At 59.0% G+C, this 56,624-nt stretch carries 55 protein-coding genes and 2 pseudogenes (2 of these 57 only partly in view); 19 read left to right on the plus strand and 38 right to left on the minus strand.

Annotated elements, in window-relative coordinates; translation table 11 throughout:
* Together ACERZ8_RS05375 and secA are read right to left on the minus strand one after the other, a co-directional pair.
* Positions 1–552: the 5' portion of a hypothetical protein gene (locus ACERZ8_RS05375; RefSeq protein ID WP_407591113.1), read on the minus strand. The gene continues 456 nt to the left of window position 1, outside the view; 552 of the gene's 1,008 nt are visible here — the first part of the coding sequence; its start codon is at positions 550–552; its stop codon lies off the left edge, out of view.
* A 107-nt stretch (positions 553–659) separates the two neighbouring features.
* On the minus strand, positions 660–3,359 hold the full coding sequence (secA, locus tag ACERZ8_RS05380) for a preprotein translocase subunit SecA (protein ID WP_407591114.1): 2,700 nt from the start codon (positions 3,357–3,359) through the stop codon (positions 660–662).
* A 178-nt stretch (positions 3,360–3,537) separates the two neighbouring features.
* Here secA and ACERZ8_RS05385 point away from each other — a divergent pair, with 178 nt between their 5' ends.
* The 3 genes from ACERZ8_RS05385 to mutT are packed head-to-tail and all read left to right on the plus strand — an operon-like array spanning position 3,538 to position 5,998.
* Positions 3,538–4,374, plus strand: coding sequence for a peptidylprolyl isomerase (locus ACERZ8_RS05385; RefSeq protein WP_407591116.1), 837 nt, complete (start codon positions 3,538–3,540; stop codon positions 4,372–4,374).
* Positions 4,375–4,376: 2 nt separating this feature from the next.
* Positions 4,377–5,603, plus strand: coding sequence for a bifunctional glutamate N-acetyltransferase/amino-acid acetyltransferase ArgJ (gene argJ / locus ACERZ8_RS05390; RefSeq protein WP_407591118.1), 1,227 nt, complete (start codon positions 4,377–4,379; stop codon positions 5,601–5,603).
* Positions 5,600–5,998 (plus strand): 8-oxo-dGTP diphosphatase MutT, encoded by a 399-nt coding sequence (gene mutT, locus ACERZ8_RS05395; protein ID WP_407591119.1) that lies wholly within the window; start codon positions 5,600–5,602, stop codon positions 5,996–5,998. Before argJ ends, mutT begins: the two co-directional genes overlap by 4 nt.
* Positions 5,999–6,329: 331 nt before the next feature.
* On the opposite strand, the gene infB is transcribed toward mutT, so the two are convergent.
* From infB to pip, 6 genes are all read right to left on the minus strand, one after another.
* Entirely contained in the window at positions 6,330–8,804 is a 2,475-nt protein-coding gene (infB, locus tag ACERZ8_RS05400; RefSeq protein ID WP_407591120.1) for a translation initiation factor IF-2, read from the minus strand.
* Between the two features lie 7 nt (positions 8,805–8,811).
* Positions 8,812–9,432, minus strand: coding sequence for an RNA-binding protein (locus tag ACERZ8_RS05405; RefSeq protein WP_407591122.1), 621 nt, complete (start codon positions 9,430–9,432; stop codon positions 8,812–8,814).
* Positions 9,433–9,454: 22 nt separating this feature from the next.
* A complete protein-coding gene (gene nusA / locus ACERZ8_RS05410) occupies positions 9,455–11,074 on the minus strand; it encodes a transcription termination factor NusA (protein ID WP_407591124.1) in 1,620 nt (539 codons plus the stop codon).
* Positions 11,074–11,652 carry a ribosome maturation factor RimP gene (gene rimP / locus ACERZ8_RS05415; protein WP_407591125.1) on the minus strand — a complete coding sequence of 193 codons (579 nt, stop codon included), beginning with the start codon at positions 11,650–11,652 and terminating at the stop codon, positions 11,074–11,076. The genes nusA and rimP overlap by 1 nt, the downstream gene beginning before the upstream one ends.
* Before the next feature lie 128 nt (positions 11,653–11,780).
* Positions 11,781–12,557 (minus strand): ABC transporter substrate-binding protein, encoded by a 777-nt coding sequence (locus ACERZ8_RS05420; RefSeq protein ID WP_407591126.1) that lies wholly within the window; start codon positions 12,555–12,557, stop codon positions 11,781–11,783.
* A complete protein-coding gene (gene pip / locus ACERZ8_RS05425; RefSeq protein ID WP_407591127.1) occupies positions 12,554–13,525 on the minus strand; it encodes a prolyl aminopeptidase in 972 nt (323 codons plus the stop codon). The genes ACERZ8_RS05420 and pip overlap by 4 nt, the downstream gene beginning before the upstream one ends.
* 49 nt (positions 13,526–13,574) lie before the next feature.
* Between pip and ubiG the strand changes: the two genes are divergently transcribed.
* Complete coding sequence (gene ubiG, locus ACERZ8_RS05430; protein ID WP_407591128.1) at positions 13,575–14,321, plus strand: bifunctional 2-polyprenyl-6-hydroxyphenol methylase/3-demethylubiquinol 3-O-methyltransferase UbiG; 747 nt, start codon at positions 13,575–13,577, stop codon at positions 14,319–14,321.
* Here the strand turns inward: ubiG and ACERZ8_RS05435 are convergent.
* The 5 genes from ACERZ8_RS05435 to ACERZ8_RS05455 are packed head-to-tail and all read right to left on the minus strand — an operon-like array spanning position 14,318 to position 16,652.
* Positions 14,318–14,770 (minus strand): MarR family winged helix-turn-helix transcriptional regulator, encoded by a 453-nt coding sequence (locus tag ACERZ8_RS05435; protein WP_407591129.1) that lies wholly within the window; start codon positions 14,768–14,770, stop codon positions 14,318–14,320. The genes ubiG and ACERZ8_RS05435 overlap by 4 nt on opposite strands.
* The gene (locus tag ACERZ8_RS05440) at positions 14,767–15,606 is read right to left on the minus strand and encodes a carbon-nitrogen hydrolase family protein (protein WP_407591132.1); all 840 of its coding nucleotides are present in this window, start codon (positions 15,604–15,606) and stop codon (positions 14,767–14,769) included. The genes ACERZ8_RS05435 and ACERZ8_RS05440 overlap by 4 nt, the downstream gene beginning before the upstream one ends.
* The gene (gene grxC / locus ACERZ8_RS05445; RefSeq protein WP_407591134.1) at positions 15,607–15,864 is read right to left on the minus strand and encodes a glutaredoxin 3; all 258 of its coding nucleotides are present in this window, start codon (positions 15,862–15,864) and stop codon (positions 15,607–15,609) included.
* A 39-nt stretch (positions 15,865–15,903) separates the two neighbouring features.
* A complete protein-coding gene (locus ACERZ8_RS05450) occupies positions 15,904–16,533 on the minus strand; it encodes a ComF family protein (RefSeq protein ID WP_407591135.1) in 630 nt (209 codons plus the stop codon).
* The gene (locus ACERZ8_RS05455; protein ID WP_407591136.1) at positions 16,461–16,652 is read right to left on the minus strand and encodes a double zinc ribbon domain-containing protein; all 192 of its coding nucleotides are present in this window, start codon (positions 16,650–16,652) and stop codon (positions 16,461–16,463) included. Before ACERZ8_RS05455 ends, ACERZ8_RS05450 begins: the two co-directional genes overlap by 73 nt.
* On the opposite strand from ACERZ8_RS05455, the gene ACERZ8_RS05460 reads away from it, so the two are divergent.
* Positions 16,651–17,478, plus strand: a complete 828-nt coding sequence (locus tag ACERZ8_RS05460; protein ID WP_407591137.1) for a methyltransferase domain-containing protein — start codon at positions 16,651–16,653, stop codon at positions 17,476–17,478. The genes ACERZ8_RS05455 and ACERZ8_RS05460 overlap by 2 nt on opposite strands.
* Positions 17,479–17,532: 54 nt before the next feature.
* A complete protein-coding gene (gene hemH, locus ACERZ8_RS05465) occupies positions 17,533–18,594 on the plus strand; it encodes a ferrochelatase (protein ID WP_407594171.1) in 1,062 nt (353 codons plus the stop codon).
* Positions 18,595–18,666: 72 nt separating this feature from the next.
* On the opposite strand, the gene ACERZ8_RS05470 is transcribed toward hemH, so the two are convergent.
* Positions 18,667–18,846 carry a hypothetical protein gene (locus tag ACERZ8_RS05470; RefSeq protein ID WP_407591138.1) on the minus strand — a complete coding sequence of 60 codons (180 nt, stop codon included), beginning with the start codon at positions 18,844–18,846 and terminating at the stop codon, positions 18,667–18,669.
* Between the two features lie 138 nt (positions 18,847–18,984).
* A complete protein-coding gene (locus tag ACERZ8_RS05475) occupies positions 18,985–19,575 on the minus strand; it encodes a L,D-transpeptidase (protein ID WP_407591139.1) in 591 nt (196 codons plus the stop codon).
* Positions 19,576–19,749: 174 nt separating this feature from the next.
* Between ACERZ8_RS05475 and ACERZ8_RS05480 the strand changes: the two genes are divergently transcribed.
* Positions 19,750–20,400: a CAP domain-containing protein gene (locus tag ACERZ8_RS05480; RefSeq protein WP_407591140.1), complete on the plus strand. Its 651-nt coding sequence runs from the start codon at positions 19,750–19,752 to the stop codon at positions 20,398–20,400.
* A 3-nt stretch (positions 20,401–20,403) separates the two neighbouring features.
* Here the strand turns inward: ACERZ8_RS05480 and ACERZ8_RS05485 are convergent, their stop codons facing one another.
* From ACERZ8_RS05485 to hslO, 8 genes are all read right to left on the minus strand, one after another.
* Positions 20,404–20,901, minus strand: coding sequence for a L,D-transpeptidase family protein (locus ACERZ8_RS05485; protein WP_407591141.1), 498 nt, complete (start codon positions 20,899–20,901; stop codon positions 20,404–20,406).
* A 114-nt stretch (positions 20,902–21,015) separates the two neighbouring features.
* Complete coding sequence (locus tag ACERZ8_RS05490; protein ID WP_407591142.1) at positions 21,016–21,792, minus strand: ion transporter; 777 nt, start codon at positions 21,790–21,792, stop codon at positions 21,016–21,018.
* 16 nt (positions 21,793–21,808) lie between these two features.
* On the minus strand, positions 21,809–23,035 hold the full coding sequence (locus tag ACERZ8_RS05495; protein WP_407591143.1) for a class I SAM-dependent RNA methyltransferase: 1,227 nt from the start codon (positions 23,033–23,035) through the stop codon (positions 21,809–21,811).
* Between the two features lie 38 nt (positions 23,036–23,073).
* Positions 23,074–24,906 (minus strand): ABC transporter ATP-binding protein, encoded by a 1,833-nt coding sequence (locus ACERZ8_RS05500; RefSeq protein ID WP_407591144.1) that lies wholly within the window; start codon positions 24,904–24,906, stop codon positions 23,074–23,076.
* Complete coding sequence (locus tag ACERZ8_RS05505; RefSeq protein WP_407591147.1) at positions 24,903–26,741, minus strand: ABC transporter ATP-binding protein; 1,839 nt, start codon at positions 26,739–26,741, stop codon at positions 24,903–24,905. The genes ACERZ8_RS05500 and ACERZ8_RS05505 overlap by 4 nt, the downstream gene beginning before the upstream one ends.
* 166 nt (positions 26,742–26,907) lie before the next feature.
* A complete protein-coding gene (locus tag ACERZ8_RS05510; RefSeq protein ID WP_407591148.1) occupies positions 26,908–28,080 on the minus strand; it encodes a CCA tRNA nucleotidyltransferase in 1,173 nt (390 codons plus the stop codon).
* A complete protein-coding gene (locus ACERZ8_RS05515) occupies positions 28,053–28,652 on the minus strand; it encodes a CoA pyrophosphatase (protein ID WP_407591149.1) in 600 nt (199 codons plus the stop codon). The genes ACERZ8_RS05510 and ACERZ8_RS05515 overlap by 28 nt, the downstream gene beginning before the upstream one ends.
* Positions 28,645–29,631 carry an Hsp33 family molecular chaperone HslO gene (gene hslO, locus ACERZ8_RS05520; protein WP_407591150.1) on the minus strand — a complete coding sequence of 329 codons (987 nt, stop codon included), beginning with the start codon at positions 29,629–29,631 and terminating at the stop codon, positions 28,645–28,647. The genes ACERZ8_RS05515 and hslO overlap by 8 nt, the downstream gene beginning before the upstream one ends.
* 78 nt (positions 29,632–29,709) lie before the next feature.
* Between hslO and ACERZ8_RS05525 the strand changes: the two genes are divergently transcribed.
* A complete protein-coding gene (locus ACERZ8_RS05525) occupies positions 29,710–30,159 on the plus strand; it encodes an NUDIX hydrolase (protein WP_407591152.1) in 450 nt (149 codons plus the stop codon).
* On the opposite strand, the gene ACERZ8_RS05530 is transcribed toward ACERZ8_RS05525, so the two are convergent.
* A complete protein-coding gene (locus ACERZ8_RS05530) occupies positions 30,135–31,388 on the minus strand; it encodes a PP2C family protein-serine/threonine phosphatase (protein WP_407591154.1) in 1,254 nt (417 codons plus the stop codon). The genes ACERZ8_RS05525 and ACERZ8_RS05530 overlap by 25 nt on opposite strands.
* Positions 31,389–31,581: 193 nt before the next feature.
* On the opposite strand from ACERZ8_RS05530, the gene ACERZ8_RS05535 reads away from it, so the two are divergent.
* A complete protein-coding gene (locus tag ACERZ8_RS05535; RefSeq protein ID WP_407591156.1) occupies positions 31,582–31,914 on the plus strand; it encodes an Hpt domain-containing protein in 333 nt (110 codons plus the stop codon).
* Here the strand turns inward: ACERZ8_RS05535 and ilvA are convergent.
* The gene (gene ilvA / locus ACERZ8_RS05540; protein ID WP_407591158.1) at positions 31,911–33,137 is read right to left on the minus strand and encodes a threonine ammonia-lyase IlvA; all 1,227 of its coding nucleotides are present in this window, start codon (positions 33,135–33,137) and stop codon (positions 31,911–31,913) included. The genes ACERZ8_RS05535 and ilvA overlap by 4 nt on opposite strands.
* A gap of 115 nt (positions 33,138–33,252) precedes the next feature.
* Here ilvA and ACERZ8_RS05545 point away from each other — a divergent pair, with 115 nt between their 5' ends.
* Positions 33,253–34,473: an argininosuccinate synthase gene (locus ACERZ8_RS05545; RefSeq protein ID WP_407591160.1), complete on the plus strand. Its 1,221-nt coding sequence runs from the start codon at positions 33,253–33,255 to the stop codon at positions 34,471–34,473.
* On the opposite strand, the gene ACERZ8_RS05550 is transcribed toward ACERZ8_RS05545, so the two are convergent.
* Positions 34,463–35,170 (minus strand): sulfotransferase-like domain-containing protein, encoded by a 708-nt coding sequence (locus tag ACERZ8_RS05550; RefSeq protein WP_407591161.1) that lies wholly within the window; start codon positions 35,168–35,170, stop codon positions 34,463–34,465. The two genes, ACERZ8_RS05545 and ACERZ8_RS05550, sit on opposite strands and share 11 nt — an antisense overlap.
* Before the next feature lie 124 nt (positions 35,171–35,294).
* Here ACERZ8_RS05550 and msrA point away from each other — a divergent pair.
* Positions 35,295–35,955: pseudogene (gene msrA, locus ACERZ8_RS05555) on the plus strand (peptide-methionine (S)-S-oxide reductase MsrA).
* On the opposite strand, the gene ACERZ8_RS05560 reads toward msrA, so the two are convergent.
* A complete protein-coding gene (locus tag ACERZ8_RS05560; RefSeq protein WP_407591162.1) occupies positions 35,952–36,830 on the minus strand; it encodes a ribokinase in 879 nt (292 codons plus the stop codon). The pseudogene msrA and the gene ACERZ8_RS05560 overlap by 4 nt on opposite strands.
* Positions 36,830–39,085 (minus strand): NADP-dependent malic enzyme, encoded by a 2,256-nt coding sequence (locus ACERZ8_RS05565; RefSeq protein WP_407591165.1) that lies wholly within the window; start codon positions 39,083–39,085, stop codon positions 36,830–36,832. Before ACERZ8_RS05565 ends, ACERZ8_RS05560 begins: the two co-directional genes overlap by 1 nt.
* 124 nt (positions 39,086–39,209) lie before the next feature.
* On the opposite strand from ACERZ8_RS05565, the gene mutS reads away from it, so the two are divergent.
* Positions 39,210–41,840: a DNA mismatch repair protein MutS gene (mutS, locus tag ACERZ8_RS05570; protein WP_407591166.1), complete on the plus strand. Its 2,631-nt coding sequence runs from the start codon at positions 39,210–39,212 to the stop codon at positions 41,838–41,840.
* A 32-nt stretch (positions 41,841–41,872) separates the two neighbouring features.
* Here mutS and ACERZ8_RS05575 read toward each other — a convergent pair whose 3' ends face one another.
* Together ACERZ8_RS05575 and hrcA are read right to left on the minus strand one after the other, a co-directional pair.
* Complete coding sequence (locus ACERZ8_RS05575) at positions 41,873–42,436, minus strand: nucleotide exchange factor GrpE (RefSeq protein WP_407591168.1); 564 nt, start codon at positions 42,434–42,436, stop codon at positions 41,873–41,875.
* Positions 42,437–42,439: 3 nt separating this feature from the next.
* Positions 42,440–43,480, minus strand: a complete 1,041-nt coding sequence (hrcA, locus tag ACERZ8_RS05580) for a heat-inducible transcriptional repressor HrcA (RefSeq protein WP_407594173.1) — start codon at positions 43,478–43,480, stop codon at positions 42,440–42,442.
* Positions 43,481–43,607: 127 nt separating this feature from the next.
* Between hrcA and rph the strand changes: the two genes are divergently transcribed.
* The 3 genes from rph to hemW are packed head-to-tail and all read left to right on the plus strand — an operon-like array spanning position 43,608 to position 46,067.
* A complete protein-coding gene (rph, locus tag ACERZ8_RS05585; RefSeq protein WP_407591169.1) occupies positions 43,608–44,321 on the plus strand; it encodes a ribonuclease PH in 714 nt (237 codons plus the stop codon).
* Positions 44,318–44,929 carry an RdgB/HAM1 family non-canonical purine NTP pyrophosphatase gene (gene rdgB, locus ACERZ8_RS05590; RefSeq protein ID WP_407591171.1) on the plus strand — a complete coding sequence of 204 codons (612 nt, stop codon included), beginning with the start codon at positions 44,318–44,320 and terminating at the stop codon, positions 44,927–44,929. The genes rph and rdgB overlap by 4 nt, the downstream gene beginning before the upstream one ends.
* Positions 44,922–46,067 carry a radical SAM family heme chaperone HemW gene (gene hemW / locus ACERZ8_RS05595; RefSeq protein ID WP_407591172.1) on the plus strand — a complete coding sequence of 382 codons (1,146 nt, stop codon included), beginning with the start codon at positions 44,922–44,924 and terminating at the stop codon, positions 46,065–46,067. The genes rdgB and hemW overlap by 8 nt, the downstream gene beginning before the upstream one ends.
* Here hemW and ACERZ8_RS05600 read toward each other — a convergent pair.
* The 7 genes from ACERZ8_RS05600 to hemJ form a co-directional block, all read right to left on the minus strand.
* Complete coding sequence (locus ACERZ8_RS05600) at positions 46,064–46,951, minus strand: ParB/RepB/Spo0J family partition protein (protein WP_407591174.1); 888 nt, start codon at positions 46,949–46,951, stop codon at positions 46,064–46,066. The two genes, hemW and ACERZ8_RS05600, sit on opposite strands and share 4 nt — an antisense overlap.
* A 3-nt stretch (positions 46,952–46,954) precedes the next feature.
* The gene (locus ACERZ8_RS05605; protein ID WP_407591175.1) at positions 46,955–47,764 is read right to left on the minus strand and encodes a ParA family protein; all 810 of its coding nucleotides are present in this window, start codon (positions 47,762–47,764) and stop codon (positions 46,955–46,957) included.
* A complete protein-coding gene (rsmG, locus tag ACERZ8_RS05610) occupies positions 47,757–48,365 on the minus strand; it encodes a 16S rRNA (guanine(527)-N(7))-methyltransferase RsmG (RefSeq protein WP_407591176.1) in 609 nt (202 codons plus the stop codon). The genes ACERZ8_RS05605 and rsmG overlap by 8 nt, the downstream gene beginning before the upstream one ends.
* Positions 48,365–50,242 carry a tRNA uridine-5-carboxymethylaminomethyl(34) synthesis enzyme MnmG gene (mnmG, locus tag ACERZ8_RS05615; protein ID WP_407591177.1) on the minus strand — a complete coding sequence of 626 codons (1,878 nt, stop codon included), beginning with the start codon at positions 50,240–50,242 and terminating at the stop codon, positions 48,365–48,367. Before mnmG ends, rsmG begins: the two co-directional genes overlap by 1 nt.
* Positions 50,239–51,522: a tRNA uridine-5-carboxymethylaminomethyl(34) synthesis GTPase MnmE gene (mnmE, locus tag ACERZ8_RS05620; protein WP_407591179.1), complete on the minus strand. Its 1,284-nt coding sequence runs from the start codon at positions 51,520–51,522 to the stop codon at positions 50,239–50,241. The genes mnmG and mnmE overlap by 4 nt, the downstream gene beginning before the upstream one ends.
* A gap of 21 nt (positions 51,523–51,543) precedes the next feature.
* On the minus strand, positions 51,544–52,827 hold the full coding sequence (rho, locus tag ACERZ8_RS05625; RefSeq protein WP_407591180.1) for a transcription termination factor Rho: 1,284 nt from the start codon (positions 52,825–52,827) through the stop codon (positions 51,544–51,546).
* A 123-nt stretch (positions 52,828–52,950) separates the two neighbouring features.
* Complete coding sequence (gene hemJ / locus ACERZ8_RS05630) at positions 52,951–53,400, minus strand: protoporphyrinogen oxidase HemJ (RefSeq protein ID WP_407591182.1); 450 nt, start codon at positions 53,398–53,400, stop codon at positions 52,951–52,953.
* A 407-nt stretch (positions 53,401–53,807) separates the two neighbouring features.
* On the opposite strand from hemJ, the gene ACERZ8_RS05635 reads away from it, so the two are divergent.
* From ACERZ8_RS05635 to dnaQ, 4 genes and pseudogenes are all read left to right on the plus strand, one after another.
* The gene (locus ACERZ8_RS05635) at positions 53,808–54,407 is read left to right on the plus strand and encodes a Maf family protein (RefSeq protein WP_407591184.1); all 600 of its coding nucleotides are present in this window, start codon (positions 53,808–53,810) and stop codon (positions 54,405–54,407) included.
* Positions 54,408–54,420: 13 nt separating this feature from the next.
* Positions 54,421–55,251 (plus strand): shikimate dehydrogenase, encoded by an 831-nt coding sequence (locus ACERZ8_RS05640; protein ID WP_407591186.1) that lies wholly within the window; start codon positions 54,421–54,423, stop codon positions 55,249–55,251.
* On the plus strand, positions 55,248–55,841 hold the full coding sequence (coaE, locus tag ACERZ8_RS05645; protein ID WP_407591189.1) for a dephospho-CoA kinase: 594 nt from the start codon (positions 55,248–55,250) through the stop codon (positions 55,839–55,841). The genes ACERZ8_RS05640 and coaE overlap by 4 nt, the downstream gene beginning before the upstream one ends.
* Positions 55,834–56,519: pseudogene (gene dnaQ / locus ACERZ8_RS05650) on the plus strand (DNA polymerase III subunit epsilon). Before coaE ends, dnaQ begins: the two are co-directional and overlap by 8 nt.
* Before the next feature lie 49 nt (positions 56,520–56,568).
* Here the strand turns inward: dnaQ and secB are convergent.
* On the minus strand, positions 56,569–56,624 hold the 3' portion of the coding sequence (gene secB / locus ACERZ8_RS05655; RefSeq protein ID WP_407591191.1) for a protein-export chaperone SecB. It continues 439 nt past the right edge of the window; the window shows 56 of its 495 coding nt (coding positions 440–495); the start codon falls outside the window, past its right edge — the gene reads right to left on this strand; it ends in the stop codon at positions 56,569–56,571.

Raw genomic sequence — 56,624 nt, forward strand, 5'->3', positions numbered from 1 at the left:
TTGGGTCACCGCACCGTCACCACTGGAAAACGCCATGATGAACACGGCTTGTTCCGCCAATGCAGGCACTGTGAAGGATGCCTCACCAGCATCGTCCGTCACTTGCGTGAACATCATGCCATTGTGGTGCACGGTCAGCCGTTCGTTGGGTGCGCAGGGCGCGTCCAAGGTCACGGCAACCATCGCACCGGCGGCTGGCGCAGCCTGTGCTGAGATTTCGCAAGCGGGGGACAGTGCAACACTGTCCGGTTCCGGCGGCATCTCTTCAACTGTGACGGATGCCAATTCAACGGTCGCGTCTGTTTGCGGAACGGATACGTCAGCGGTCTCGCTGGCCGATGTCAGTTCAATTCCCTGTACCTGAAGCAGAATGTCGCTGCTTGCTGCCACGTTCAGGGCAACGTCGTTTCCATCGGGTGCGTTGTCCAGAACCGGGCGGGCCTGTGCCCCATACCGTTCCTGCGCTGTTTCGCTGCTTTGCATGACGAAACCGATCCCAACGGCGATCGCCAACGTGCCTGCACCCGTCAATACTTCTTTTAAATGTTTCATTTCCCACGTCCCTTCCACGGACTTCCCTGGGAGGATGAGTCGCACTGCAAAAGGGCCGGGTTATGACCGGCGCGCGGAGTCTTTGGGGCAGGAATGGGGCAGGCGGCTTAGGTCAGCCGCCCATGACAGTGCTTGAATTTCTTGCCCGAACCGCAGGGGCAGGGTTCGTTGCGACCCGGGTTGCCCCACGTGGATTGATCGTTTTCATCAAACCCGTTTTCCAAAGCCTCGGCCGTCGGGGCGGGGGGCGCATTATCCTCGGCCACTTCGGTTGCGGCACGTTGCTGTGCCGCAATGTCGGCCAACATCTGTTCGCGTTCCTCGTCCGTCATCGGGCGGATCATGGCCAGCTTCTGGGTCACCTCGGTGCGCAGGCTGTCGAGCATGGACTCGAACAACTGGAACGCCTCGTTCTTGTATTCATTCAACGGATCACGCTGCGCATAACTGCGGAACCCAACGACCGAGCGCAGGTGTTCCAGCGTCAACAGGTGTTCGCGCCACTTGCCGTCGATGGCCTGCAACAGCAATTGCTTTTCGATGCTGCGCATGTTTTCGGGGCCAAAGGCCTCGGTCTTTTGCGCCATCAGGGCATCGCTCGCCTCGATCAGACGTTCGCGCATCTGTTCGTCGTCGACACCCTCTTCATCGCCCCACGCAACAACCGGTGCGTCCACGCCAAGATGTTCCAGAACCGCTTTGTGCAGACCCTCGGTGTCCCACTGATCGGCATAGGTGTTGGGCGGCAGATACTGGTCCAGCAGATCATCGATCACCTGATCGCGCATGTCAGCGGTGATTTCCGACAGGTCTTCGGCCTCCATGATGTCGCGGCGCTGGGTAAAGATCACCTTGCGCTGTTCGTTCATCACGTCGTCAAATTTCAAAAGCTGCTTGCGGATGTCAAAGTTGCGGCCTTCGACCTTGGCCTGCGCGCGTTCCAGCGACTTGTTCACCCACGGGTGCACAATCGCCTCGCCCTCTTCGAGGCCAAGCGTCTTGAGCACCTTGTCCAGACGGCCCGAGCCAAAGATGCGCATCAAATCGTCTTCGAGGCTGAGGTAGAAGGACGTGCGCCCGGCATCCCCCTGCCGCCCGGACCGGCCACGCAACTGGTTGTCGATCCGCCGGCTTTCGTGGCGTTCGGAGGCCAGAACGAACAAGCCGCCCGCTTCCAGCACCTTCTTGTTCTCTTCAGCGTGTTCTGCCTCGATCCGGGCGCGCAGCGCCGCCGGGTCCGCATCGGGTTCTGCCGTGATCGCCTCAAGCACTTTCATCTCGACGTTGCCGCCAAGCTGAATGTCAGTTCCGCGTCCGGCCATGTTGGTGGCGATTGTCACCGCGCCGAGCTTGCCTGCATCGGCGATGATCTGCGCCTCTTTCTCGTGCTGGCGGGCGTTCAGGACGTTGTGCGGAATGCCTTCGGCGTCCAGCATTTGCGAGAACATCTCGGACTTGTCGATGGACGTGGTGCCGACAAGGGCGGGCTGACCCTTTGCGTGGGCTTTCTTGATCTCTTCGATCATAGCTTTGTATTTTTCGGCAGCGGTCCGATACACCTGATCGTCTTCGTCTACGCGTGTGATCGGCTTGTTCGTGGGCACTTCGACCACGCCAAGCCCGTAGATTTCGCGGAATTCCTCGGCTTCGGTTGCCGCGGTGCCGGTCATGCCTGCAAGTTTGTCATAGAGACGGAAGTAGTTCTGGAAGGTGACAGAGGCGAGCGTCTGGTTCTCGGGCTGGATCTTGACGCTTTCCTTGGCCTCGATCGCCTGATGCAGACCGTCTGACAGACGGCGACCCGCCATCATACGGCCGGTGAATTCGTCAATCAGGACAACTTCGCCGTCGCGCACGATGTAATCCTTGTCCTTGCGGAACAGCTTGTGCGCGCGCAGGCCTTGGTTCACGTGGTGCACGATGGACGTGCTTTCGGGATCGTACAGCGAGGCGCCTTCTTCGATCAGGCCACGGGACCGCAACTGCTCCTCAAGAAACTCGTTGCCCTCATCGGTAAAGGTCACGCTGCGTTGCTTTTCATCCAGCTCGAAATGGCCTTCTTCGATCAGGGGGATGATCGCATCGATGGTCACATACATCTCGGACCGGTCCTGCAGCGGGCCCGAGATGATCAGCGGCGTGCGCGCCTCGTCAATCAGGATGCTGTCGACCTCGTCCACGATGGCGTAGTTGTGACCGCGCTGGACCATCTGGTCGATGGACGGTTTCATGTTGTCGCGCAGGTAATCAAAGCCCAACTCGTTATTGGTGGCATATGTCACGTCGCACGCATAAGCGGCGCGTTTGGAGTCCTCGTCCATGCCCGCAATCGCCACGCCCGTGGTCATACCCAGCGCGGAAAAGACCTTGCCCATCCATTCGGCATCCCGCTGCACGAGGTAGTCATTGACCGTCACAACGTGCACACCCTTGCCGGTCAGCGCATTGAGGTAGCAGGAAAAGGTCGCTGTTAGCGTCTTGCCTTCACCCGTCTTCTGTTCGGCAATGTTGCCCTGATGCAGGAAAATCGCGCCCAGCAACTGCGTGTCATAGGCGCGCAGACCCAGCGTCCGACGCGCAGCCTCGCGGCAGTTGGCGAACGCTTCGGGCAGCAGGTCATCAAGGGCTTCGCCACCCATCGCGCGTTTGGCCAGTTCCTCGGTTTTGTCCTTCAGACCTTCGTCGCTGCGGGCCTGTGCCTCGGCCTCAAGCGCGTTGATCTGCTCGACCAATGGTCGCGTCGCCTTGACCTTGCGGTCGTTTGGCGTGCCAAACACCTTCTTGGTGAGGGTTTTGAAACCGAGCATGCGTTCTCCAGCCGATCAATTCATGTTCAACAGCAATTGCTTGCCGGGCGCGCGCCAAGCCCATAGATACGGTCAGGCAAAAACGGCCCCAGCCGCGTCCATAGGGCGATGTAAGGGTCACGCCAAACCGTGTCAATGCACGCCCCCGCCGCGTGCCCAGCCCAAGGACTTATGATTCATGAAACACCTACTTTCTTTGCCCGCGCTGGGCCTTGTTGCCGCCATGGCACTGCCTGCTGCGGCACAGGATGCAGACCAGGTCGTTGCAACTGTGAACGGCACGGACATCACAATCGGGCACATGATCGTGGCGCGCGCCACCTTGCCCCAGCAATTTCAGGAATTGCCCGACGAAGTTTTGTTCAACGGTATCCTCGAACAACTGGTGCAGCAGACCCTGCTCGCCCAATCCTTTGACGGCGAGCTGCCCAAACGCGCGCAACTGTCGCTGGAAAACGAAACCCGGTCCCTGACCGCAGGCGAGACGCTGGAACAGGTGTTTTCGACCGCGCTGAACCCTGTAGCAGTGCAGTCCGCATACCAGGCCCGCTTTGAAGGGGCTGAGCAGGCGCAGGAATACAATGCCTCGCATATCCTCGTCGAAACGGAAGAGGCTGCACTCGCCGTGAAGGAAGAGATCGAGAACGGCGCGGACTTTGCCGCCACCGCGCGCGAAAAATCAACCGGCCCGTCCGGCCCCAATGGCGGTCAATTGGGCTGGTTCGGCACGGGCGCCATGGTCCCGAGTTTCGAGGCGGCCGTGATCGCGCTGGAAGTCGGTGAGGTGTCAGCGCCCGTGCAAACGCAGTTTGGCTGGCACGTCATCATTCTGAACGAAACCCGCGTGCAGGAACGCCCCACGCTTGATCAGGTCCGCCCCGAGATCGAGGAAGAATTGCGCGCCGCCGCTCTCGAAGCGCGGATCGAAGAACTGTCCGCTGACGCCGAGATCGATCAGTCCGGGGCCGAAGGTGTTGACCCTGCGATCCTCAAAGATCTGGCACTGGTGCAGTAAGTATGGCCAAAATCACCAAGGTTTCGCCGCTGGCTCCGGCGGCGTTTCCCGATCTGCCTGTTATTGATGGCGTCACCTTTTCCACTGTTGCGGCGGGTGTGAAATACACAGGCCGAACTGACGTGATGCTGGCACACTGCGTGCCGGGCACGACAATTGCCGGGACATTCACGCGGTCTGCCACACGGTCAGCCCCGGTTCTGGATTGTCAGGCAAAGCTGGGCGGCCCATCGGATGACGGGGCCGCCATTCTTGTCAATTCCGGCAACTCGAATGCGTTCACGGGCCGCAACGGGCTTGCTGCAACCGATGCCATTGTGCAGGCGACCGCGAAGGCCACAGGCATCCCGGCCGCGCGCGTGTTTACCGCTTCGACCGGCGTTATCGGAGAACCCCTGCCTTTTGAGCGGATCACGGCAAAGCTGTCCGAGCTGAACGATACCCTGTCAGCGGACAGGATGGCGGATGCGGCGCGGGCGATCATGACGACCGACACCTATCCCAAAGGCGCATCCGCAACATGCGACATCCATGGCAAAGAGGTGAAAATAGCAGGCTTTGCCAAGGGCAGCGGTATGATCGCCCCGGACATGGCGACGATGCTGGTCTACATTTTCACCGACGCGCGGATCAATCAGGCCGCGCTGCAGGCACTCACGTCACAGGCGTGTGACGAGACGTTCAATTGCATCACTGTCGACAGCGACACATCGACCTCTGACAGTTTGCTGGTCGCAGCCACCGGTACAAGCGGCGTGGATGCAACAAGCGATCCCGGGTTCCAAGCGGCCCTGCATGACGTCATGCTGGACCTCGCCCACCAGGTCGTGCGGGACGGCGAGGGGGCAACAAAGTTTGTCGAGATCGTGGTGACCGGCGCGGTGGATAATGCCAGCGCCAAGACGCACGGACTGTCCATCGCCAACTCTCCGCTGGTCAAAACGGCCATCGCGGGCGAGGATCCCAACTGGGGTCGCGTGGTCATGGCAGTGGGCAAATCGGGTGCGCCTGCAGATCGCGACACTCTGTCCATCTGGTTTGGTGACACCCTCGTGGCCGAAAACGGATGGGTCAGCCCGGATTATGTCGAGGCGGACGCCGCAGCCCACATGAAATCCGATCACATCCGTATCCGCGTGGATTGCGGGATGGGCGACGGGACGGCAACAGTCTGGACCTGCGATCTGACGCACGGGTACATCGAAATCAACGCTGATTACCGCTCGTGAAGGTTGTTCTGGTTTCTGCCGTTGCGCTGATTGACACCGACGGGCGCGTGCTGCTGGCACAGCGCCCCGAGGGCAAATCGATGGCTGGCCTGTGGGAATTTCCGGGCGGCAAGGTCGAGGCCGGCGAAACACCCGAAGTCGCCCTGATCCGCGAGCTGGAAGAAGAGTTGGGGATCAACACCTGGCAATCGTGCCTCGCCCCCCTCACCTTTGCCAGCCACAGCTATGACAGCTTCCATTTGCTCATGCCGCTATTTGCCTGCCGAAAGTGGGAAGGCACGCCGCAGTCGAAGGAAGGTCAGACACTTAAATGGGTCAGACCCAATGACCTGAAAGCCTATCCAATGCCTGCCGCAGACGTTCCCCTGATCCCGATTTTGCGGGATTGGCTGTAAATTCGCGGGAATTTGTCCACATTTTGCATAAAAAGTGTCATTTCCATGACATTGTTGATGACTTTTCACCTTTTAATTGTGCACAATGAGAACAGGTTTTTCTTGGGGAGGAAGAACAATGATACGGACCATCGCAATGGGCACTGCGATTTTGGTGCAAGGGATCTACGTCAAGACTCTGCCGGACGGTCGTGTGACTGTTCGAGTGGACGGCGCGCAGTTCTCCGGAAAACCTATTTCTCAGGCCGCCTGACGCATCTTCAGACTTATCTCGTGAAAAAGGGGACAGTGCTCACTGTCCCCTTTTTCGTGTTCTGTCGGATATGACGCCTTAGTCGAGCGAGCGCGAAATCTCTTCCCGCTCAAAGATCTCGATGACGTCCTTGGGCCGGATATCATCGTAGTTCTCAAACGCCATCCCGCATTCCTGACCGGACTGCACTTCGGCCACTTCGTCCTTGAAGCGTTTCAGCGTTTTCAGCGTACCTTCGTGGATCACCACGTTGTCGCGCAGCAAACGGACACCCGCACTGCGGCGTGCAACGCCTTCGGTGACCAGACAGCCAGCGACCTTGCCCACGTTGGACACCTTGAAGACCTCTTTGATCTCGGCATAGCCGATAAAGGTCTCGCGGATTTCGTTGCTGAGCAGGCCGGAAGCCGCGGCTTTTACGTCGTCGACGAGGTCGTAGATCACCGAATAGTACCGGATTTCGACACCCTTCTGGTTCGCCGTGTTCCGGGCAGAGGCATTCGCACGCACGTTAAAGCCCATGATGGGCGCGTTTGACGCCTCGGCTAGACCCACATCTGTTTCGGTGATGGCACCCACACCCGAATGCAGCACGCGCACGCGCACCTCATCGTTGCCGATTTTCTCCATCGCCTGAACAATGGCCTCGGCAGAACCCTGCACGTCGGCCTTGACCAGAATGGGCAGTTCGCTGACATCCTCGTCGGCCTTGGCATTCGCCATCAGCTGTTCGAGGGTTGTCGCCGCACCTGCCGCCGCGCGTTTGTCCTTGGCAGCGTTTGCGCGGTATTCCGCGATTTCACGCGCCTGCGCTTCGGTTTCGGTCACGTTCAGCACGTCGCCCGCTTCGGGTGTGCCGTTCAGGCCCAGAACCTCGACAGGCACCGATGGACCCGCTTCCTTGACGCGTTCGCCCTTGTCGTTGATCAGCGCACGGACCTTACCGTACTGCTCACCCACAACAAAGATGTCGCCCTGGCGCAACGTGCCGTTCTGAATCAGAACTGTAGCGACGGGGCCACGGCCCACGTCCAACTGTGCCTCGATCACGGCACCTTGGGCGGCGCGATCCGGGTTCGCCTTCAACTCCAGCAGTTCAGATTGCAGGGCAATCGCCTCAAGCAGTTCATCAAGACCCTGACCGGAAATGGCCGAGACTTCGACGTCCTGCACTTCGCCAGACATCTTTTCGACGATGACTTCGTGTTGCAACAGATCCGTACGCACCTTGTCCGGGTTGGCAGCAGGCTTGTCGATCTTGTTGATCGCGACGATCATCGGGACTTCGGCCGCTTTGGCGTGCGCAATCGCCTCGATCGTCTGCGGCATCACTGCGTCATCCGCAGCAACCACCAGAACGACGATGTCCGTAACCTGCGCACCGCGCGACCGCATCGACGTAAAGGCCGCGTGGCCGGGTGTGTCGAGGAAGCTGAGCAGCGCGCCGCCATCGGTTTTCACCTGATAGGCACCGATATGCTGCGTGATACCGCCTGCTTCGCCTGCGACAACCTTGGCGTCGCGAATGGCATCAAGCAGTGATGTCTTGCCGTGGTCCACGTGGCCCATGATCGTGATGACCGGTGGGCGTGGGATCAGATCAGCCTCGTCATCAACGATTTCCTTGATCACGTCCTCAACGTCGGCATCGGATACACGTTGGATGTTGTGGCCAAATTCTTCGATGATCAGTTCGGCAGTGTCCGCATCAATGGTTTCGTTCTGCGTGACCATGAGGCCCATTTGCATCAGCGACTTGACGACGTCACCGACACGCTCGGCCATACGGTTGGCCAGTTCGGACACAACGATTGCCTCGGGCAGCGCGACGGTACGCGTGACCTTTTCACGCTCGACCGTGCCACCCATCGCTTTTTGACGGGCACGCTCTTGCTTGCGCTTCATCGCAGCCATTGAGCGTTGACGACCACCTTCGCCACCGGCCAACGCCTGGTTGAGCGTCAGCTTGCCAGAGCGGCGTCCATCGTCGCCCTTGCCGCGCGTATTGCGTTGCTCACGTTCGCGGTCCTGTTTGCGCGGTGCAGCAGAAGGCGCTGGTGCCTGACGCTGGGCCGGTTTCGCATTTTCCGTCGGCGGAGGTGCGGCAGCAGCCTGCGCGGCCGCTTCGGCCTCGGCGACCTTGCGCGCGTCTTCTTCGGCCTTGGCCTTCAGACTCTCCTCGCGCTCTTTCTCTTCGCGCTCCTTGGCCTCCATTTCGGCCCGGCGGCGCTCGCGTTCTTCTTCGCGTGCCTTTTCGTCGGCCTCGCGTTGTGCGGCCTCTTCGACCTCACGCGACTTGGCCGCCTGCAATGCCTTCATGCGGCGGTCCATTTCGGCGTCGGTAATGCCCGCTGGACGACGGCTCGGGTCACCCCCGGCCGCAGCAGCGCCCGCCGCAGGTTTTGCCGCACCCGGTTTGGGCACGACGACCCGCTTGCGCTTGGTCTCGACGACGACATTCTTGGTCCGTCCGTGGCTGAAACTCTGTTTCACATTGCCCGGACGCGCGCCACCGCGCAGACCCAGTGTCTTTTTCCCGTCTGTATCGCTCAAAGCTCGTCTATCCTTCCCGGCGACCGTTGCCGCCGTCATTTTCGCGCACACCGCGTAAACGGTTGGCTTCCTCTACAACACGTTGCGTGAGTCCACCAGAGGCGAGCGCGCCATGTATCACAGTTTGACGCCCAAAGGCCAAACCCAGTTCATCAGCCGTCAACCAGCCGATATACGTTCCAAAATGCGGCGTGCTCAGTTTGGACTTGCCACGTCCAGACCCATCCACCGCTTGTATCAACACCTGCGCTTCTTCCATCTGAAGCCAGGCTTTGACTTTCTCGTAGCCAGCAACGGCCTTGCCCGACTTGCGGGACAGGGCAATCAGGTCAACGACCCGTCGTGCCAATTGCCGCTCGACCTCGTCAACAAGGCCATCCGGCACCTGCACGGGCATCTTGGCTCCCCGCGCAAACAGCTTTTTCGCCACTGCCTTGTCCAGCGCTGCACGATCCGCCGCAACATAGATACCTCGACCCGGCAGCTTGCCTGCAATGTCGGGCACAATCTGTGCATCCGGCCCAACCACAAACCGAACCAACCCGTATTTCGGCTGCACCTCACCTGTCGCAATACACTTGCGTTCAGGTCCATCCGACCGGTCCTTTGAGACGCCACCGCGACCCATGAGGCTGCCCCGAGGCCTGAAATCAGGCCTCGGACTCCTCGGCGAGTTCACCGTTTGCGTCTTCTTCGGCATCTGCCTCAAGATCGGCAGGGTCAACCCAACCCAACAGGATGCGTGCCGTCATGACCAGATGCTGTGCCTCTTCCAGTGACACTTCGAAAGGTTCGAGAACCCCGTCATCCTTGTGACGTTCACCGTCAACCGTTGTCCAGCCACCGGCCAGTTCCCAATCCGCGCAGGTTGCAAAATCTTCGAGCGTCTTCACGTCGTCCTTGGCCAGCGCCTCAATCATTTGGGGGGTGAGACCGTCAAAATCAATAAGGCTGTCTTCTGCACCAAGCGCACGGGCATTTTCCAGTGCTGCCTTGGCCGCCGCTTCCAGAACATCGCGGGCACGGGCCTGCAATTCGGCGGCAGTGTCTTCATCCACACCGTCGATGACCAGCAGTTCGTCGACTTCGACGTAAGCGACTTCTTCAAGGTTGGTGAACCCTTCGGAGACCAGCAACTGGGCAAAGAATTCATCAAGGTCCAGATTGTCCATAAACAGCTTGGTGCGCTGCTCGAATTCAGCCTGACGGCGCGCCGATTCGTCGGCTTCGGTCATGATGTCGATGTCGAGCCCGGTCAGCTGGCTGGCCAGACGCACGTTCTGACCGCGACGACCAATGGCAAGGCTCAGCTGTTCCTCGGGCACGACCACTTCGATCTTGCCGGCCTCTTCGTCCAGAACAACCTTGCTGACCTCGGCGGGCTGCAACGCGTTCACAAGGAAGGTCGGCTGGTCTTCATTCCATGGAATGATGTCGATCTTTTCGCCCTGCAGCTCATTCACAACGGCCTGCACGCGGCTGCCGCGCATACCAACACAAGCCCCAACTGGATCGATAGAGCCGTCATAGGAGATCACGGCGATCTTTGCGCGCGAACCGGGATCGCGGGCGACCGCCTTGATCTCGATGATGCCGTCATAGATCTCAGGCACTTCCATCTTGAACAGCTCGGCCATGAATTCAGGTGCGGTGCGGCTCAGGAAAATCTGGGGCCCGCGCTGTTCGCGGCGCACGTCCTTGATGTAGCAGCGGATGCGGTCATTGGGGCGATAGGATTCGCGGCCGATCTTTTCGTTGCGGCGCAGAATCGCTTCGCCCGCGCCCACATCAACGATGACGTTGCCGTATTCCTCGCGTTTGACAAGGGCGTTGATGATGGTGCCCGCGCGGTCCTTGAACTCTTCGAACTGACGATCCCGCTCGGCTTCGCGCACCTTTTGTAGGATGACTTGCTTGGCTGACTGAGCCGCGATTCGGCCCATTTCCACAGGTGGCACTTCTTCGATCAACTGCTGACCGACTTCGGGGTTTTCCATGTACTGTTTGGCCTGCTCGACGGTGAACTCGGCCTGATAGTTTTCCAGCAATTCGTCTTCGACCACGGTGCGCACGCGGGTAAAGGTTGCGCGGCCAGTCTTGCGGTCGATGCTGACGCGGATGTCCATTTCCGCGCCGTAGCGGGACTTGGCAGCACGGGCGAGCGATTCTTCCATCGCTTCGATGACCAATGCGGGGTCGATCATCTTTTCGCGCGCAACCGCCTCGGCAGTTTGCAGCAGCTCAAGCTGGTTTGCAGATGTAATGGCCATCAGGTGTCCTCCTCAGACGTGTCAGTCTGTATTTCGTCAAAATCGGTTTCTTTGATCACGCCTGCGGCTTTGCGCTGGCGCAGCATTTCCTTGATCAACTCGTCGGTCAGAACCAGCTTGGCCTCGGTCAGCCACTCGAACTTGAGGCCAATGGTGCCTTCGGCGACATTGATCAGCACTTCGTCACCCTCGACACCCGCCAGCACGCCTTTGAAGCGGCGGCGCCCGTCGATCAGCTCGTCCGTTTCCAGCTTGGCGTCATAGCCTTCGAACATGTCAAAGTCCTTGAGGCGGGTCAGCGGACGGTCGATGCCGGGGCTCGACACTTCGAGGGTGTAGGCATCCAGAATCGGATCCTCCACATCCAGGTTGGCGCTGACGGCCGTCGAAATCTTGGCGCAATCGTCAACTTCGATCCCGCCCTCGGGTTTGTCGGCCATGATCTGCAAGGTCGACTCGTCCTTGCCACTCATCAGCCGCACGCGCACCAGCTCATAGCCCATATCCTCGATCACCGGTGTGATGATCTCGGCCAGGCGGCGGTCCATGGCGGCTTTGGCAATCAGGTCGTTGTTCATCGGTCTTTCAGGCACAAAAAAACGGGCGCGCGGCCCGTTGATGATTCTCGGTGGAGCGTTGAGTTTGGACCCCAGCGCGCCGCTGTTGAAGGGCATATACGCACCTCGTTGCCGCGATGCAAGGCCTGTCAGCCCAACCACCACCGCTCTGCCATGCGCAGATTGTCCAAAGGCCAGGATTTGCCAACCGACAAGGGAACGCCAACAGCCGTTGCCGCGATATGCGTGGTCACCTGTCCGTCAGGAAGCGTCTGAAAATCGCGCGGGTCCGCGTATTGGTCAAGTGCTGCGACATCGGCCACGTCAACCAAGCCATCACGCAACGCCTCGCCGCGCACCGCGTCAGAGCTGAAGTGCACGAACTCCACGCTGTCAAACCAACCCGCACGCTCTTTCCAGTGATCATCCACGCGGGTGCCGATGAAATGGCGGCCTTCGTCCAGCTTTTGCACCTGATACAAACCTGTGCCTTGCCCTGTGTCAGACCGGATTTCGTATCCCGGATGCGCCAGCAGGTAAGGCAGGTTCGGGTTCGGGGCGTCCAGCACAATATCGACAGTGGTGGTATCCAGAACTTCGACCGTCATCGCGAGGGATCGGAGGCTATAGGCGTCAAAAGGCATCCCATCGTGGAATGTTACGTCGTCCCGCAAGGTGAACCGCCAACGCCGCGCCGTTGCATCCGATGACCAGTCTGTCGCAAGTTCCCCGCGCAGGGTGCCGTCTGCTGCGATCTCGGTCAGGTTGTCGAACACGGTGGCGGCAACCGCCTGATCGAACAACGGCAGGGACAGGGCCGCGCGCAGCCGACCCCCACGTTTTGGGGTCGCGGACACGCCTGTCGCCGCCAGCAAGGCAGCGGCGGCACCAGAGGCAAATAGGGCGCGTCGGTCGATCCGGGTCATTTCCCTGCAATCCTGTCCATGGTGCGCACCAGTTCAGCCGAAATACCCGGCTCGGACAAGGCGTGACCTGCATTGCGGATCAGCTTCAGATCGGAATTGGGCCATGCCTTGGACAGCGCGTAAGCACTTTCGGGCGGACAGATCATGTCATACCGACCTTGCACGATAGTGCCGGGGATGTGTTTGATCCGGCCTGCATGGGCAAGAATCTGGCCGTCGAATTCAAGGAACCCGGCATTGGTGAAGTAGTGATTCTCAAGCCGCGCAAAGGCACGCGCGTAATCGCCCGGAGGCTCACCACCAGACCCCGTCGAGTGAATCGAAGCCAGCGCGTTTTCCCAGGATGACCAGGCACGGGCAAACCGCGTCTCCATCGCCATGTCGCCGGAAAACAGACGCCGGTGATAGGCACCGATCAGATCCCCGCGCTCATCCTCGGGGATCAGCGCCTCGAACCGGGCCCAGACTTCGGGCCAGAACCGACCGGCACCACCGCCATAGAACCAATCCAGCTCGCGCCGGGTCATCAGGAAAACACCTCGCAATACGATGTTGCGCACACGCGCCGGATGTTCCTGCGCATAGATCAGGGCCAGCGTCGCCCCCCAACTGCCGCCAAAGACAATCCACGCATCAATATCCAGCGTTCGGCGAATGAATTCGATATCGTCGACCAGATGCCATGTGGTGTTGTGCGTCACCGATGCATGGGGGCGCGACCGGCCACAGCCGCGCTGATCAAACAGGATGATGCGGTAGATATCCGGGTCAAAATAGCGGCGCATCGCCGGGCTGCATCCGCCACCGGGGCCGCCATGCAGGACCACAACGGGGATTCCGGACGGATTGCCGCACTGCTCCATATAGACGCGGTGACCCTGCCCGACGTCCAACATACGTTGGTCGTAAGGGTCGGTGGGCGGGTACAGATATTGTACCGCGCGCTTTTGGTCACTGTGTTTGTCCATTACTGACCTACATAGAGCGTCAAACGCACATGAGCATACGGAGACGAAAATGCAAACGCATCAAACCACCGTTGACCCGGGAGAAATCGCAAAATTTGAGGCGATGGCAGCAGAATGGTGGGATCCGAACGGTAAATTCAAGCCGCTGCACATGCTGAACCCGTGTCGATTGGACTATATCACAGCCCAGATCGCCGCCGAATTTGACCGCGACCTGTCGAAACCCAAACCCTTTTCGGGTCTGCGCATTCTGGACATCGGATGTGGTGGCGGCCTTCTGGCGGAACCGATGGCGCGGCTTGGGGCAGATGTGGTTGGAGCGGACGCTGCCGAACGCAACATACCGGTCGCACAGGTCCATGCTGAACAATCGGGCCTCGACATCGATTATCGCCACACCACTGCCGAAGATATGGCAGCCGCGGGCGAACAGTTTGACGTCGTCCTGAACATGGAGGTGGTCGAGCATGTGGCGGACCCGCTGGGATACCTCACCGCATGCCGCGAGTTGCTGAAACCCGGTGGTTTGCAGGTGTGTTCGACCCTCAACCGCAATCCGAAATCCTACGTGATGGCCATCATCGGTGCCGAACATGTGATGCGCTGGCTGCCCAAAGGCACACATGAATGGTCGAAATTTATCACGCCGGACGAATTGTTCGACCTGTTGCGCAAGGCGGGGCTGGATCCGGTCGACCGGCAGGGATTCGTGTTCAACCCATTGACGTGGTCCTGGAAACTGTCTGACCGGGACCTGAGCGTGAACTATGTCACGGCAAGTGTGAAACCCGCTTAGTCCGGTCTGCTTTTGTCAGACATGCGCAGACGCAACTGGCGCAGGATCGGCAGCGTTTCCTTCACGCGATCCTCGCCAAGATTGTCGATGACTTCGGTGATCATTGGGGCAATCGCGCTCAGCGCCTGTTCGCGGGCGCGGCGCCCCGCCGGGCTGATTGCAACCATCTTGCGGCGCGCATCGTCCCAGTCCGGGCGAATGTGCACATAGCCCGCCCATTCAAGGCGGTTCAGCGTATTGGTCATTGCGCCGCGCGTGACGTTGAACGTGTCGGCAAGCTGGGCCGGACTGCGCTCAACCTCTGCCCAGACCAGATGGTTCAGCACCGAAAAATGCGAGATTTCCATGCCCTTGGGCAACACGCGGCTCAGCCGGTAGCGGACCATCTGGTCTGCCGCCAGCACCTCGCTGAACAGCGAAATCGCCAATGCGTTTTTCTCTGTACTCATGCACCCTGAGGGCCGTCAAAGGGGCGTGCATTGTCCCGCGCAGGAATACGGCGACGCGCCTCGGCCACTTTGTCCAATTCCATATCAAATACATAAACGCCGGGCGCCGTGCCTGCGTCAAGCACCACCTCACCCCACGGATCGACCGCAAGGCTGTGACCGTATGTGCTTCGCTTCTTTTCCGACTGGCCGGGATGAATGCCTGTCTGGGCGGGGGCCAGCACCCAAGCACCTGCTTCGATCGCGCGGGCGCGCAGCAGGCTGTGCCAATGCGCCGCACCCGTGATCGGTGAAAAGGCGGATGGGTATGTCAGGATTTGCGCGCCCGCGGTGACCAGCGCATCGGACAGCCGGGGAAAGCGCATGTCGTAACAAACGGCCATGCCGACGGGCGCAAATGCCGGAGTCGCAAGCACCGCCTGTTCGCCCGGGCGATAACCTGAGGATTCGGCATATGTCTCGGTGTCGGAAATCGCGACATCGAACATGTGGATCTTGTCGTAGCGCGCCAATATGTCGCCGTCTGGCGCGATCAGGAAAGACCGGTTGGCAAACCGCCCCTGCGGATCGTCCGTCTTGAGGGCGAGGGAGCCAATCAGCAGATGGATACCGCTGTCAGCTGCTACGTCCCGCAATGCGGCAAGGGTCGCGTCATTCTCTTCATCCGTTAGCACATTCGTCTGATGGGACCGGCTGGTGCTGAGGCAATTGGTGACTTCGGGCGTCAGGACGAATTGCGCGCCCTGATCAACGGCGCGCCGCACCATCTGAACCGTCCGGGGCAGGTTGGCCACCGGATCGTCCGAGACGTTGAGTTGCAGCAGCGCCGTTTTCATCTAGGCGGCCAAAAGATCGTCCAGCTTGCCCGCACGCTCCAACGCATAAAGGTCGTCACAGCCACCCACATGGACATCACCGATGAAAATCTGCGGCACAGTACGCCCACCATTGGCGCGCTGGATCATTTCGGATTTGCGTTCCGCATGTTTCAGCACATCGACTTCGGAAAAATCGACGCCCTTTTCGTTCAGCAGCCGTTTGGCCGCATGGCAAAAGCCACACAGCGGAGAGGTGTATATTTCAACGGGTTTCATCCAGCAGTCCTTTTGGCAAGATATCAGTTGGACAGAGACTTAGGTATATTTGACCGCGCGCGCCAGTACGCTCACGCACACCTGATCCGCGCCAGACGCACTGCACGCCTGCGCACAAGCGGCCAATGTGGCCCCTGTCGTCATCACATCATCCACCAGCAGGATAGAGCGGCCAATGATCCGGTGTCTGCGCCTTGGGTTCACGCGGATCGCGCCATCGAGGATTTTGTGACGTTCGGCACGCGTCTTTCCATCAAGGGACTCCGTGCGGATCGGGCGGACCAACAGGTCAGCGCACCAGTCACATCCTGTCAGTTCCGATAAGTTTCTGGCGATCAGGGCCGACTGGTTATAGCGGCGTTTGGCCAGACGCAGCCAATGCAAGGGGACAGGCGCGATCAACGTTGTGTCAGTGATCAGGCTCTGGACCGATGCGCGCATCCACAGCGCTGCGGGGCGCGCGATTTCCTGTCTGTCGCCGTGTTTCAGCCCCAACACCAGCTTGCGGCCCATCCCACCATAGGCCAGTGCCGCGCGTCCGTGCGCCCAGGGCTTTGGCGCGCGCATGCAGGCGTCGCAGTGCACCTCATCCTCGGCTACGTCGCCGGGCAGGGGGTTCCACAACTGTCGCAAGCCGCCCCACCGATGAACTGGGTCTGACCCCAGCATGTCCCACATAGACCAAAGTCGCTATCGACCGTTTCACCACAGCCCAGACAGCGCGGGGGTAGATCGCAGCCAACGTAGTTTGTAAGAGGCCCATGACGTTCCTTACCTCGTGCACCCATGTCCAACAGCGCCACGCCGAACCAACTGACCGACCTGACTGCGCTGACCCGCAATCGCGCGCGCGCGCGCGCAGATGCGCTGTTCCTGCAGGAAGCGGCCAGGGATGAAGTGGAGGATCGGCTGGAACTGGTTAACAAAACCTTTCATGCGCCCGGAATAGTCGCCGCCTATCCCGATCTGTGGCAGGACCGCATCGCGGGTGCTTCGGTGATGGGAGAGGCAGAGATCCTCGCCCTCGAACCAGCGGCACATGATCTGGTTGTACACAGCTTGGGGCTGCATTGGGCGAATGACCCAGTGGGGCAGTTGATCCAGTGTCGGCGCGCACTGAAGTCCGACGGAATGTTGCTGGCAGTCAGTCTGGGTGGCCAGACCCTGCATGAATTGCGCAGCGTATTGGCCGAGGCCGAAGTGTTCGTAAGCGGCGGGCTGTCCCCCCGCGTCGCCCCGATGGGCGAAGTGCGCGATCTGGGCGCACTTTTGCAACGCGCGGGTCTGGCCCTTCCCGTGGCAGATACGGTGACGCTGACGGCGCGATATCAATCCGTGTTGCACCTGATGCGGGACCTGCGGCATATGGGCGAGGCAAATGCGCTTCAGACACGTCTGCGCCATCCCACCCGTCGGGCCATTCTGAACCGCGCCGCTGATCTTTACGCGGACGCATTTGCGCATGCCGATGGCGGCATCACCGCAACCTTTGAATTGATCGTTCTGACCGGCTGGGCCCCGGACGAAAGCCAGCCCAAGCCCCTGCGCCCCGGATCCGCGCAAGCGCGGTTGGCAGACGCCCTGCGCACGGACGAAACGTCGCTGCCAGATTGACCTGATGGCAAATCCGTTTATCTGAGGCGGAACATGGATAAGAAAGTGCCCGAAATGCTTGATACCAGCAAAGCTGCGACACGGCCCCAACACGCAGCCGATGATCATCCCGCGATCAAGCCTGCGCGTGTTGGCATTTTGCTGGCCAACCTCGGCACGCCCGACAATTACGATTACTGGTCGATGCGCCGGTATCTGAACGAATTCCTGTCCGACCGGCGGGTGATCGACTACAGCCCGTGGATCTGGCAGCCCCTGCTGCAGCTTATCGTTCTGACAAAGCGCCCGTTTTCATCCGGTGCAGCCTATAAATCCATCTGGAATCATGAGGCGGGCGAAAGCCCCCTGATGACGATCACCAAAGACCAGACGGCCAAGATCAAGGCGGCAATGCATGACCGGTATGGCGATCAGGTCATGGTCGATTTCTGCATGCGCTACGGCAACCCATCAACCAAATCCAAGGTGCGCGAGATGCGCGACGCAGGATGTCAGAAGATCCTGTTTTTCCCGCTTTATCCGCATTATGCAGGCGCGACATCAGCGACAGCGAACGATCAGTTTTTCCGCGCCATGATGGAGGAAAAGTGGCAACCGACCACGCGCACGGTCGAACCCTATTTCGAACATCCAAAGTATATCGAGGCGCTGGCCCAATCCATCGAACGGGCCTATGCCGATCTTGATACGCGGCCCGACATACTGGTGTGCAGCTATCACGGCGTGCCTATCCGCTACCTGATGGAAGGCGACCCCTATCACTGCCAATGTCAGAAAACGACGCGCCTGCTGAAAGAACGGTTGGGCTGGCCCGACACAGACATCAAGACGACGTTCCAGTCGAAATTCGGACCCGAAGAATGGCTGCAACCCTACACGGTCGAAGAAGTGGCCAGACTCGCCGAAGCGGGGAAAAAGAACATCGCCGTATGTGCGCCTGCTTTTTCAGCAGATTGCATCGAAACGCTCGAAGAGATCAACGAAGAGATCAAGGAAAGCTTTGAAGAGGCGGGCGGCGAACACTTCACCTATATCCCATGCCTGAACGACGACGCGGCGCATATCGAAGCGCTGGGCACAGTGATCGAAGAGAACCTTAAAGGGTGGCTCGACTGATCTGACTGGCGACCAGGCAATAAAAAAAGGCGGCGCTGATGCACCGCCTTTTTAGTTTTGTAGTAACGGATATTAGTCCGCAACAGCCGCAGCAACGACGATCAACAGCAGCAGGGGCAGGATGATGCCGCCCGAAGAGCTTGTTGTTTCTTCGACGATGACAGGTGCTTCGATGATCGGATCGGCAGGAGCGCCGGCAAATGCGGTCGAAGCAGCAGCAGTCAGAGCAGCGGCGAGAACGAGTTTTTTCATATTATAACCTCCAGTTACGCACGCGCGGCAAATGCCGCTACGCACCCAAGACTTACCTCGTATTTCTGTGTAAACAGCAATGCGGTGCGAATGCAAAGTCTGATTCAAATGCTGACGCACCGATCCGCCGCGATGTCGTCAAATAAGCAACACTTGTGTGCCCACTTTGGCCATCTCGTACAGCTCTTCGATATGTTCGTTGTACAAACCGATGCATCCATTGGAAGATTTCCGACCAATCTTGCGCGTATCGTGGGTGCCGTGGATGCGATAATAGGTCCAGCTCAGGTGCAGCGAACGCGTCCCCAGCGGGTTCTGCGGGCCAGGGCCGATGTAATCAGGCCATTCCGGGTTGCGCTTTTTCATCGACGGCGTCGGGCGCCAGTCCGGCTCCGGATCTTTCAGGATCACCTGAGTACGCCCGCGTCGGGTCAGATCGTCTGTCAGCGGCACACTTGAGGGGTAAAGCTTGTAGATCGTCTGATCTTCGCTCCAGTAATGCACTGCACGGCTGTCGATATCGACCAGAATGGCACCTTTGCGCAGATTGTCGAAATAGGGCTGCCAATCCAGCGTGCGAAAGCTGGAGATGTTGCGGCGCACGGACAGCGTCGGATCACGCTCTGCCTGGCCTGCTGCGGTCTGCGCAATGGCGGGAGCGCCCAAAAAAGCGGCTGTTCCGGCCAGAAAAGACCGGCGCGTTGTGGACGTAAATGTTGGTTTGGACATTGAATGCCTCTCCTTGAAGATGTTCCTGCCAATTTCGGCATAAGATATTGCGCGAATGTCGCAGTCGCAAATCAAAGGACTGTCATCTCGCAGGATCACGCCGATGTGCGTTTGTAATGCAACGCGCGAGCGGCTATCGACTTGGATGAACACCACAAATGATGTGCAGGATCAATGCGTACACTCTCTTTCGTTCTAGTAGCTCTACTTACGCTTGCTGCATGTGCGGCACCCCCGTCTGCACCCGCTGTCGGGGCGGATGGTCGGCCTTTGCCCAAGCTCTACAAGATTCGCGCCGGTGACACGGCCAAACTGCAGTTCCGCATGCTCGATTCGGTCAATGCGCTGCGCTCGGCCCGTGGTGCGCCGAATGTTGAGCTGAACCCGCAACTGAACGCCGCCGCGGCCACGCATGCCAAGGATATGTCGCTGCAAAACCGCCCATGGCATTTTGGGTCTGACGGGTCGTCACCCATCGATCGACTGGCCCGCGTCGGGTATCAGGGCAGCCTTGTCGGCGAAAACATCTCGGAAACATACGAGACCGAGCTTGAGACCCTTGCCGCATGGATGGAGCAGAACGACACCCGCCGCACGATCCTGTCACCGCAGGCACGTGAAATGGGCTTTGCGTGGTTTCAGGAACCCAATGGCAAGATCTGGTGGACAATGGTCATGGGCAACCCCAATGATGCGCCGCTGATCCCGCGCGCCAACCCGTCTGCGTCACGCCTTGTCCCGGATGCTGTGGATGATCCAGACGCCGCAGCTATCGACGAGGCGAACCCCGACATCGTGACGATCACGTCGACTCCGGCAACCTGACAATCAGGGATTGATCTGGATCGGGGTGCCGGTGCGCACCATCGCATAGACATCTTCCATCTCGCGGTTTGTCACCGCGATACAGCCCCATGTCCAATCCCCGCGCTTGCGCTTGAACGGGCTGGATTCACCGTGGATGAAAATGTCGCCGCCGGGTGGTTTGCCCAGCGCTGCCGCCTCAATACGATCTGTCGCATTCGGGTAGGAAATACCAAGAGACAGGTGAAATCTGCTTTTCGGATTGCGCCGATCGATCAGATACGTGCCCTCGGGTGTGCGGCCATCACCTTCAAAGAATTTGTCACCAATCGGTGCAAATCCAAGGTCGATGTCATAGTCCTTCAGCACCTTGTCATTGTGCAAAAGGTACATGCGGCGGGCCTCTTTATTGACCACGATATAGGTCACTTCAGGCCCGGTATAGGTTCTGAACTTGCTTTGTGTGCAGGCCCCCAGACCTACTGCCGCGGCACCGCCCATCATCAGATGTCTGCGCTTCATCGAATTCCTGTCCCAAATCGGTTTTTATTGTAATTTACCGGCAATTATCACTTTTTGACTCGTCCCGCCTAGTCCGTTTTTCGCGAAGGGTGATCACCTGAACGTGATCGGCCTTTATGAATCTCGCTTGTCGAGTTTGGCCTCGATCTGGTCGAGGCGTTTCATCACCAGATCCCGATACTCATCCGTCGCGGCATTTGATTCCTCTGAATGCGCGTCCTGCATCGAATTCACAATCAGACCGACCAACAGGTTCACGACCGCGAATGTCGTAACCATGATAAACGGCACAAAGAACATCCAGGCGTAGGGGAATTCCTTCATCACCGGGCGAACGATCCCCATGGACCAGGATTCAAGGGTCATGATCTGGAACAGGGAATAGCCGCTGAGGCCAAGTGTTCCGAACCATTCAGGAAAGCTGGGGCCAAACAGTTTTGTCGCCATGACCGCCCCGATGTAGAAAATCATCGCCATCAGGACAAACACGCTGCCCATACCGGGCAGTGCGGTCACGAACCCCTCGACCACACGGCGCAAGGAGGGGGCGACCGAAATGACGCGCAGAACACGCAGGATACGCAAGGCGCGCAGCACTGACAGCCCTTCGGTCCCGGGGGCCAGCGCAATTCCGACGATGATGAAGTCAAAGATGTTCCAGCCCTTGCGGAAGAAGGACAAGCGGAATGCAAACAGCTTGGCCACCAGTTCGATTACAAAGATCCCGAGGCAGATGTGATCGATCAGGCTGATCAGACCACCCGCATAAGACACCGCCGTCTTGGACGTCTCGAGCCCAAGCGTGATGGCGTTCACGACGATCACGCCCATGATAAAGTTACTGAATTTCGGGCCTTCCAGGAATTCACCCAAGCGTGCGCGATCAATCATGCGACATCTCCTTATCTCATCGCGTATGCGACAGACGGAACGCTCCGACAAGTTCTACATGCGCAGCCCAGCGAAACTGATCCACCGGTTGCACCCATTCGAGCACATATCCGGCATTGATCAAGGTCGCAGCATCACGCGCAAAGGTTTGTGGATTGCAGGACACATGGGCGATCACCGGCGGCTTCGCCTGCGCCAGTTCGGCGATTTGCGCTGCAGCACCCGCGCGGGGTGGGTCGATAACGACTGCATCAAAACGGGCCAGTTCGTCGGGCAACAACGGCCTGCGAAACAAATCGCGCGCAACACTTGTGACGGGTTTGAGCCCCTGTGCCTGCCGCCATCCCGCATCCAGCGCCGCAACCATGTCGGGCGCGCCTTCCACCGCCAACACCTCTGCATTGGCGGCCAGCGGCAGGGCAAATGTACCGCAACCCGCAAACAGGTCGGCCACGTGTTTCGCAGCACCAACAACCTCCTCCACCAGACGCGTCAGCGTGTCCTGCCCATGCTGTGTCGCTTGCAGAAACGCACCCGGCGGGGGCACCACCCTCGCGGCACCGATCACTTGCGCGGGCGGCACGCGCATCCCGATCAGCTCATCCTCCCATGTCAGGCGGGCGAGCCGATGAGTTTCGCACAAAGCAGCCAATGCGATCCTGAGTGGTCCATCGAGTGGCTTGCCGCCGGACACAGCAACATCCAAGCCTTCGGTGCTGTCGGTAACGGTGACGGCCAACACACCCTTGCGGCTCGCGCCCGCCACGGCCAAGGCCTCGGCCAGAGGCGCAGCGCCGACCAAGGCCGGTGTGACCAGAATACAGTGCGGCACCGGTATGATCGCGTCGGACCTGCGGGCATGAAACCCGACCAACGCACCCTTCTTGGTGCGGCGCGCCGCAAAGGTCGCGCGCCTGCGGGACCGGTCGGGGGAGGTCACGGTGGGGCGAACGTCCGTTTCGATTCCATGGACAGCCAAGGCCGTCACTACCAGATCGCGTTTCCACGTCGCCACCAGATCATCACTGGCATGCTGCAACTGGCACCCACCACATGATCGAAAATGCGGACACGGCGCGGCAACCCGGTCGGGCGAGGGCGTGTCGATGGACACGTTCGTCAGCGTATCTCTGTCCACGGTCCCGCTGACCACCTCACCGGGCAGAGTCAGGGGCACAAAAAGCGGGCCGCGCGCAACGCCGTCGCCCTGCTGGCCCAATCGATCAATGGTCACTGTTGTCATGGCAAACGCCTACCGGGCCGGGCGGTCAGGCAAAAGCCCTATTCAGCAGCTTGCGTGCTGATAAACCCGCCGGATTGCCGCTGCCAGTAACGGGCATAAAGCCCGCCCTTGGCCAGCAGAACGTCATGCGGCCCTTCCTCTACAATCCGGCCCGCATCCATCACAACGATGCGGTCCATCTCGGTCAGGGTGGACAAACGGTGCGCAATGGCAAGCACGGTTTTGCCCTCCATCACACGCGACAATGCCGTCTGAATCGACGCTTCAACCTCGCTGTCCAGTGCACTTGTCGCCTCGTCCAGCACAAGGATCGGCGCGTCTTTCAGAATGGCGCGGGCAAGCGCGATCCGCTGGCGTTGACCGCCCGACAGTTTCACACCCCGTTCCCCCAGATGGGCGTCATAACCAGGTCGTTTCTTGTGGTCCTGCAGGTCGAGGATGAATTCATGCGCCTCGGCCTTTTTCGCGGCGGCCATCATCTCGTCGTCGCTGGCATCGGGCTTGCCATAAAGGATGTTCTCACGGGCCGAGCGATTGAACATCGCCGTTTCCTGCGTGACCATCCCGATGTTGTGGCGCAGGCTGTCCTGCGTGACGTGCCGCGTGTCCTGGTCGTCGATCAGAATTCGACCGTTTTCGGGTTCATAGAGCCGCAACAGCAGCGACACGAGGGTCGATTTCCCGGCCCCCGATGCACCCACAATCCCGACCTTTTCACCCGGTTTGATGGTCAGGCTGATGTCCTGAATACCGCCCGTGTCGCGCCCGTAGGAAAAGCCAAGGTGATCAAGTCTGATTTCTCCCTGAGGCACGTCCAAAGGTGCCGCATCCACATCATCTTCAACCCGCGCACGAGGGGTCAGGGTGCGCATCCCATCCTCGACCTCACCCACGTTGGAATAGATCGCCATCAGCGTGAAACTGACCCAACCGGTCATCTGGGCTATGCGGATCGCAATGGCGCCGGACGCCACGATATCGCCGGGCGTGGCAAGCCCGCGCTGCCACATCAGGATGGTGCCACCCAACAATAGAACGGGCAACAGGCCCGCCAGCGCCATAAGGGCAAACCGGAACCCTGCCGACAGAATACCGAATTGCACAGCATTGGTCCGGAACGTGGCCATCGCGCCCAGCGCCGCCTGATCCTCGTGATCGTCATGGGCGAACAGTTTGACCGTCTTGATATTGGTGATCGTATCAACCACCTGCCCGGACACCATCGCCCGCGCCGCAGCGCGACTGGCCGAGCGTTTGCGGATGCGCGGCAGATACCAGCGGATCAGCGCAAAATAAAAGATCAGCCACACGCCAAAGCCCAGCGCCACACGCCAGTCAATCGCCAGCAACAACAAGATCGATCCGACCAGCGATGCCAGCGCAAAGGCGACCACGTTGATGAATTCCGACACGACATCCGTGACCGCACGCGCAGCCTGCATCTGCTTTTGCGCGATGCGACCCGCGAAATCGTCGTCAAAGAACCCAACCGACTGCCCCAGCGTCCAACGATGCAGGCGCGACAGGACCAGCGGGTTCACGTTCGGCTGCACGATGATCGCGTTGGTCGCCGCACTGAAGCCAAACAGGATCGGGCGCGCGATCAGGAAAAACGCGAGCGCCCCGATGATCAGCCCGACATTGCTGACGGAAAAGAACCCATCCGGGCCAAGGGCGACGGTGGCGTCGATCACACGGCCAAGGATCAGCGCTGTACCCGCCTCTAACGCGCCAGCGGCGGCAGAACAGAAGGCCGCCAACCACAGCGCAGGCCATGCGCCGGACAGACACCAGCGCATGAACGGCCACAACTCCTGCGGCGGGGGCCCTTCCGCACGGCGAAAGGAATCGATCCAGTCCGAAATTTTCACTCAGCAGCCTCGGCTCCGATGAACCCGCCCGACTGGCGCGCCCAGAATTCTGAATATAGGCCACCTTGCGCCAAAAGCGCGTCATGCGGTCCGTCTTCGACAATTTTGCCGTCATCCAGAACAAGGATGCGATCCATTTCGGCAATGGTGGACAGGCGGTGGGCGATGGCGATCACGGTCTTGCCCTCCATCATCTTGTAAAGCGTGTCCTGAATCGCTGCCTCGACCTCGCTGTCGAGCGCACTTGTCGCCTCATCCAGCAAAAGGATCGGCGCGTTCTTGAGGATCACCCGCGCGAGAGTCACGCGCTGGCGTTGTCCGCCGGACAGCTTCACACCGCGCTCACCCACTTGCGCCTCGTATCCGGTGCGCCCCTCGGGGTCGGCCAGATCAAGGATAAAGTCGTGCGCCTGCGCCTGTTTTGCAGCCTCGATCATCTGCGCTTCGGTCGCTTCGGGACGACCATACAGGATGTTTTCCCGGACCGAGCGATGCAGCAACGAACTGTCCTGCTGCACCATGCCAATGTTCAGGCGCAGACTGTCCTGCGTCACTTGCATGATGTCCTGACCATCAATTTCGATTCGGCCCGATTCGGGGTCGTAGAACCGCAAAAGCAGCTTCACCAAAGTCGATTTGCCCGCGCCGGAGCGCCCGACAAGGCCAACCTTTTCACCCGGACGGATGGTCATGCTGATGTTGTCCAGACCACCGCTGTCGCGCCCGTAATGGTGGGTCAGATCGCGCACTGCGATCTCACCTTTCGCGATCTGCAAGGGCCTGGCATCTTTGGCATCGACCAGCGTGATGGGCTGGGCAATCGTCTCCATCCCCTCGGCCACGACACCCAGTTCCTGAAAGAACGAGGTCAGCGCCCACATGATCCATCCGGTCATCGCGTTCAGGCGCAGGGTCAGCGCCGTTGCGGCGGCAACGACACCCACACTGGCCGCACCCTGCGTCCAAAGCGCGATGGCCCAGCCAACCACGCCAACGATCAGCAATCCGTTCAGAAAAACCAGAACCACATCCATGATGGTAAAAAGCCGCATCTCGCGCATGAAGGTGCGGCGCGTGTTTTCGATGGCCGCCTTGGCATAATCCAACTCGCGTTCATGATGGGCGAACATCTTGACCGAATGAATGTTCGTATAGGCATCAACCACCTTGCCGGTCAGCTGCGACCGGGCATCAGACGCCGCCTTGGACGCAGGGCCGATACGCTTGACCGTCCAGACCACAAGGGCCGCATAAAGCGCGAACCAAAGGACCAGCGGTACGAGCAGCCGCACATCGGCGACCATCAGCAAAACCGCGGCCCCCAGCAGGTAAGCCAGCGAAAATGAAATCGCGTCAAACACCTGAAATATCACTTCGCCCGCTGACCGCGGGGTCTGCATAATCCGGTTCGCGATGCGCCCGGCAAAGTCGTTTTCGAACCACCCAACCGACTGACGCAGCACGTGTTTGTGTGACCGCCAGCGAATAAGGGTGCCAAAGTTCGGCAGGATCGTGTTGTTCAGCAGGACAACGTCCATCATCTGCAAGAGGGGCCGCGCCAGAAGCACGAACAGGGCGACCAGAATGACCTCGGTGCCGTAGGTTGCCCAGAACTCCTCGGGCGATGTGCCAAGCAGATCAACAACCCGGCCCATGTAATAGATCAGCCCAACCTCGATTGATGCCACCACCAGCGACATGATGGCGGCCAGAACGAACACCCCTTTGAAGGGCTGCGAAAAGTCCCAGAGAAAGGGCCAGATCCTGGTCGGAGGCGTGTCGGTTTCGGAATAATCGACATACGGATCGACAAGCGATTCAAAGTATTTGAACATGGGGAAGTCTCGTAAAGGTGTGGTACAACATGGAAGTGACGCAGGCCGAGGCCCGTCTCGTCACATCAGACGATCAGCGACAATATCAGGTGTCGTTCCAGATCCCGCGAAACATGTTGTAACCCTCCTTGGTTGTCCCAACCTTTAGCGCCGGGCGACGCAAAAGTCACGCCCCCAAAAGCGCGTTTTTGGACTTGGCGAGGTCAGAGGCCAGCCAATCCTGTTTCAAGGCGGCCAGCCTGTCGCCCAGCGCCTTGCCTTGCAGGTTCGGTAAGTCACTGGCTTTGATAGGAAATTCTTTTTTCGCGCCTTCCGTTACCGCGTCGACTGACGATACGCTCACCGCAGTGTTAGACAGCGCCGCGCGCAGCAGGATCGCGCCGACACCGGCCCGTACACCTGCCACATGGCCGATGGCCCTGGCCCCTAACAGGCTTGTGGATTGGGCCCGTACCTGCTCCAGACATTTTTGATCCGAACGGGACAGTCGCAAACGGTTGACTGCATCCTCTCCGCCCAAGGCGGCCAGCCGGGTCATCGGGTCGGGATCTGCCCCGACACTCTGTTCCAGATGAACCACGGGTGCCACAAATGTCGGGTCCGCCCCGGGCAAGATCGACGACAGCACACCAGTCTGCGCCATGACGGCCAAAGCAGGCGCAGGATCGGGGGCCGACAACAGCTTGATCATCTCTGCCCCGACACGTTCGGCCGACAGCGTTTGCAGACCATCAAGATTGGCGGCGATCCCCGCAAGCGCGTCCGCATCCCACCCCAGATCAGGAGATGCGTAATACGCGTGAAAGCGAAAGAAACGCAGGGTACGCAGGTAATCCTCGCGAATGCGCTGTCCGGCATCTTCGATAAAGCGGACATGTCCGGCGCGCAGGTCGGGCAACCCATTCAGAGGATCGACAAGGCGGCCCGCCCGATCCGCGTAAATCGCGTTCATAGTAAAATCGCGACGGCGCGCGTCATCTTCGATGTTTTCGGAAAAGGCGACGACAGCCCGGCGTCCATCCGTATCCACATCACGGCGGAACGTGGTCACTTCAAACGAATGGCCATCCACGACTACGGTGACAGTGCCATGCGCCACACCGGTAGGAACGGCGCGATATCCTGCCGCTTCTGTAACCTCGGTGACGCGCCGCGGGGTCGCATCCGTTGCAATGTCAATATCGGTTGCGGGCAGACCCATCACCGCATTGCGCACACAGCCGCCAACAAAAAGGGCCTTGTGTCCCGCCCGCTCCAGAACCTCACACAGCGCTAGGGCGCTTGGGTTGTTCAGAAACGGCGTATCAGGGTCTAGTTTTTGGGAAGTGCGTCGGTCCATGCGCGCAATATACGCGCGGTCGCACCCCAGATGTAATAGGGTCCGTATGGCACGGCGTAATATGATCGCCACTGTTGGCGCCAGCGGCGGGATTGAATGACATAGCTGTCCGCATCCAGCACATGGGACAAGGGCACGCGGAACACTTCGGCAACTTCTCCGGCCTCGGGCACGGCCTGAAACTCTTGGGTGATCAGGGCAACCACGGGGGTCACAGTAAAGGATGTGACCGTTTCATGGGGTGAAAACGTGCCCATCACCTCGACATGCTGCAAGGGCAGGCCGATCTCCTCATTCGCCTCACGCAATGCAGTCGCAATCAGGTCACTGTCACCTTCATCCTGCTTGCCCCCCGGAAACGCAATCTGACCGGGATGGTGTTTCAGCGCAGAAGAGCGTTTCGTCAGGATCAGATCATAGCCATCCTTGCCTTCGATGATCGGGGCAAGCACGGCGGCCGGACGCAACCGACGCCCCGCCGCAAGGGACACATCAGGATTGAGGTCAAAGTCAGAGGAGGCATCACCGCCCCGCGCCAAGGCAGCGCGGGTGCGGGATATCAGGTCATTCACCGGTTTGCGCTTCGGCCTCGAACCCGACAGTGGCCGGGTCAAGGTCGTAATGCGCCCCGCAGAACTGGCAATCCGCAGTGACCCGCCCGTCATCCGTGGTCATCTTTTCGATGTCACGGGCCGAATAGATCGACAGGCTTTGACGCACGCGATCCTCCGAACAGGTACAGCCGAAACGAACCGGTTGCGTGTCAAAGACGCGCGGCGTTTCCTCGTGAAACAGCCGCAGCAACAAATCATTCGGCGGCACTTGCGGGCCGATCAGCTCCATCTCTTCGACTGTGTCGAGCAGGATGTTCACCCGGTTCCAGTTTTCAGACTCATCGCCGTCAAGCAGATCATCCGCCGCCAGCAACTCGCCCGTGCCTTCGCCCTTTGCCACCAGTGGCGACGCCTTGGGCATATGCTGCAACATCACGCCACCCGCGCGCCAATGCTCGGCCACGCCCGGTTCGGACGACTGACCAAAGCTGAGCTGGAAGCGCGTCGGCAGCTGCTCGGACTGGGCAAAATACGCTTCGGCACAGGCTGAAATCGAACCGCCCTCAAGCGGCGTGATGCCCTGATAGGGGGTCATGCCCTGGCCCTGATCGATCATGATCGCAAAATATCCTTCGCCAACCTGATCAAACGGGGACGCATCGGTCAGCCGATCCGCATCATAGCTGGCATAGGCGCGGATGCGCGCAACATCGCCTTCGCCTTCGGGCGCATAGTAATCCGTCGCGATCATGCGCACGGCCCCTTTGGACTGCACCTGCAAGGACAGCTTCCAGCGCAGTTTGACCGTCTGGCCGATCAACGCAGTCAGCAAAGCCATCTCCGCAACCAACGCCTCGACCTGGGGTGGATAGTTGTGTTGCTTGAGGATACCACCCAACACCCCGTCCAGACGCGCAACGCGTCCGCGGATGTCAGAAGTATCAAGTTGGAATGGCAGGACGGTGTCGTCCCACACGAGTTGCGAACCAAGAGTCATGGGGTTTCCTTTGGCGCCACGTATTGGCATATCGACGCCCTATATAGTGTTGGGCAACAAAACTGAAAGAGGGTGCCGATGAACCGCCGGATGGGACCGCCCCCAGAGGCTGATCGGCGCTACACCCTGCGGCAGGGGGCCTATGCCGTCCTGCCACGGGACGGACGCGTTTTGCTGACATGCCAGATGGAGGACCAACCCGACATCCAACTGCCCGGTGGCGGCATCGATCCCGGGGAAAGCCCGTTGCAGGCCCTGCACCGCGAAGTGTTCGAGGAAACCGGCTGGCACATCGCGCGTCCGCGCCGTCTGGGTGCCTTTCGCCGGTTTGTTTACATGCCGGAATACACGCTTTGGGCGGAAAAGCTGTGCCATATCTATGTCGCGTGGCCAACCATGCAGATCAGCAACCCGACAGAGGCTGACCACGAGGCCATCTGGCTAACGCCGGATGATGCGTCCCACCTTTTGGGCAACGAGGGCGATCGCCACTTTCTGACCCGTTACTTTGCCGCATCCACCCCGTGATATTCGAAAAGGATACCGGATACGTCGTCGGGAAACGGCTGACTGACGGCAAATTCCCCCAGCTTCCACAGCATCGCCTCAAAGAACGCTGGCCCGGATACGTCGCGTAACTCACGCATCATCGCCTCCAAACCCTCTTCCTCCAGCATGACACCTTGCGGGTTAGGGCACTCCGTCACCCCATCCGACAACAACACCAACCGATCACCCGGGTTCAATGTGGCTTCGAACTGGGTAAAGGAAATCCCCGACATCAGCCCGACGGGGAAACCACCAGGCCCGTTCTGTTCAATCGCACCATCCTTGCGCTGGATCGCGGGATGCGGATGCCCCGCCTGCGCCATGCGCACGTGCCCCGTTTCAAGGTTCACATCGGCAAGTAGCAGAGTGAAGTAATGCTCCGTCTCCATCTCGTCGAGCACCAGATCGTTCAGTGTTTCGATGACGATTTCAGGTGGCAGAAATGCGTAACTGCCATCCTCCAACTTGTGCAAGGCGACGTTCTGATCGGGCGCCGCCGCCGACAGGTACCCCGCCAGCCGGGCCGTCATCAGGGCGGAACTGATCCCATGCCCCGACACGTCGATGGAAAACAGCCCCAAATGCCCGGCCCCTGCCGGAAAAAAGCCAACCAGATCGCCGCCCACATGCCCGCTGGATCGCAGCATCAAAGACACATCGCCCGTCTCAAACGATTTGTTGCGTTCGCGGATCAGGGATTGCTGCAGCTTTTTCGCCTCAAGCAAATCACTGTCCAGCGAATTATACACACGCTGCAACTCGTCCAGCGTTTCGGAAATCAGATCGTTTTTGCGGGTCAGTTCGCGCTGCATCAACAGGATGCGCTCACCCGCCTTGATCCGCGCGCGCAACTCGTTCGCATCGACGGGTTTTGTGACGAAATCGTCGGCACCCGCCTCAAGGCCCATCGCGATTTCGTTCTTTTCACTCTTCGAGGTCAGGAGGATGAAATATCCATACCGATCCCCTGACAACTTGCGAAAGGCATCGCAGAATTCCAGCCCGTTCATGCCCGGCATCATCCAGTCGCTCAGCACCAGATCGGGCTTGAAGTCTTCGGCGATGACCAGCGCTTCTTCGCCCGACGCGGCCTCGACCACCTCGAACCCCCATCGCTTGACGGAACTGCACAAAATCTTGCGCTGCAGCCTGCTGTCGTCGACGACCAATACCTTGTAGGGGGTCGATGCATCCGCAGATGTAGACATGGATTCCTGATCCATATCGATTTTCCTGCTCTGCAAAGTCATCACACCCGGTCATCCGATTTAGCTTGGGTCTACCTAATCCAAAGCGCTTAATGGTGCATGAAGTCACTTCGCCGAGTACCTAAAGATTTAAGCGTAACCTGTTCTTAATCGACCCTGTGCTGACATGACCGCAGCCGCTAGGAGATGCAGGATGATTGACTGGCAACGCGTAATAAACCTGAGGGAAGAGATCGGGGAAGAGGACTTTGACGAAGTCGTGCCGCTCTTTATCGAGGAAGTGACTGAAATCACCGACAGGCTCAGCACCGCGGTGGATTTGAACACGCTTGAGGAAGACCTGCATTGTCTCAAAGGCAGCGCCTTGAACCTCGGCTTCTCGCTCTTTGCCGATCTCTGCGGCGCAGGCGAATCGCTTGCAGCAAGGGGTGAAGCGGCATCAGTCGATGTCCCTGCCATCCTGAACAGCTTTGAGACTTCAAAACGAGCGTTTCTGGCAGGATTGCAAGACGGAATCGCAGCCTAGATCACGAACTGGGCCAGCATCTCGTCATTTGTAATGTCCGAATAAGTGAAACCGCCGGCGTCCAGCGCGGCCCGCAGTCGGTCAAAGTTCTCCGGTCGCTGGGTTTCAATCCCAATCAGCACAGACCCGAAATTTCGCGCCGACTTTTTCAGATACTCGAACCGGGCAATGTCATCTTCGGGACCAAGAATGCTTAGAAAATCCTTGAGCGCGCCGGGCCGCTGCGGCATCCGCAGGATGAAGTATTTCTTGATACCGGAATACCGCTGGGCGCGTTCCTTGACCTCGGGCAAGCGTTCAAAATCGAAATTGCCGCCGGATGTCACGCAAACCACCGTCTGGCCCGCAATCTGATCCCGAATGTCTTTCAATGCATCGACGGACAATGCGCCCGCAGGTTCCAGCACAAGGCCCTCGACATTCAGCATCTCGACAATGGTGGTGCAAATGCGGTCTTCGGGAATGTTCAGCACATCGGCAGGGCTGACATCCGACAACCGCGCAAAGGTCCGTTGGCCGATCTTGGCAACAGCCGCACCGTCCACAAAACTGCTGATCGGGGACACATCGACTGGCTGCCCAGCGCGCAGCGCCTCGGCCAACGACATGGCGCCGTGCGGTTCAACGAATGTGTACGCAACGCTATCGGCAAAATAGCTGCGTGTGCCCGCCGAAAGGCCACCCCCACCGACAGGCAAAACAATCCGGTCAGGCAAACGGCCCAACTGCGCTTCGATCTCGACTGCGACCGACGCTTGCCCCTCGATCACATCCTCATCGTCGAACGGAGACAGAAAATGACCGCCCGTGTCCGCACAAAAATCCTGCGCCGAGGACAGCGTTTCGTCAAAATAGTCACCGGTCAGGCGCACTTCGACATGCGCGCCGCCGAACATCTTGGTCTTCAAAATCTTTTGCTGCGGCGTTGTCACAGGCATGAAAATCACGCCGTGCACCCCGAAATGGCGGCACATATACGCAACGCCCTGCGCATGATTCCCGGCACTCGCACAGACAAACACCGCATCCTTGGCCATGACCTTGCGCATCGCATTGAACGCGCCGCGCAGCTTGTAGGATCGCACCGGGCTCAGATCTTCGCGCTTGAGCCAGATGTCGGCGCCAAAACGCGCCGATAGCAGATCGTTGCGCAACAGCGGGGTCGGCGGAAACACATCGCGCATCGCAGTTTCGGCGGCACGCGCACTGTCCTGAAAGCTCATGAACTGACCCCTTTTGGCAATCTTGCTGACCTACACGCCCCTGCACGGGCGGGTCAATCTTGCCCCTGTTGCGCAAAACCGATATCGGCAGCCAAACCTGATGAGGAACAAAGAAATGAGCGCCCCAAAGAAAGTTGTGCTGGCCTATTCCGGCGGTCTGGACACCTCGATCATCCTGAAATGGCTGCAAACCGAATATGGCTGCGAAGTCGTCACGTTCACTGCCGATCTCGGTCAGGGAGAGGAGCTGGAGCCTGCGCGCGCCAAGGCAGAGATGATGGGCGCGACGTCGATCTATATTGAGGACGTGCGCGAGGAATTCGTGCGTGATTTCGTGTTCCCTATGTTCCGCGCCAACGCGCTTTATGAGGGGCTGTACCTGCTGGGCACCTCCATCGCGCGGCCCCTCATTTCCAAACGCCTGGTCGAAATTGCCGCCATCGAAGGGGCGGATGCGGTCGCCCACGGGGCCACCGGCAAGGGCAACGATCAGGTCCGGTTCGAACTGGCCGCCTATGCGCTGAACCCCGATATCAAAGTCATCGCCCCGTGGCGCGAATGGGATCTGTCCAGCCGCACCAAGCTGATCGACTTTGCCGAAAAGAACCAGATTCCCATCGCCAAGGACAAGCGTGGCGAAGCGCCGTTCAGCGTCGATGCGAACCTGCTGCACACGTCTTCTGAGGGTAAAGTGCTCGAAGACCCCGCTGTGGACGCGCCCGATTACGTCTATCAGCGCACTGTCGCACCCGAGGATGCACCGAACGAGCCGGAATACATCGAAGTTGGGTTCGAGAAGGGTGATGCAGTCTCTATCAACGGCGAATCGATGTCACCGGCCACCATCCTGACTGAGTTGAACCGTCTCGGTGGCAAACACGGCATCGGTCGGCTTGATCTGGTCGAAGGGCGGTTTGTCGGCATGAAATCCCGTGGCATCTACGAAACGCCCGGCGGCACCATCCTGCTCGAAGCGCATCGCGGGATCGAACAGATCACGCTGGACCGCGGGGCCGCGCACCTCAAGGACGAAATGATGCCGCGCTATGCCGAACTGATCTACAACGGCTTCTGGTTCTCGCCCGAGCGCGAAATGCTGCAAGCGCTGATCGACAAAAGCCAGGAGCATGTGACCGGCACAGTCCGCCTGAAACTCTACAAGGGTCTGGCGCGGACCGTGGGGCGCTGGTCCGATCACTCGCTCTATTCCGAGGCGCATGTGACCTTCGAGGATGACGCGGGCGCTTACGATCAAAAGGACGCGGCAGGGTTCATCCAGTTGAACGCGCTGCGCCTCAAATTGCTCGCCGCGCGGGATCGCCGCCTCAAGTCTTGAGCTTCAATGCGGCGAGCGCCTCGTAATAGGGCATCGCCGCATCTGCGAGCTGGGCGTAATCGCCTTCCAGCTGTGGCAGGTCACATTCGGCAGACTGAAACCCGGTCGAATGATGCACGGCGCCGTACCAATGCGGGGCCCATGCGCCATCCTGCGGATGGCCACCGGATGGCCAATTCAACATCTCGGGCGTCCACGGAATGCCAATCTGTGCACACAAGGCTTGCAGCGTTCCGGCGGGATTTGCCCGAATGTCACTGGACTCCACGACAATCGGTGCATCAATCCGCGCGAGCAAATTGGCCTGTTGGACAAAACCCAGATCTTCCAGTGACGGTGCCTCCCGCTTTTTCGCATAGCTTGCGATGACACGGGCAGGATGGCGGATCAGCAGCACATGACACATCCCGTCCATCCAGTCCGTCGGCCAGTCTGGCAACATGTGGTGGGCCATGTGTTTCTGGTAAAAAACAGGCTCTGTTATGGGCTTTTTGAGCTCTGCTGCCACATCGGTAGGATCATTGGGTTGGCTGGCAAGCACCACATCGCGCATCGGGTGATCATCACCCGTTCCGGCGAGGAAGGCCGCATAAAACGGTTCATCCACCACCCGGCAATCACCGCGCGCGGCAAAGCTGTACATCATGGCAGTCGACAGGTTGCGTGGCCCGGACCACATAGCAATGCGTTTGGTCATAGCCCGCACGCTAAGTCGATGCGCGGCGCGGGTAAACGGCCAATCACAGATGCGCGACCTCCCTGCGCTGTGAATTGCGTGACGGCCCCCTTTTGTCGCAGGGTTTGTCCAAAGGAGCACTGCAATGACACCACGCCGCACGTTCAAAACCGTATCGCTGGCCCTCACAATTGCTCTGGGCCTTGTCGCGCAGGCCAAGACCAGCCATGCCCAGCAGCTTGAAACGCTCACCGTTGCGGGCGGTTGTTTCTGGTGCGTCGAGGCGGATTTCGAAAAGGTCAAAGGCGTGAAGGAAGCTGTGTCGGGATCTCGCGGGCGGCACAGTCGCCAACCCGACATACAAGCAAGTCACAGGCGGCAGCACGGGCCACTACGAGGCCGTGCAGATCACCTTTGATCCGGCCGAAGTGCAGGTGGATACACTTTTGTCGCTCTTCTTCCGCTCGATTGATCCGACGGATGCGGGCGGGCAGTTCTGTGATCGGGGCGACAGCTACCGCACTGCGGTATTCGCCACGCCCGCGCAGGCCAGTGCCGCGCAAACGGCCAAGGCAGACGCACAGGCCGAACTGGGCCAGACGGTCGTCACTCCGATCCTCGGGCCGGAAACATTCTATCCCGCCGACAGCTATCATCAGGATTTTTACAAGGACAGCCGCGTGATCCTGACCCGCTTTGGCCCCAAGTCCAAAGCCAAAGCGTACAAAGCCTACCGCGATGCGTGCCAGCGCGATGCGCGGGTCAAGGAACTGTGGGGGTCCGACGCGCCATTTGTCGGCGGTTAAGCCAGGCGCGCGTCCTCGATATCCTTGAGATCAGGGATCACATCTGCAGTCCCCTTGCGGGTCACCATTAGCGCCCCGGCTTGTGTCGCAAGGCTGAGCGCTTGCAGCATGGGCAGACCGCGATCCAACCCCGCAACAAGGTATCCGGTGAACGTGTCACCCGCCCCGGTCGTATCGACGGGAGTGACGGGAATAGCAGGCATATGTGTCTCTGATCCGCCCGAAACATCCAGCCAACGGCACCCATCGCCGCCCAGTGTCACGACGATGGACTCGACTCCAAGGTCAGTGAGATCGGCTTTCATCGCTGCGGTCAGCTGCTGCGCCTCGACCTCATTGAGAACCAGAAGGTCGGTGAACGGCAACACTTCGGCAACTGCATCAGCATCGAACGGGGCCGCTGCATAGACCACGTGCAAGCCCAGCTTTTTGGCGATCTCGGCAGCATAGCCCTGGCCGTTCGTTTCATTCTGCATGACCAGAAAGTCGCCTGCCGCTGCATCGGACAAGGCGGACCCGATCATATCCTCGGTCAAAGCACGATTGGCCCCGGAAAACACGATGATCTGATTCTCGCCCGCTTCATCCACAGCGATATTCGCATGTCCCGTTGCCTGATCGGACAAGGTCGCAATCCGGCGCGTGTCGACGCCGTATTCCAACAAGCGCTCCACCGTCCAAGCACCTTCCGGCCCAACAGCCCCGATATGGGTCACGCGGGCCGCGGCACGGGCAATGGCCACGGACATGTTGGCGCCCTTGCCGCCCAACCCTTGCGTGTAATCCGCAGCATGCAAAGTCTCGCCCGGCGCGGGCAGATGTGACACGCGATAGACGTTGTCGATATTGATCGACCCAAGGTTCCAGACCGCCATCAGCCCACCTTGCAGGCCGCTAGCACCGCCATGTTGAGGATGTCATTGGCGGTGGACCCGGACGAACAGATCTGGATCGATCCGTCCACACCGGCAAGGATCGGGCCGATGACCGTGGCACCGCCCATTTCCTGCATCAACTTGACCGAAATGCTGGCTGAGTGGCGCGCAGGCACGACCAAAATGTTCGCAGGCCCCGTGAGGCGCGAAAACGGATAGGATGCCTGCGCCTGCGTGTTCAACGCAACATCGACGGTCATCTCGCCCTCGTATTCGAAATCAACACCCCGCGCGTCCAACACGCGGGGCGCCTGATGCATCTTTTCAGCACGTTCAGACACCGGATAGCCAAAGGTGGAAAAGCTGACAAAGGCGACGCGCGGCTCCAGCCCCATATTGCGTGCAACCACGGCAGCCTGAGTGGCGATGTCGGCAAGGTCCTCTTCATCGGGCCATTCATGGACCAGCGTATCGGCGATAAACACGATGCGCCCTTTGTGGATCAGCGCCGTGATGCCCGCCGCCTTGCTGTTGATGTCCGCATCGAACACATGGTTGATCCGGTCCAGAATATGCGAGGACTTGCGGGTCGCGCCGGTCACCAGACCATCGCCATGTCCGTGCGCCAGCATCAGTGCGGAAAACACGTGACGATCACGCGCGGCAAGGCGGTGAACGTCCTGAATGTCAAAACCGCGCCGTTTCAGCCGGTCGTACAGATGGGTTTTGTACTGATCCAGATGGGTGGTGTTCGCCGCATTCACCACTTCCAGTTCACGCACCGCATCCGCAAGACCTGTCTCGGTCAGCTTGGCCTTCACATCTTCGATCCGGCCAATCACCAGCGCTTTGCCAAATCCGGCGCGCTGGTACATGACGGCAGCGCGCAGCACGCGCGGATCATCCCCTTCCGCAAAGATCATGCGGGCCTGCGCCGCGCGCGCACGGGCGTTGATGCCAGTCAGAATGCTGGCCGTTGGATCCATGCGCGACTTCAGGCTCAGTTCGTAGGCTTCCATGTCGATGATCGGGCGACGGGCCACACCAGTGTCCATCCCCGCCTTGGCAACGGCCGTTGGGATACGGTGGATCAGGCGCGGATCAAACGGCGTCGGAATAATGTAATCGCGCCCGAACGACAGCGACTTGCCATAGGCCAAGGCCACCTCATCCGGCACGTCCTCTCGGGCAAGGTTGGCAAGCGCGTGGGCGCAGGCGATCTTCATCTCGTCATTGATGGCGCGGGCATGGATGTCGAGCGCACCGCGAAACAGATAGGGGAACCCGAGCACGTTGTTGACTTGGTTGGGATAATCACTGCGGCCCGTAGCCACGATGGCGTCCATGCGAACCTCGTGCGCCGCTTCGGGTGTGATCTCGGGATCGGGGTTGGCCATGGCAAAGATCACCGGATTGTCGGCCATGCTTTCGACCATCTCGGGCGTCACGGCCCCTTTGACGGACACGCCCAGAAAGACGTCGGCATCCTTCATCGCGTCCTCAAGGCTGCGCAGCTCTGTTTTGACAGCATGGGCCGATTTCCACTGGTTCATACCCTCGGTACGACCCTGATAAATCACGCCTTTCGTGTCGCAGACGATACAATGGTCATGGCGCGCGCCCATGGCTTTCAGCAATTCGATACAGGCGATGCCAGCGGCCCCGGCCCCGTTCAGAACGATTTTGACGTCCTCGATTTTCTTGCCGGAAATGTGCAGCGCGTTGATCAGGCCGGCAGCACAGATCACGGCAGTGCCATGCTGGTCGTCGTGGAAGACAGGGATGTCCATCTCTTCTTTCAGGCGCTGTTCGATGATGAAGCATTCCGGCGCCTTGATATCCTCAAGGTTGATACCGCCAAAGGTCGGGCCCATCAGCTTGACCGCGTTGCAGAACTCGTCCGGGTCTTCGGTGTCCAGTTCGATATCGATGGAATTCACGTCGGCAAAGCGTTTGAACAGCACGGCCTTGCCCTCCATCACCGGCTTGGACCCTAGCGCGCCAAGGTTGCCCAGCCCCAGCACGGCGGTGCCGTTCGAAATCACAGCAACCAGGTTGCCTTTGTTCGTGTAATCATAGGCCAGTTCCGGATTTTCCGCGATCGCCTCGCAGGGCACCGCGACACCGGGGGAATAGGCCAGGCTCAGATCGCGCTGCGTCGTCATCGGGACGGTCGCGGTGATCTCGAACTTGCCGGGCGTGGGTTCCATATGGAACGCGAGCGCCTCTTCTGCCGTCACTTTGTTGCCTGCCATCGTTCGGTCCTCCCCTGACCTAATCGCTCTTAGCCCAGCGCGCTGCCCGCCTCAATCGACTTTGGCTTTCGCTCACCCTCTGCGCTTTGTAAGGTCGCCCGACACATGCCTTGGGGGGCGGAACATGTCGACCACGCCGATGATGGCGCAATATCTCGAAATCAAAGCGGCACACCCCGGTGCGCTGCTTTTTTATCGCATGGGCGACTTTTACGAGATGTTCTTTGACGATGCCGTCAATGCTGCCGCCGCGCTCGACATTGCGCTCACCAAACGCGGCAAGCATGACGGTGACGATATCCCGATGTGCGGCGTCCCGGTGCATTCCGCCGAAGGGTACCTGCTGACCCTGATCCGCAAGGGGTTTCGCGTGGCCGTTTGTGAACAAATGGAAAGCCCGGCAGAGGCGAAAAAGCGTGGTTCAAAGTCCGTCGTCAAACGCGACGTGGTGCGGCTGGTCACGCCGGGAACTCTGATCGAAGAGTCACTGCTTGAGGCGCGACGTCACAACTTTCTCGCCGCAGTCGCCGAAGTCAGGGACAAGTGCGCGCTCGCCTGGGTCGACATCTCGACCGGGGCGTTTCATGTCATGGCGCTCGATTTGGCCCAGTTAGGGCCTGAATTGGCGCGCCTCGCCCCATCAGAACTGGTTGTCGCAGACACGAAAGAAGAGGTGCTGCGGCCCATCAGCGAGGATTTCGGCATTCCCGTTACCACGCTGGGTCTCGCCGCTTTCGACAGCGCCGCAGGTATGGGCCGTCTTTGCGATCTGTTCCGGGTGGCGACGCTGGATGCCTATGGGTCCTTTGACCGGGCCGAAGTCGGCGCGATGGGCGCGCTGGTCGAATATCTTGAGATCACGCAAAAGGGCAACTTGCCGCTGTTGCGTCCCCCGCTGCAGGAAACACAGTCCAAGACGGTGCAGATCGACGCGGCAACACGGCGAAACCTTGAGCTGACGGCCGGGCTGTCCGGCGGGCGTGCCGGGTCCCTGCTTGAAACCGTGGACAAGACGGTCACCGCCGCCGGGGCGCGTTTGCTGGAACGGCGCCTGTCATCCCCTTCCCGCGTGTTAGAGACGGTTTCGAACCGGATCGACGCCGTGTCATTCTGCGTATCCGATCAGGATTTTTGCCAGTCAGTCCGCACAGCCCTGCGCAGTGTGCCCGATATGGATCGCGCCCTGTCCCGCCTGTCGCTGGATCGCGGTGGCCCGCGCGATCTGACGGCCCTGCGTGCCGGGCTGACTCAGGCGCAGACATTGGCCGGGCTCACACAGACCGAATTTCCGACCTTACTGACAGGCGCATTTGGTGATCTCACCGGGCATGACGCCCTGATTGATCAGCTGGCCGCTGATCTGGTCGCCGAACCCCTGTTGCTGGTCCGCGATGGCGGCTTCATCGCCTCAGGCTGCGATGCGGAACTGGATGAGGCCCGCAAGCTGCGGGACGAAGGGCGGTCTGTGATCGCCCAGCTTCAACAGGACTATGCAAAGACAACCGCGGTCCAATCCCTCAAGATCAAGTATAACAACGTACTGGGCTACTTCATCGAAGTCACTGCGACCCACGCAGACAAGATGATGTCAGTCCCACTGAGTGAGACATTCATTCACCGTCAAACCACCGCCAATCAGGTCCGGTTCACAACCGTGGATCTATCCAGCCTCGAAACCCGTATCCTGAACGCCGGATCGCAAGCCATCGAGATCGAAAAGCGTCACTATGAAAGGCTAAAAGGGCTTGTTCTGGACGCCGCGCCGCAGATCAGCCAAACCTCCCGCGCGTTGGCCGAAATTGATCTGACCACGGGACTTGCGCATCTGGCCGTCACCGAAAATTGGTGCAAGCCGACGCTCGACACATCGCGCACCTTTGACATTGCGGGTGGGCGACACCCCGTTGTCGAGCGCGCGTTGCGCCAACAAGGCGGTGATCCGTTCATCGCCAATGACTGCGTTCTGAATGCCGAAGACACGGCGGCCATCTGGTTGCTGACCGGGCCAAACATGGCCGGTAAATCGACTTTTCTACGCCAGAACGCCCTGATCACCATACTCGCACAAACAGGCAGTTTCGTGCCTGCGACCCATGCCCATATCGGGCTGGTCAGCCAAATCTTCAGCCGCGTCGGGGCATCTGATGACCTCGCGCGCGGACGGTCGACATTCATGGTCGAGATGGTAGAAACCGCTGCCATTCTCAATCAGGCAGACGACCGCGCGCTGGTCATTCTTGACGAAATCGGGCGCGGCACGGCGACATATGACGGCCTGTCGATTGCCTGGGCGACGCTCGAACACCTGCACGACGTCAACAAGTCGCGCGCGCTGTTCGCCACGCATTACCACGAAATGACAGCGCTCGCTGCCAAACTGGATGGCGTGGAAAACGCCACGGTCACGGTCAAGGAATGGGAAGGCGAGGTGATCTTTCTGCACGAAGTGCGGCGGGGAGCGGCGGACCGGTCCTATGGCGTGCAGGTGGCGCAACTTGCCGGCCTGCCCAGCGCCGTCATTGCGCGCGCACGGGTTGTTCTGGACGCATTGGAAAGCGGCGAACGCGAAGGGGGTGCGACGCAAAAAACGCTGATCGACGATCTGCCGCTGTTTTCAGCCACACCCGCGCCGGCCCCGGCCAAGCTCAAACCATCACCTGCGCTTGAGTTGCTCGAAGCAATCCACCCCGATGATCTGTCGCCGCGCGACGCGCTCGACCTGATCTATAAACTGAAAGACGCGGCCAAAGACTGACCGCGCCCATCCATTTTTCGAAATTTCTGGCCTTAGCTGGCAGGCATCGACGACACACCGACCTGCGCGGGGCGCAGCAAACGGTCGTGCAGCATGAACCCTTCGGCGGCGACCTGAATGATCTCGCCCGCCTTGGTGCCGGGCACGGGTGCTTCGAACATCGCCTGATGATGCTGCGGATCGAACGCGTCACCCACTTCGGGCGCGATCACTTCGATCCCGTGTTTCTTGAACACGTTCAGCAATTCGCGCATCGTCAGCTCGACACCTTCCAGCACCGCACCGGACACTTCGCGCTGTTCATCCGTAATCGATTCAAGCGCGCGCTTCATGTTGTCGTAGACCGGCAGCATATCGCGGGCGAGCTTTGATCCACCGTAATTCTCGGCTTCGCGCCGATCCTTCTCGGACCGTTTGCGCGCGTTTTCGGCATCCGCAAGCGCCCGCATGAAACGGTCTTTCAGCTGATCCCGCTCAGCGCGCAACTGATCAAGCTCCAGCGCTTCATCATCAATCTCCAACATCTCGTCGGCATAGGTTTCATCCTCTGCTTCTTCGATGTCGTCCAGAAAATCGTCATTCTTTGGCTCAGCCATTTGTCACCTTTCACTGCGGTCCGACAGCATCCGCCCGACCAGCTGGGCTGTGTAATCCACGATCGGAACGATCCGGCCATAATTCAGCCGCGTGGGGCCAATCACCCCAACCGCACCGATCACCTTTCGATCCGCGTTCATATATGGGGAAACCACCAAAGAGGAACCCGAAAGTGAGAAAAGTTTGTTCTCTGAGCCAATAAAAATGCGCACACCGTCCCCGGTTTCGGTCAGGTCCAAAAACTCGGCGATGTCGCGCTTGCGTTCAAGATCGTCAAAGAGGCTGCGAATACGGTCCAGATCCCCCGCCTCTGCCGTGTCGTCCAGCAGATTCGCGCGACCCCGCACGATCAACCGTTCGGGGGAATCGCCCGCCCCCTCCCACGAGGCAAGCCCGCTTTGCACCAGCGCGTGCGACAGACTGTCGATCTCTTGCCGCCGCGTCTCGATCTCGCGCTGCACGATGGTGGTGACTTCGCTCAGCGTATGCCCTTCGATCATCGCGTTCAGAAAGTTGGCCGCCTCGCGCATCGACGATTGGGTTTGCCCCGGTGGCGGCTGAAACAGTCGGTTTTCCACATGACCATCGGCAAAGACGATCACGACCAGCGCTTGCTCGGGACCAAGCGGGACAAAATCCAGATGCTTGATCGGCGCCTCGCGTTTCGGGGTGAGGACAAGCGACGCCCCATGGGTCACACCGGACAAAGCAGAGCCTACACGGTCCAAAAGGCCCGATACGTCCTTCTCGTTCGACCCCAGGGTCGCATCAATCTTTTCGCGATCCGATTCGTCCGGCAGGCCGACTTCCAGCAAACCATCCACGAACATCCGCAGCCCCTGCTGCGTCGGCACCCGGCCCGCGCTGATATGCGGACTGCCCAACAACCCCATGAATTCGAGGTCCTGCATCACGTTGCGGATGGTCGCCGCGCTGACCTTTTCACTGAAATCCCGCGTCAGCGTCCGTGACCCGACCGGATCACCGGATTCCAGATACCCTTCGACCACGCGGCGAAACACTTCGCGCGAACGGTCGTTCATATCATCAAGGATTTTCTGGGTCTCGGTCATCAGGTGCTATTAAGGTCCACTGAAATCAAAGGTCAATCGGGGTTGCCACTGGGTCCGGGCTGGCGTTATCCCCACACAGCAGCAAAAAGGACATCCCATGCGCCCCTCTGGACGAGAGTTAAGTGAAATGCGTGCCGTTTCAATCGAAACGGGCTTCACCAAACACGCCGAGGGGTCTGCCCTCATCAAAATGGGGGACACGCATGTTCTGTGCACGGCAACAATCGAAGAACGCGTACCACCTTTCATCAAAGGCTCTGGCCTCGGTTGGGTGACGGCGGAATACGGTATGCTGCCCCGCGCCACCAATACCCGGATGCGGCGCGAGGCGGCATCGGGCAAGCAAGGCGGTCGGACCGTGGAAATCCAGCGCCTGATCGGGCGCGCCCTGCGCGCAGGCGTGGACCGGGTCGCGCTGGGTGAACGCCAGATCACTATCGACTGCGATGTATTGCAGGCCGATGGCGGCACGCGCTGCGCGTCGATCACCGGTGGCTGGGTCGCGCTGCGTCTTGCAGTGGACAAGCTGATCAAGGCGGGCGACATCATCAGCAATCCCCTGATCTCTCCGGTCGCGGCGGTCAGTTGCGGGATCTACGCAGGCCAGCCGGTTCTTGACCTCGACTACCCCGAGGACAGCGAGGCAGGTGTTGACGGCAATTTCATCATGACAGCCGACGGCCAACTGATCGAAATCCAGATGAGCGCGGAAGGATCGACGTTTTCGCGCGACCAGATGAACAGCCTCATGGAATTGGCCGAAAAAGGTGTCGGCGAGTTGGCAGAACTGCAATTGGCGGCCTGTGCATGACACGGACGTTTGACGGCAAACGCATCCTGATCGCAACCCACAACGCGGGCAAGCTGGAAGAGATGGAGCAGCTTTTTGCCCCGTTTGGCGTCGAGGTTGTGGGGGCCGCTTCACTTGACCTGCCGGAACCTGAGGAAACAGAAACTACATTCGTTGGCAACGCCCGGATCAAGGCGCATGCTGCGGTCAAGGCCACCGGCCTGCCCGCCCTAGCGGATGATTCCGGGATCGAAGTAGATGGCCTTGACGGCGCGCCTGGCGTTTACACGGCTGATTGGGCAGAGACACCCGACGGGCGCGATTTCATGATGGCGATGACGCGCACGCATTCCGAATTGATCGAACGCAACGCTGCGCAACCATGGACGGCGCGGTTTTGCTCGACACTCGTGCTCGCCTGGCCCGACGGCCACGACGAGGTGTTTGCCGGGACAGCCGAGGGCACATTGGTCTGGCCCGTACGCGGCGCACTGGGACACGGCTACGATCCCATGTTCCAACCCATCGGCCATACACGCACGTTTGCCGAGATGTCGGCTGATGAAAAGAATGCAATCAGCCATCGCGCTGACAGCTTTGCCAAACTGATCGCAGGTTGCTTTGGCTGAGGATTGGGAGGCAGGCGGCTTTGGCCTGTACCTTCACTGGCCATTCTGCGCTGCCAAATGCCCTTATTGCGATTTCAACAGCCATGTGACCGCCTCGGTCGATCACGACGCATGGCGCGCCGCATTTGTGTCCGAAATCGAACGCGCAGGCGAACGCACCCCAGGTCGCGTTTTGCACTCCGTCTTTTTCGGCGGCGGCACCCCCAGCTTGATGGAACCGGCAACTGTCGATGCGATCATGAACACCGTGCATCGCACATGGCCCACCGCCAACGATCTCGAAGTGACGCTTGAAGCAAATCCCACATCCGTCGAGGCCGGGAAATTCGCCGACTTCCGCGCGGCGGGGATCAACCGCGTGTCCATGGGCATTCAGGCGCTGAACGATGCCGACCTGCGCAAACTGGGCCGGATGCACACCACCGCCGAAGGGCTCGCCGCCTTTGACATCGCGCGGCACACGTTTGATCGGGTCAGCTTTGATCTAATGTACGGACGGCAAAACCAGTCTCTTAGCGCTTGGGAAACGGAACTGACCGACGCCCTGAAACTCGATCTCGACCACGTTTCGCTTTACCAACTGACCATCGAACCCGGCACTGTTTTCGGGGATCGCTACAAGATCGGCAAACTGGCTGGCCTGCCCGACGACGATCTTTCGGCAGACATGTATGCGCTGACCCAAGACATTTGCGCCGATCACAACATGCCCCGCTATGAAGTGTCCAACCACGCAAAATACGGATCGGAATCGCGCCACAACAAAGTCTATTGGCGATACGGCGATTACGTCGGGATTGGTCCCGGCGCGCATGGACGGCTGACAATGGATGGGCGCCGGATTGCCACGGAACAGGCGCGTATGCCTACCGCCTGGCTGGACGGCACAAACCGTGAACAATTTGAAACACTTTCCGGCCGGGATCAGGCAGTCGAGTTTCTGATGATGGGTCTGCGCCTGACCGAAGGCGTCGATACCAACCGCTTCGAAATGCTGTCAGGCTACCCGCTGTCCGCCACTCCTGTCATGGAATTGACGGACATGGGCCTGATAACTGTAAAGGACAGCAATTTATCTGTTACAGATCAGGGGTTTACTTTGCTTAACGCTGTCTTGCGAAAACTTTTGGAAGACTAACCCGCACTCAACTTGCGGCACAGGTCATCCAACTGCTCCAGCGTGTCGTATTTCAGGGTGATGTGCCCCGACTCACCGTCCGGCTTGTGAGTCAACGTGACCTTCACACCGGTGGCGGCAGACAAATCAGCCTCCAGCGCTCGCGTGTCAGCGTCTTTTTCCGCACCACCGGGTTTGGCCATACTGCCCGGGCCGACAGCTCTGTATGGCGCATCCGCGGCCTTCACCAAAGCCTCAGTCGCACGCACGGACAAATCGCCCGCGATCACCTTCTTGGCCAGCCCGTCTGGATCCTGCGCCGTGATCAGCGCGCGCGCATGTCCGGCGCTCAACGTACCGTCATTGACATAGGCCTGGATCGATTCCGGCAGAGTGAGCAGCCGAAGCAAGTTCGCAATGTGGCTACGGCTTTTGCCCAGCGCTTCGGCCAGCTTGCCCTGTGTGTGCCCAAACCGATCCATCAACTGCCGGTACCCAGCCGCCTCTTCAATCGGGTTAAGATCGGCGCGCTGAATGTTCTCGATTATGGCGACTTCCAGCACTTCGATATCCGTGAACTCACGCACCAGGACCGGCAGGCTGTGCAATTGCGCCTGTTGGGCCGCACGCCAGCGCCGTTCGCCCGCCACGATTTCATAACCGTTGTCAGATGGACGGACGATCAATGGCTGCAGGACACCCTTTTCCTTAATCGACGCGACCAGATCATCCAGCGGCGCGGTTTCAAACCGTTTCCGCGGCTGATTGGGGTTCGGGTGGATCTGCTCAATCGGAACCTGTTGTCCGCCTCCGGCCTGCGAGGTGTCCCGATCAGTTGGTTCTGACACATCCGCCATCAAGGCCGACAGACCACGCCCCAATCCCCGTTTCTTGTCACCCGCCATCCGTCAAACTCCTACATTCACGCCGTGACCGACCAGCTCTTTGGCCAGATCGCGATAGGCAATCGCACCCTTGGATGCGGTGTCATATGTCAGAACCGGCATCGCAAAGGACGGCGCCTCGCTCACCCGCACATTGCGCGGAATGCGCGTCTTGAACACAAGATCACCAAGATTGTCCCGCGCGTCCTGCTCAACCTGTTGCGACAGATTGTTCCGCGCGTCGTGCATCGTCATCACCACACCTTCAATCCGCAGCTTGGGGTTGCCCGTCTGGCGAACCTCACGAATGGTCAGCATCAACTGGGACAGCCCCTCAAGCGCAAAGAACTCGCTTTGCAGCGGAACAAGCACGGAATGCGACGCGATCATCGCATTCACAGTCAGCAAATTCAGCGAAGGTGGGCAGTCAATCAGGATGTAATCAAACCCAAATCTATCCATATGAGGCTGACGCAACGCATCATGTAGTAGGAAACTGCGTTTTTCATTGGAGATAAGTTCGATATCGGCAGAGCTCAGATCAACAGTTGCTGGCACCACCATGAGGTTTTCGATGTCAGTGCTCAGGATCACATCATCCAGATCAACATCTTCCAGCAGCAGCTCATAAGTTGTGTATTCGCGGTCTTCCAGCTCAATACCTAGACCGGTGGAGGCGTTACCCTGCGGGTCGAGGTCGATGACCAGCACACGATACTTCAACTCCACAAGAGCAGCGGCGAGGTTGATGGTGGTCGTGGTCTTGCCAACGCCACCCTTCTGGTTCGCCACCGAGATGATTTTGGGCCGCGCTTTCAGAAGAGGTTCAGACACGCTCGATTTCCTTTATCCGCAAGATTGCTGCCTTTGGATTCGTTCTACTTGGTGTCGCGTCACAAGAAAACCGCCAGTTCGCCTTTGCGGCGGAAACTTCATCTTCCCACGCCTCGCCCTTCATGAATACGCATTCCCCGCCTGCTTTCAGGTGCCGGAAAGCGTATCCCAGCAACGTATCCAGACTGGCAAGCGCACGGGCTGACACAATCTGCGCTGATTGCGGATGCAGGTTTTCTACCCTTTCCGCCACAACATCGAATGAAACATCCAGCTCCCGCGCGCATGTCCTTAAGAAAGTCGCCTTGCGCTGATCGCTCTCAACCATCGTCATTCGCTGACTGTGCCCGTCACCTTGCGCGAGAATCGCGACCACGACACCCGGCAAGCCGCCTCCACTTCCCAAATCCAGCCAGTTTTTGTCATCGGGCGTGTAGATCTGTGCAGAATCCCAGATATGCCGCTCTTCCAGGTCGGACTCTGATAATTTTGAGATCAGATTGATCTTCGTCGTCCATTTCCGAAGCAACTGGCCGTAATCTGCCAATTTCTCCAATGTTTCACGTGAAACATCGTGCGGGTACCAATTTGGAGCGTCCATCACGCCTGTTTCTTTTCCAAATACCGAATACGACCCAAGAGCAGCGCCAAGGCGGCAGGTGTCATGCCATCAATACGCGCGGCTTGCGAAAGATCGCCAGGCCGAACATGTTCAAGTTTTGCCTTCAACTCGGCGGACAGTCCGGTGACGGCCTGATACGCAAAGTCTGCGGGAATTGCGTAAGACTCGTCCTTCCGCAAGCGCTCGACATCTTGTTTCTGGCGCTCGATATAGTTCGCGTACAGCGCTTCCCTCGATATCTGAAGACCAACTTCGGGGTCCAAATCGCCAAGATCAGGGGCGAGACGCACAACGTCATCCAAAGACACATCTGGAAATGCAAGCAGCTGAAATGGTGTCCGCTTTGTCCCGTCTTGATTGATCTTGATGCCGGATGCCGCAATTTGCTTGGGCGTAAAGCTGTCTGACATCATGCGTTCGCGCCCTGCATCGAGCTTTTCCAGCTTTCTGGTAAAACACTCAGCTCGATGCGTCCCAACACAACCAAGATCGATCCCCAATGGGGTCAAACGCTGATCCGCGTTGTCGGCGCGCAAGGACAGACGGAATTCCGCACGCGACGTAAACATCCGATACGGTTCGGTCACTCCCCGCGTTGTCAGATCATCGATCATGACCCCGATGTAGCTTTGGTCACGGCGGAAATAGACCGGATCGTCCCCCCGCGCAGATCGCGCAGCGTTCAGCCCTGCAACAAGCCCTTGAGCCGCTGCCTCCTCATACCCGGTCGTGCCATTGATTTGGCCCGCAAGGTACAGCCCCGGCACAGACCGCAAGGACAGATCAGCGTCCAGTACACAGGGGTCGACGAAGTCATATTCGATTGCGTAGCCTGGCTGCATGATGACCGCGTCCTCCAAACCAGCTATTGATTGGATATACGCACGCTGCACATCTTCAGGCAAAGAAGTCGAAACACCGTTTGGATAGACCGTATCGTCGTCAAGTCCTTCTGGCTCAAGGAAAATCTGGTGCGACTCCTTGTCGGCGAAGCGCACGATCTTGTCCTCGATAGACGGACAATAGCGCGGTCCGGTGCCGTCAATATGGCCTCCATACATCGCTGATCTGCTCAGATTGTCACGGATGATGTCGTGTGTTTTGCTGTTGGTATGCGTAATACCACACGCCACTTGGCGCAGCGGTGCTTTCCTTGACAGAAATGAAAACAGCGTCGGATCGTCGTCACCGTCTTGCCGCTCAAGCCGATCCCACGCGATGGTGCGCCCATCGAGACGCGGCGGGGTTCCTGTCTTCAGGCGGCCAAGGGGTAGATCAAAGTCATCGATGCGCTTCGCCAGTCTGGAGGATTCCTTATCCCCCATTCGACCACCAGCATAGGACACATCGCCGATATGGATAAGGCCCCGCAGGAAAGTGCCTGAAGTGAGGACGACGGTCTTTGACGCAAGCTCGGTTCCGTCCGCGAGCTTCACCCCCGTGACTGCGCTGCCTTCCATGAGGAAATCGACAACTTCACCTTCGATGATTGTCAGATTCTTTGCGTTTTCCGTGAGATTCAGCATTTCCCGCTGATATACACGGCGATCCGACTGCGCGCGGGGGCCCTGAACAGCCGGGCCTTTGCGACGGTTGAGCAGGCGGAACTGGATGCCCGACGCGTCAGCAACCTTACCCATGACTCCGTCCATGGCGTCGATTTCGCGAACAAGGTGGCCCTTGCCCAGCCCACCAATGGCCGGATTGCAGGACATGATGCCGATATCCGCCTTCTTCATTGTGACCAGCGCGGTATCGGCGCCGCTACGCGCCGCGGCATGCGCGGCTTCGCAGCCTGCGTGACCTCCGCCGACAACAAGGACGTCAAATTGTTTCACGTGAAACACTCCAGTCATTTTCCCAAGCAGAAGCTTGAAAATATCTCATCCAGCAGGTTTTCAACGCCTATACGCCCAACGAGCGCCTCAAGGGATCGAATCGATGTCCGGATTTCCTCTGCAGCAATATCATAGTGGTTCGGGCCATTGCCAACACACTCAGAAGCATATTGGAGCGCGATCAAAGACGCCTGCATCGCGTCCTTGTGCCGTGCATGTGTGGCGAGCCCGGCGGCCTGAGTTTTTTTCGATAGGGCCCCCGATATGGTCCCGATCAATTCAGGGATGCCTGCGCCTGTCTTACCGGAGACTGCCGGTTTGTTATCCATTCGTGTGTCCGCTTTCGGGGCGACACGGATATCGCCGTCGACGAACGGAACGGGCAAATTGTCGTGCGGCTCCGCCAAAAAGATGCGCAGATCGGCTGCGTTTGCCCGTGATACTGCGCGCTCAATACCTGTGACTTCGATCTCGTCCTCGCCATCACGCAAGCCGGCGGTGTCGAGCAAAGTGACCGCGTAGCCGTTCAGGTCCATACGCACCTCGATCACATCCCGCGTGGTACCTGCGCGTTCTGATGTGATTGCTGCCTCGCGCTTTGCCAAAGCATTGAGCAAGGTCGATTTTCCAGCGTTGGGTGGTCCGATGATCGCCACCTCGAACCCAGTGCGAATGCGTTCGGCGGCTGCAAATCCGCTGAGTTCTGTTTCTACTTCCATCCTTACCGATTCAAGCAAAGACAGGACTTCGGGGCTGACATCAACGGGTACTTCTTCGTCCGCGAAATCAATTGTGACCTCGATCAGCGCGGCCGCACGGATCAGGTTGGATCGCCATGTTTCGATCTTTTTTCCCAACGCCCCTTCGACAAGGCGCAGGGCCTGGCGGCGTTGTCCTTCGGTCTCAGATGCGATGAGATCGCCCAGCCCCTCAACCTGCGCCAGGTCCATCTTGTCGTTTTCCAGCGCGCGGCGGGTGAACTCCCCCGGCTCGGCCAGACGTGCGTCCCCTGCGCCAAGACAATTCAGCACCGCTGCTACAACGGCTACGCTGCCGTGCATATGAAGTTCAACTACGTCTTCGCCAGTAAAGCTGTGCGGGCCGGCAAAGCTGAGGATCAGCGCCTGATCCAGCGTTTCGCCGTTGTTGTCACGCAATTGCCGCAGACCGGCCTGCCGGACCGCGGGCAAGGGCCCACACAGGCGCTCCGCACTCTCTAAGGCTTTCGGGCCGGAGATACGGATCACGGCCACGCCAGCGCGGCCCTGCGCCGTGGCAAGGGCAAAAATCGTATCCATCACGGGCCCTCGGCGGTTGCGTTAGGTGTTCATGGAGTCGAAGAATTCTTCGTTCGTCTTCGTCTGCTTCAGCTTGGAAATCAGGAACTCGATTGCATCCGTCGTACCCATGGGGTTCAGGATACGGCGAAGAACAAAGGTTTTTGCCAGATCGATCTTGTCGACCAGCAGTTCTTCTTTCCGGGTGCCGGACTTGAGGATGTCGATGGCGGGGAACACGCGTTTGTCTGCGATCTTGCGATCCAGAACGATTTCCGAGTTACCTGTGCCTTTGAATTCTTCAAAGATGACCTCGTCCATCCGGCTGCCCGTATCGATCAGGGCCGTGGCGATGATGGTGAGCGATCCGCCCTCTTCGATATTCCGCGCAGCACCAAAGAACCGCTTGGGACGTTGCAGGGCGTTGGCATCAACACCACCAGTCAGGACTTTACCCGAGGATGGCACAACTGTGTTGAACGCTCTACCAAGTCTTGTGATCGAATCCAAAAGAATAACAACATCTCGTTTGTGTTCGACCAAGCGCTTGGCTTTTTCGATCACCATTTCGGAAACGGCCACGTGGCGTGTTGCCGGTTCATCGAAGGTCGAGCTGACCACCTCGCCCTTGACCGAACGCTGCATGTCCGTGACTTCTTCGGGGCGTTCGTCGATCAGCAGAACGATCAGGTAGCACTCCGGATGGTTCTTTTCGATACTGGAGGCGATGTTCTGCATCAGAACCGTCTTACCTGTCCGTGGCGGCGCAGTGATCAACGCACGCTGGCCTTTGCCGATGGGGGCCACCAGATCAATGATCCGGGCCGAGCGATCCTTGGTTGCAGGATCGTCCGTTTCCATCTTCAGACGCTCGTCGGGATAAAGCGGCGTGAGGTTGTCGAATGCAATCTTGTGCTTGGCCCTTTCGGGTTCTTCAAAATTGATGCGGGTCGCGCTGGTCAACGCGAAATAGCGTTCGGAATCGTCCGGCGCCTTGATCATCCCATCAATCGTGTCGCCGGTGCGCAGCGAATACTGGCGGATCATGTCGGGCGAGACATAAATGTCATCGGGGCCCGGTAGGTAGTTCGCCTCGGGCGAGCGCAAGAAGCCGAACCCGTCCTGCAACACTTCAAGCACGCCGTCGCCGTAGACTTCCCAGCCTTCGTCTGCGCGTTCCCGCAGGATCTGGAACATCATCTCGCCCTTGCGCATGGTTGAGGCGTTTTCGATTTCCAACTCTTCGGCCATAGCCAGCAAATCTTTGGGGCTTTGTGCCTTGAGATCGGCAAGTGCGAGGACTTCGGTGGTTTCTTCAGATGTCATGGGAATACTCTTGGCCCGCCTGCAATCAGGCGAAGCGCGAACCTTGGGATGTAAAAGCTGTATGCGGTCCCCGGACGAGGTGCAGGGATCAGATAGGCGGATGAACGGCCTGAGTCAACGGGTTCAGAATTTGACAACTACGGACAGGACGATCAGCACCATCAGCACAGTGGGCACTTCGTTCATCATGCGGTACTGACGGCCTGTCATGATCGACCCGCCGGAGGCGAACATGCGCCTTTGCTTGCTCAGCCACCCGTGAAAGCCCGACATCGCCAGAATGCCGATGAGCTTGGTCCAGGGCCACACGGCCCCCCAATCGACAACACCGGGGATCAGGGCAAGGCAGATGCCAAAGACCCAGGTCGCGATCATCGCCGGGTTCATGATCACCTTGAGAAGTTTATGCTCCATCGTCTGAAACAGCACGTGGGTGTCCCCGCTCAGCCCCACCTGTTCTGAGTGGTAGACGTAGAGACGTGGCAGATAGAACAGTGCGGCCATCCATGCGATGACGGACATGATATGAAATGCCTTGATCCATGGATAAAGACTGGCAAGCAGATCGGTCATGGCACGTCCTTCTGGTTCGCGGCCCACCTATAAATAAATAAAGAATTAAAAAGAAGATGATGATGAGGTAGGGATCGGGATTTCTGTGGATTAACGGGCTGTACCTTGGTTTTTCACAGGGAGGATATCGTTCTCGCCAGATAGAAAATCTTGAAGAATAACTCTGTTTTATAATTATATATCAAATGCTTATGATGACCAAGACGCCCCGAAACCATGCGCACTTTTGTGGATAACCATGTACAGTTGTTGTTGTTCACAGCAGACAGGTTTTCCTTGTCCTTTGCGGGTTAAAAAAGGGTAAACATCCCCAGACGGGCTTAACACCTGACGGTCCTTTGAACTTCGCCGATCTGCGCACACCACATCAACGCAATACCCCCCGGATTCCACACAAGGTTACCCACATGCATACCCCCATCATTCTGGCGTCCGGTTCTGCCATCAGGGCGCAATTGTTGCGCAATGCCGGTGTCGACTTTGACGTGCAGGTGGCCCGCATTGACGAAGCGGCGATTAAGGACAGTCTGCTGGCCGAAGCCGCCCCGCCCCGCGATATTGCCGACGCGCTGGCCGAAATGAAAGCGCGCAAAGTGGCCGACAAGAATCCGGAAGCCATGGTGATCGGCTGCGATCAGGTTCTGGCCTTTGACAACGGGATCCTGTCCAAGCCGAGCAGTCCGGAGGATGCCGCCAACCAGTTGCGTCGGATGCGCGGCCAGCAGCACATGCTGCTGTCAGCCGCGGTCATCTATTCCGAAGGCAAGCCGATCTGGCGCCATATCGGTCAGGTCAGGTTGCGTATGCGGGATGTGTCGGATGAGTACCTTGATGGGTATATTTCAAGAAATTGGGATGACATCCGCCATTCAGTTGGCGCATATCAGCTTGAAGGTGAGGGTGTGCGCCTGTTCCACAGTATCAATGGCGACTATTTCCATGTTCTTGGTCTGCCGTTGTTGGAGTTGCTGGCGTTTCTGACCCTGCGCGGCGTGATCGAAGGATAATAAGGTTACGAAGATGGCGGGTAAAATTCCACTGGCCGGGGTTATCGGCTCTCCTATTTCGCACTCCAAATCTCCGCAGTTGCATCGGCACTGGTTGAAAACCTACGGCATTCCCGGGGATTACATTCCGATGGATGTGGCGGCGCATGATCTGCCAGAGGTGCTGCGGGCCCTGCCGAAAGCCGGGTTTGTCGGTGTCAACATCACGATCCCGCATAAGGAAACCATTCTTGAGATTGCAGACCTTGTGACGGATCGCGCGACTCTGATTGGTGCTGCGAATACACTGATCTTCCGCAAGGATGGCAAGATACATGCGGACAATACGGATGGGTACGGTTTTGTCGAAAACCTGAAAGCAGGTGCGCCGAACTGGAACCCTGCGGCTGGCCCCGCGACAGTGTTGGGTGCCGGTGGTGCGGCGCGCGCTGTTGTTGCATCGTTGCTGGACGCCGGGGTGCCCGAGATTTTGGTGACCAACCGGACGCGTGTGCGCGCCGAAAAGCTGGCGGATGATTTTGGCAAGCGCCTGACAATCATCGACTGGGTGCAGGCAGGCAATATCCTTGAAGAATCCGCGCTGGTTGTGAACACCACGTCCCTGGGCATGATCGGAAAACCGGCGATGCGTGTGCCTCTGGATGGCTTGCGCCGTGGGACGGTCGTGACGGACCTTGTTTACACACCATTGAAAACCGATCTACTGGCGGCGGCAGAAGCAGCGGGATGCGTCACGGTCGATGGCCTTGGCATGTTGTTGCATCAGGCGGTGCCCGCGTTTGAACGGTGGTTCGGACAACGCCCCGAGGTGGACAGCCTGACGCGTGCGGCGGCCCTCAGATGACGTTTCGTCTGGGGCTGACCGGGTCCATCGGGATGGGAAAATCGACAACAGCGCAGATGTTTGTCGAGGCCGGATGCGGGTTGTGGGATGCGGATGCCGCCGTGCATCGGCTCTATGGCAAAGGCGGTGCGGCCATTGGCCCGATGTCCGATGCCTTTCCCGATGCGATTGAAAACGGTGCTGTGTCGCGCGCCAAGTTGCGGGACATCATCGCGGCAGACCCCACTGCGCTGAAGCGGATCGAGGCCATTGTGCATCCGCTTGTCGGCGCTGACCGCGCTGCTTTCATCAAAGAGACTGAGGCGGATATTGCGGTCTTTGACATCCCGTTGTTGTTCGAAACCGGTGGGGAAACCACTATGGATGCCGTGGCTGTCGTTCATGTCTCAGACGACGTGCAAAAATCGCGTGTGATGGAGCGTGGCACGATGACCGAACAGCAGTTTCTGGCGATCAAGGCCAAGCAGATGCCGAGTGCGGAAAAATGTGCCCGCGCGGATTTCGTGATCGAAACGGATACAGTTGAACATGCCAGGGCGCAGGTACATCATGTGATCGAGCAGATCAGGAGCCGGACCCAAAATGCGTGAAATCGTTCTGGATACCGAAACCACGGGGTTCGACCCTGAAAGCGGTGATCGCATCGTTGAAATCGGAGCCATCGAACTGATCGGCCACATGCCGACCAGAAACGTGTTTCACGAATATATCGATCCCGAACGCTCCATGCCCGACGAGGCGTTTCAGGTGCATGGGCTGGGTGATGATTTTCTGCGGGGAAAGCCCAAATTCGCCGCCTTAGGGCAGAAATTTCTGGATTTTGTCGGGGATGCCAAACTGGTCATCCACAACGCGGCATTCGACATGAAATTCCTCAATGCCGAGCTGAAGTGGATGGGTCTGCCGCAGATTCCGTATGACCGGGCCATTGATACACTGGACATCGCGCGGCGCAGGTTTCCCGGGTCGCCTGCGTCTCTGGATGCGCTGTGCCGCCGCTTTGGCATCGACAATTCGGCGCGCACCTTGCACGGCGCATTGCTGGACAGCGAAATTCTGGCCGAGGTGTATCTGGAACTGATCGGGGGCCGACAGCCGGACTTTGGACTGTCGAGCAGCGCGGGCCGATCGGGGCAAGGCGGCGAAACATCGGAATGGACGCCATCGCCGCGGCCATCCCCCTGCCCAATCGTCTGACGGATGCCGAAAAAGAAGCGCATGCGGCCTTTGTCGCCGGACTGGGCGAAAGCACGCTTTGGCCAAATTAAAACACCCGACGCGTTGGCGCCGGGTGCAAGATCCGAAAATCTGAAAGACTTATGCGTCTGCTGGTGCAGCCTGATTTTGGCGGCGTGCGATTTCATTGCGGTAAA

The organism is Tateyamaria armeniaca (genome assembly GCF_045797845.1).
In the GTDB taxonomy this organism is placed as follows: Bacteria; Pseudomonadota; Alphaproteobacteria; order Rhodobacterales; family Rhodobacteraceae; genus Tateyamaria; species Tateyamaria armeniaca.

Bases quoted from the DNA above. Each gene is read 5' to 3' on its own strand.
- secA (WP_407591114.1), bottom strand. From the start codon at position 3,359: ATGCTCGGTTTCAAAACCCTCACCAAGAAGGTGTTTGGCACGCCAAAC.
- ACERZ8_RS05385 (WP_407591116.1), top strand. From the start codon at position 3,538: ATGAAACACCTACTTTCTTTGCCCGCGCTGGGCCTTGTTGCCGCCATG.
- argJ (WP_407591118.1), top strand. From the start codon at position 4,377: ATGGCCAAAATCACCAAGGTTTCGCCGCTGGCTCCGGCGGCGTTTCCC.
- ACERZ8_RS05405 (WP_407591122.1), bottom strand. From the start codon at position 9,432: ATGGGTCGCGGTGGCGTCTCAAAGGACCGGTCGGATGGACCTGAACGC.
- nusA (WP_407591124.1), bottom strand. From the start codon at position 11,074: ATGGCCATTACATCTGCAAACCAGCTTGAGCTGCTGCAAACTGCCGAG.
- rimP (WP_407591125.1), bottom strand. From the start codon at position 11,652: ATGAACAACGACCTGATTGCCAAAGCCGCCATGGACCGCCGCCTGGCC.
- ACERZ8_RS05420 (WP_407591126.1), bottom strand. From the start codon at position 12,557: ATGACCCGGATCGACCGACGCGCCCTATTTGCCTCTGGTGCCGCCGCT.
- pip (WP_407591127.1), bottom strand. From the start codon at position 13,525: ATGGACAAACACAGTGACCAAAAGCGCGCGGTACAATATCTGTACCCG.
- ubiG (WP_407591128.1), top strand. From the start codon at position 13,575: ATGCAAACGCATCAAACCACCGTTGACCCGGGAGAAATCGCAAAATTT.
- ACERZ8_RS05435 (WP_407591129.1), bottom strand. From the start codon at position 14,770: ATGAGTACAGAGAAAAACGCATTGGCGATTTCGCTGTTCAGCGAGGTG.
- ACERZ8_RS05440 (WP_407591132.1), bottom strand. From the start codon at position 15,606: ATGAAAACGGCGCTGCTGCAACTCAACGTCTCGGACGATCCGGTGGCC.
- grxC (WP_407591134.1), bottom strand. From the start codon at position 15,864: ATGAAACCCGTTGAAATATACACCTCTCCGCTGTGTGGCTTTTGCCAT.
- ACERZ8_RS05450 (WP_407591135.1), bottom strand. From the start codon at position 16,533: ATGCTGGGGTCAGACCCAGTTCATCGGTGGGGCGGCTTGCGACAGTTG.
- ACERZ8_RS05460 (WP_407591137.1), top strand. From the start codon at position 16,651: ATGTCCAACAGCGCCACGCCGAACCAACTGACCGACCTGACTGCGCTG.
- ACERZ8_RS05455 (WP_407591136.1), bottom strand. From the start codon at position 16,652: ATGGGTGCACGAGGTAAGGAACGTCATGGGCCTCTTACAAACTACGTT.
- hemH (WP_407594171.1), top strand. From the start codon at position 17,533: ATGCTTGATACCAGCAAAGCTGCGACACGGCCCCAACACGCAGCCGAT.
- ACERZ8_RS05470 (WP_407591138.1), bottom strand. From the start codon at position 18,846: ATGAAAAAACTCGTTCTCGCCGCTGCTCTGACTGCTGCTGCTTCGACC.
- ACERZ8_RS05475 (WP_407591139.1), bottom strand. From the start codon at position 19,575: ATGTCCAAACCAACATTTACGTCCACAACGCGCCGGTCTTTTCTGGCC.
- ACERZ8_RS05480 (WP_407591140.1), top strand. From the start codon at position 19,750: ATGCGTACACTCTCTTTCGTTCTAGTAGCTCTACTTACGCTTGCTGCA.
- ACERZ8_RS05485 (WP_407591141.1), bottom strand. From the start codon at position 20,901: ATGAAGCGCAGACATCTGATGATGGGCGGTGCCGCGGCAGTAGGTCTG.
- ACERZ8_RS05490 (WP_407591142.1), bottom strand. From the start codon at position 21,792: ATGATTGATCGCGCACGCTTGGGTGAATTCCTGGAAGGCCCGAAATTC.
- ACERZ8_RS05495 (WP_407591143.1), bottom strand. From the start codon at position 23,035: ATGACAACAGTGACCATTGATCGATTGGGCCAGCAGGGCGACGGCGTT.
- ACERZ8_RS05505 (WP_407591147.1), bottom strand. From the start codon at position 26,741: ATGTTCAAATACTTTGAATCGCTTGTCGATCCGTATGTCGATTATTCC.
- ACERZ8_RS05510 (WP_407591148.1), bottom strand. From the start codon at position 28,080: ATGGACCGACGCACTTCCCAAAAACTAGACCCTGATACGCCGTTTCTG.
- hslO (WP_407591150.1), bottom strand. From the start codon at position 29,631: ATGACTCTTGGTTCGCAACTCGTGTGGGACGACACCGTCCTGCCATTC.
- ACERZ8_RS05525 (WP_407591152.1), top strand. From the start codon at position 29,710: ATGAACCGCCGGATGGGACCGCCCCCAGAGGCTGATCGGCGCTACACC.
- ACERZ8_RS05530 (WP_407591154.1), bottom strand. From the start codon at position 31,388: ATGTCTACATCTGCGGATGCATCGACCCCCTACAAGGTATTGGTCGTC.
- ACERZ8_RS05535 (WP_407591156.1), top strand. From the start codon at position 31,582: ATGATTGACTGGCAACGCGTAATAAACCTGAGGGAAGAGATCGGGGAA.
- ilvA (WP_407591158.1), bottom strand. From the start codon at position 33,137: ATGAGCTTTCAGGACAGTGCGCGTGCCGCCGAAACTGCGATGCGCGAT.
- ACERZ8_RS05545 (WP_407591160.1), top strand. From the start codon at position 33,253: ATGAGCGCCCCAAAGAAAGTTGTGCTGGCCTATTCCGGCGGTCTGGAC.
- ACERZ8_RS05550 (WP_407591161.1), bottom strand. From the start codon at position 35,170: ATGACCAAACGCATTGCTATGTGGTCCGGGCCACGCAACCTGTCGACT.
- ACERZ8_RS05560 (WP_407591162.1), bottom strand. From the start codon at position 36,830: ATGGCGGTCTGGAACCTTGGGTCGATCAATATCGACAACGTCTATCGC.
- ACERZ8_RS05565 (WP_407591165.1), bottom strand. From the start codon at position 39,085: ATGGCAGGCAACAAAGTGACGGCAGAAGAGGCGCTCGCGTTCCATATG.
- mutS (WP_407591166.1), top strand. From the start codon at position 39,210: ATGTCGACCACGCCGATGATGGCGCAATATCTCGAAATCAAAGCGGCA.
- ACERZ8_RS05575 (WP_407591168.1), bottom strand. From the start codon at position 42,436: ATGGCTGAGCCAAAGAATGACGATTTTCTGGACGACATCGAAGAAGCA.
- hrcA (WP_407594173.1), bottom strand. From the start codon at position 43,480: ATGAACGACCGTTCGCGCGAAGTGTTTCGCCGCGTGGTCGAAGGGTAT.
- rph (WP_407591169.1), top strand. From the start codon at position 43,608: ATGCGCCCCTCTGGACGAGAGTTAAGTGAAATGCGTGCCGTTTCAATC.
- rdgB (WP_407591171.1), top strand. From the start codon at position 44,318: ATGACACGGACGTTTGACGGCAAACGCATCCTGATCGCAACCCACAAC.
- ACERZ8_RS05600 (WP_407591174.1), bottom strand. From the start codon at position 46,951: ATGGCGGGTGACAAGAAACGGGGATTGGGGCGTGGTCTGTCGGCCTTG.
- rsmG (WP_407591176.1), bottom strand. From the start codon at position 48,365: ATGGACGCTCCAAATTGGTACCCGCACGATGTTTCACGTGAAACATTG.
- mnmG (WP_407591177.1), bottom strand. From the start codon at position 50,242: ATGACTGGAGTGTTTCACGTGAAACAATTTGACGTCCTTGTTGTCGGC.
- mnmE (WP_407591179.1), bottom strand. From the start codon at position 51,522: ATGGATACGATTTTTGCCCTTGCCACGGCGCAGGGCCGCGCTGGCGTG.
- rho (WP_407591180.1), bottom strand. From the start codon at position 52,827: ATGACATCTGAAGAAACCACCGAAGTCCTCGCACTTGCCGATCTCAAG.
- hemJ (WP_407591182.1), bottom strand. From the start codon at position 53,400: ATGACCGATCTGCTTGCCAGTCTTTATCCATGGATCAAGGCATTTCAT.
- ACERZ8_RS05635 (WP_407591184.1), top strand. From the start codon at position 53,808: ATGCATACCCCCATCATTCTGGCGTCCGGTTCTGCCATCAGGGCGCAA.
- ACERZ8_RS05640 (WP_407591186.1), top strand. From the start codon at position 54,421: ATGGCGGGTAAAATTCCACTGGCCGGGGTTATCGGCTCTCCTATTTCG.
- coaE (WP_407591189.1), top strand. From the start codon at position 55,248: ATGACGTTTCGTCTGGGGCTGACCGGGTCCATCGGGATGGGAAAATCG.